We start from the raw sequence: 56,261 nt of genomic DNA, 5'->3' as shown, positions 1-56,261 counted from the left end.
CCCACAGGCCCCGAGTGCCTGGTGGTGCCGGGTGTCGACGGCCAGGTCGACCTGCGTTCCGCGCTGGTGGCCCTGGCGGCCCGTGGTGTCAACGAAGTGTTGGTGGAAGCCGGCCCAAGCCTGGCGGGTGCCTTCGCCCAGCAAGGGCTGGTGGACGAGTACGTGATATTCGTCGCCGGCAAGTTTCTTGGCTCTGCCGCCCGGCCTTTGCTGGACTGGCCGCTTGAGAAACTGGCCGACGCCCCCCAACTCAAGATCACTGAAATGCGCGCTGTTGGCGATGACTGGAGAGTCACTGCCATCCCTCTGCCATCAGCGAGCGTATAATTCCCGGCCTGCGCCACGTCTTCAGGAGAACGGCATGTTCACCGGCATTATCGAATCCATCGGCAGCATCCGTGCAATGACCCCAAAAGGCGGCGATGTACGCCTGCTGGTTGAAACCGGCAAGCTCGACCTGAGCGACGTCAAACTGGGCGACAGCATCGCCGTCAGCGGTGTGTGCCTGACCGTCATCGAGTTGCCTGGCAACGGCTTTGCCGCCGATGTCAGCCGGGAAACCCTGGACTGCACCGCGATGAAGGACCTCAAGAGCGGCAGTCCGGTGAACCTGGAAAAAGCCCTGACCCCGACCACCCGCCTCGGTGGGCACCTGGTCAGCGGCCACGTCGACGGTGTCGGCGAAGTGGTTGCTCGCAGCGAAAACGCGCGTGCCGTGGAATTTCGCATTCGCGCACCGAAAGAGCTGGCCAAGTACATCGCCCACAAAGGCTCGATCACCGTCGACGGCACCAGTCTGACCGTGAACGCCGTGAATGGCGCCGAATTTGAACTGACCATCATTCCCCACACCCTGAGCGAAACCATCATGGCGTCGTACCAGCCGGGTCGCCGGGTGAACCTGGAAGTCGACTTGCTTGCCCGTTACCTGGAGCGCCTGTTGTTGGGCGATAAGGCCGCAGAGTCTGACTCTCTTCAAGGGCCCGCCGGGAACATCACTGAAAGTTTTTTAGCCGCTAACGGCTACCTTAAATCCTGACCCAAGGGGGTGCCGCGTGGCGCTCAACAGCATCGAAGAACTGGTTGAAGACATCCGCCAAGGCAAGATGGTCATCCTCATGGATGACGAAGACCGCGAGAATGAAGGCGACCTGATCATGGCCGCCGAGTGCTGCCAGCCGGAACACATCAACTTCATGGCCAAGCACGCCCGTGGCCTGATCTGCATGCCGATGAGCCGCGAGCGCTGCGAGCTGCTGAAGCTGCCGTTGATGGCGCCGCGCAATGGTTCCGGGTTTGGCACCAAGTTCACCGTGTCCATCGAAGCCACCACCGGTGTCACCACTGGCATCTCCGCTGCTGACCGCGCCCGCACCGTACAAGCCGCTGCCGCGAAAGACGCCAAGGCCGAAGACATCGTCAGCCCGGGCCACATCTTCCCGCTGATGGCCCAGCCGGGTGGCACCCTGGCTCGCGCCGGCCACACCGAAGCGGCCTGCGACCTGGCGCGCATGGCCGGTTTCGAGCCGAGCGGTGTGATCTGCGAAGTGATGAACGACGACGGCACCATGTCCCGTCGCGCCGAGCTGGAAGAATTTGCCGCGCTGCACAACATCAAGATCGGCACCATTGCCGACCTGATCCACTACCGGATGATCCACGAACGTACCGTTCAGCGGATTGCCGAGCAGCCGCTGGACAGCGAACTGGGCCAGTTCAACCTGGTGACCTATCGTGATTCCGTGGAAGGCGACGTGCACATGGCCCTGACCCTGGGCACCATCTGCGCTGAAGAGCCAACCCTGGTGCGGGTGCACAACATGGACCCGCTGCGCGACCTGCTGATGGTCAAGCAACCGGGGCGCTGGAGCCTGCGGGCCGCGATGTCCGCGGTGTCCGAGGCCGGCAGCGGTGTTGTATTGCTGCTGGGCCATCCGCTGGATGGCGACGTGCTTCTGGCGCATATCCGCGAAACCGCCGACCACGCGCCGGTGAAAAAACCGACCACCTACAGCATCGTCGGGGCCGGTTCGCAGATCCTGCGGGACCTGGGCGTGCGCAAAATGCGCCTGATGAGTGCGCCAATGAAATTTAATGCCATATCCGGTTTCGACCTGGAAGTAGTAGAATACGTGCCCTCCGAATAAAGGCCGGCGTTGTTTGCCCCTTGTTCGCGGTTCAAATATCACTGAGGGGCGCGCACTAAGCGCGTCCCGGCTCTTTAAGAGATTTGTCGAATGACCCTGAAGACCATCGAAGGTACCTTCATCGCCCCCAAAGGCCGCTATGCCCTGGTGGTTGGCCGCTTCAACAGCTTCGTGGTTGAAAGCCTGGTAAGCGGTGCCGTGGATGCCCTGGTTCGCCACGGTGTGAGCGAAAGCGACATCACTATCATCCGCGCTCCTGGCGCCTTCGAAATTCCACTGGTTGCGCAGAAAGTTGCACAGCAGGGTGAATACGCGGCGATCATCGCCCTGGGCGCGGTCATTCGTGGCGGCACTCCGCACTTCGAATACGTGGCTGGCGAATGCACCAAGGGCCTGGCCCAGGTGTCCATGGAGTTCGGCGTGCCGGTCGCCTTTGGCGTGCTGACCGTTGATTCCATCGAACAAGCCATCGAGCGTTCCGGCACCAAGGCCGGCAACAAAGGTGCTGAAGCTGCCCTGTCCGCCCTGGAAATGGTCAGCCTGCTGGCGCAGTTGGAGGCCAAGTGATTAGCGACGACAGCGATCAGTTCAACCCCCAGGACCCGCGCCCGGCAGACGCCGGCAAGCCATCGAAAAGCGAAAAGCGTCGTTCGGCCCGCCAGCTCGCGACCCAGGCTTTGTACCAGCGCCACATGGCGAAAACCTCGCTGAACGAAATCGAGGCGCAGTTTCGCGTCGACAACGATTTCAGCGCGGCCGATGCCAGCTACTTCCACGACATCCTGCACGGTGTTCCGGCCAACCTGGCCGAGATCGACGCTGCACTGACGCCGTGCCTGGACCTGGCGATCGAAGAGCTGGACCCGGTTGAACTGGCCGTACTGCGCCTGTCCACCTGGGAACTGCTCAAGCGCGTCGACGTGCCTTACCGCGTTGTGATCAACGAAGGGATCGAACTGGCGAAAGTCTACGGTTCCACCGACGGTCACAAGTTCGTCAACGGCGTGCTCGACAAGCTGGCCCCGCGCCTGCGTGAAGCCGAAGTGAAGGCGTACAAGCGCTAACTGGCGCTTGCTGACGCAATGGGCGAGTTTGAGCTGATCCGCAACTACTTCGCCGCCGCGCCCTGTGCGCAGGGCGGCGAAGGCATTGCACTGGGGATTGGCGACGACTGTGCCTTGCTGGCTGTTCCTCCCGGGGAACAGCTGGCGATTTCTACCGATACCCTGGTGGCCGGCGTGCATTTTGCCGACCCCTGCGATCCGTTTCTGCTCGGCCAGCGCTCGCTGGCCGTGGCAGTCAGCGATCTGGCGGCCATGGGCGCCAATCCCCTCGCGTTTACCCTTGCCCTCACCACCCCGACGGTTGATGCCGATTGGCTGCAACGCTATGCCCAGGGCTTGAACGCCATGGCGCAGGGTTGTGGCGTGGTTCTGGTAGGTGGCGACACCACCCGTGGGCCGCTGAGCCTGACCATGACCGTGTTTGGCCGGGTGCCGGCGGGCCAGGCCTTGACCCGCAGCGGCGCGCGGCCCGGCGACTTGCTGTGTGTGGGCGGTGAGCTGGGTAACGCAGCGGGCGCCTTGCCGCTGGTGCTGGGGCAGCGCACGGCGGAGGCGGCTATCGCCGAGCCGCTGCTGGCCCATTACTGGTCGCCGCAACCGCAGTTGGCGCTGGGCTTGGCGTTGCGGGGCAAGGCCACGTCTGCCATGGATATTTCCGACGGCCTTTTGGCTGATTGCGGGCATATCGCCAAGGCGTCGGCTGTCAGCTTGTTGATCGAGCAGCAAAAACTGCCATTGTCCGCCGCCTTGCTGGCGTTCGTCGGTGAAGCGGATGCCCGGGTGGCCGCGTTGAGCGGGGGGGACGACTACGTACTGGCGTTCACCTTGCCGCCCGCCGAACTGGCGCCGCTGTTGGCCGCCGGTGTGCCGGTCCATGTAATCGGCCGGGTCGAGGCGGGGCAGGGCGTTACCCTGCTGGATGCGTCTGGCCAGGACGTCACGCCGGCCATTCGTGGCTATCAACATTTCTGAAAGGCATAGAACCAAGCTGAAGGCCAATCGAACCTATTGATCTTTATCAGCGATAATTCAGCTTAAGCGTCTGTAGGAACCTACTGTTACAATCCCTCCCCTGTGAAATCTGAAATCAGGAGCACAAGGTGCCCGTCGTTTTCGTCGCCGCTTCCAAGCTGCCAACCCCTTTTGCCACGTTCACCATGAATGGCTTTCTTGAAGAAGCCACCGGGCGCGAACACGTTGTTCTCAGCCTCGGTGACGTGGCGGACGGTGCCCCGGTCCTCGGTCGCGTGCACTCCGAGTGCCTGACCGGCGATGCGCTGTTCAGCCAGCGCTGTGACTGCGGCTCGCAACTGGAAGCCGCCCTGCAGGCCATCGCCCGCGAAGGCCGTGGCGTGTTGCTGTACCTGCGTCAGGAAGGCCGTGGCATTGGCCTGCTGAACAAGATCCGCGCCTATGAGTTGCAAGATGGCGGCGCCGACACTGTGGAAGCCAACGAGCGCCTCGGTTTTGCCGCTGACCAGCGCGACTATGGGATCTGCCTGCCGATGCTCCAGCACCTGGGCGTCAAATCCCTGCGGCTGATGACCAACAACCCGCGCAAGGTCAAAGCCTTGACCGACATGGGCATCACCGTCGCCGAGCGCGTGCCGCTGCACACCGGCCACAACCCGCACAACAAGCTCTACCTGGCCACCAAGGCCAGCAAGCTCGACCACATGATGGGCAACGAGCACCAGGGCGAGGCCGACCGGGCGTGACGCGCGGCCAGGTCAAGCGGCGACTGTCGTTTAACTGGTGGCAATACCTGGCGTTGGCGCTGGCGCCGTTGTTTGTGATCAACCTCGTGTTTGGCAAGGCCGAGCCCTTGCTGCCGGTGCTGGCGATGCCGTTTTTTATCGCAGGCGTGGCCTCGATGTTTGTCAGCCTGCGTTACTTCCACGGCTATAAACACGCGCTGATCGCCACCGGCAAAGCCCTCGATACCCCTGAAGAACCGGCTGCCTGGATCACCCTCGCGGCCCGCCGTCGTGTGGCGTTGCTGGTGGCTGCACTGCCGGCCTGGGTCGGCGCGCTGGCAGTGTTTGTCGGGCTGGAAGCGGTGCCGCTGTTTCTGTTGGCACTGTCGACCCTGGTGCTGTTCTACCTCTACCGCATCCCGCGCCAGTTGGGTTGATGCGCGTCTGGCTGGCGGTGTGGCTGCTGGTTGTCGCGGCCCAGGCTGAAGCGGTTGAGCGGGTGGTCAGCCTTGCGCCTTCCTTGTCTGAAATCGTCGTTGAACTGGGCGCCGCCGATTTGCTGGTGGGCGTGCTGGATGGCGGCGAGCGGCCACAGGCGTTGGCGAACGTGCCGTCTGTGGGCAACTACGGGCAGTTGGACATGGAGCGGCTGCTCAGCCTCAAGCCCGACCTGATCCTGCTTTGGCCCGGCAGCGTCGGCCCGGGCCAGCGTGAACAGCTGCAACGCCTGAACATCCCGGTATTTGTCGCCGAACCCCACAGCCTCGAACAACTCACCTCACAGGTCGAAACCATTGCCCGGCAACTCGGGCGGGATGACGCCGGCCGGCAATTGGCCGCGCAGTTGCGTCAGCGCTTGGCCGAGTTGCGCTCACGCTATCACCGGGCCGAGCCGTTGCGGGTGTTTTATCAGGTGTGGAACCAGCCGCTGTACACCGTGGGTGGCGGGCAGATCATCAGCGATGCGCTGAGTGTGTGCGGCGCGCGCAATGTGTTCGATGACCTGAAATTACCGGCACCGCAGGTCAGCATTGAGTCGGTGTTGCAGCGTAATCCCGGGGTGATTCTGGCGGGCGATCAAGCGCAGCTGGATGCCTGGAAGGCCTGGCCCCAGGTGGCGGCGGTAGCGAACGGGCATTTGCTGCTGGTGCCCGACAAGGGCCTGGAACGGCCCAGCGGACAGATGCTGGAAGCGGTGGCGCGGTTGTGTCAGGTGATTGCACCGGGGCTGTGAGACCGCTATCGCAGGCAAGCCAGCTCCCACATTTGACCGAGTCGTCTGGATAAGCACGGTCCCCTGTGGGAGCCGGGCTTGCCCGCGATGAGGCCGGTGCAGACGACTTAGAGTTCCGGCGTCCAGGTCACCCCGAACATCAGTGCCCGGCCTTCTTCCCGATAGCCATATTGCTGGCCTTGATACTGATACAGCGCCCGGCTGTAGTCCTTGTTCAGCAGGTTATCGAGCTTCATTTCCAGCGTGACTTCATGGTTCACCGCCCAACTGCCCCGTAGCCCCAGCAAGCCATACCCGCCCAGGCGTTGCTGGTTCGCCGCATCGTCGTAGCTGCTGCTGACCGCTTGCCAGCTGGCGCCGACGCCGAATTGATCGAATTGGCGATCCAGGTCCAGGCTCAGGGTGCGCCGGGCTCGACGCGCCAGTGTGCGCCCGGTGTCGCGGTCGCGTGGGTCGATCAATGCAACGGCGAGGCTGCTTTGCCAGCCGAACAGTTCTTGCTTGAGCGCCGCCTCGAAGCCGTTGATGCGTGCGGCGCTGACGTTTTGCGGGCCGTTGCTGGCAAACACGATCGCATCCTGAATATCGGTGCGGTACAGCGAGGCTTCCAGTCGGCTGCTGTCGCTGAGCTGGCTGCGCCATTGCACTTCGTAGCTTTTCGATGTCTCGGGCTTGAGGTTCGGGTTACTGTTTTTGAAGCCGAATTCGTCCGGGTAGTAGAGGTCGTTGAACGTAGGCGCGCGGAAGCCTTCGCTGTAGCTCAGCAACAGATCATTGTCCGGGTTCAGCGGCAGGGTGAAGGTGCCGCTCCAACTGTTGTGGCCGCCGAACTGTTGGTTATCGTCGCGACGCAGGCCCAGTTCGGTGGAAAAGGACTGGGCTTGAAAACGGTGCTGGATAAACGCCGCTCGATTCCAGCGACTGTCTTCGGCGAACGCTGTGCTGCTGTTGACCTGGTCCTCGTACCAGTCGCCGCCCAGTATCAGGCTGTTCTGCTCATTGAGGGTCAGGTCGTTCTGCCAATTCAGTGAGTTGCGGTAAGTGTTGAACACGCTGCGTTCGGTGCTGAGCTTGTCCCGGGTTTCTTCGCGGTTTTCGCTGTGGCCCGCTTCCAGCCGGGACTTCCACGTGTCATTGATACGCGCGTCAACATAGGTGCTGACACTGCTCACGGTGAAGTGGGTGTAGGGCTTTTGCTGGAAGCTTTGGAAGGTGGTCGAATCGAAGCGACCGAACGGGTTGTCGAATTCGCTTTTGCCGCGGTTATCCAGCACGTTCACACCCGCTTCGAGGTCATCGTTGAAGGCATGGCTCAGGCTGAAACTGATGGCCTGGTTGCGATAGGCGTCATGGTCACGGTCGCTGGGATAGGAGTCGTACGTGCGATTGATTCCGGCCGTGTCATCCAGGCTGGCGCCGAGGTTGAAGCGAGTTTGCGCATCGCCGCCGGACAAGCCCAGGCTGCGTTCCCACGTCTGGTTGCTGCCAAATCCCACATGCAGGCGGGGTTGCAGGCCGGACTCGTTACCACGTCGGGTGAAAATCTGGATCACCCCGCCAATCGCATCGCTGCCGTAGATCACCGAGCGCGAACCACGCAGGATTTCCACGCGTTCGATCTGCTGGATGTTCAGGTGCTGCAGGTTGCTGTCGCCGGAAGTCGAGTTGCCGATGCGCTGGCCGTCGACCAGCACCAGGCTCTGGGCCGACTTGGTGCCACGAATGTAAACGCTTGCCAGACTGCCACGGCCACCGGCCTGTGAAACCTGCACGCCGGGCACGCGGCTGAGCAAGTCGGTCACGCTGGTGGGTTGCAGGCGGTCGATGTCGTCGCGGGTGAAGACGGTGTTGGCGGCGCTGCTGTCGTTGCGCGCCTGGACCTGGCGGTTGGCGCTGATCACCATGTCGGGCAGCTTGAGGGCTTGGTCGCGTTCGAAACTGTCGGCGAGCAGGTCGGTGGCGGGCAGTAACAGGAGGGGCAGGGCGAGGCGAAGGCGGTTCATGGGCTGTCCGTAGCATTTGAAGTTGGCATAAAACAAATGTGGGAGCGGGCTTGCTCGCGAAGGCGCAGTGTCAGTCAATGCATCTGTCGACTGACCCAGCGCTTTCGCGAGCAAGCCCGCTCCCACATTTTTAATCGCGTTTCTACAGGCCCAGCAGGGCCATGCGCTGACGAACCGAAGCTTCAATCCCGGATTCATCCAGCCCGCACTCAGCCAGCATCTGCGCCGGCTTGGCATGCTCGACATACACATCCGGCAGGCCCAGGTGCAGCACCGACTTGAGGATATTCTCCCGCGCCAGGAACTCACTGACTGCCGCACCGGCGCCGCCCATGACGGCGTTTTCTTCGATGGTCACCAGCAGCTCATGGCTGCCGGCGATCTCGCGCACCAGGGCCTCGTCCAGTGGCTTGACGAAACGCATGTCTACCACCGTGGCGTCGATCTTCTCGGCCACTTTCAAGGCTTCAGCCAATTGCACGCCGAACACCAGCAAGGCAACCCCGCTGCCCTGGCGGCGGACGATACCCTTGCCGATTTCGATAGGCTCAAGGTCCTTTTCGATCACTGCATTCGGACCATTCCCCCGCGGATAGCGCACAGCCGCCGGGCCGTTGTACAGGTGGCCGGTGCTGAGCATCTTGCGCAGTTCGTTCTCGTCGCTCGGGGTCATCACCAGCATGCCGGGGATGCAGCGCAGGTACGAGAGGTCGAAGCTGCCGGCATGGGTCGGGCCGTCTTCGCCCACCAGGCCCGCACGGTCGATGGCGAACAGCACGTCGAGGTTCTGCACCGCGACGTCATGAATCAACTGGTCATAACCGCGTTGCAGGAACGTAGAGTAGATCGCGACTACCGGCTTGGCGCCTTCACAGGCCATGCCCGCGGCGAAGGTCACCGCGTGTTGCTCGGCGATGGCCACGTCGAAATAGCGCAGCGGGAAACGCTCGCTGAACGCCACCAGGTCGGAACCTTCCTTCATCGCCGGGGTGATGCCCACCAGGCGCGGGTCGGCGGCGGCCATGTCACACAGCCATTCGCCGAACACACCGGAATACTTTGGCCCGCTGGGCTTCTTCGGCGCGGTGGCCGGGGCGTTCAGCGGTTCCAGCTTGGTGATCGCGTGGTAACCAATCGGGTCGACTTCCGCCGGGGCGAAGCCTTTGCCTTTCTTGGTGACGATATGCAGGAACTGCGGGCCTTTAAGGTCACGCATGTTGCGCAGGGTGGCGATCAGGGTTGGCAGGTCATGGCCGTCGATCGGGCCGATGTAGTTCCAGCCCAACTCTTCGAACAGGGTGCCGGGAACCAGCATCCCCTTGGCATATTCTTCGGTACGACGGGCAATTTCCCACGCGCCGGGCAGACGCGAGAGCACCTTCTTGCTGCCTTCACGCATGCTTGCGTAAGTGCGGCTGGAGAGGATTTTTGCCAGGTAATTCGACAGGCCACCGACATTGCGCGAGATCGACATGTCGTTGTCGTTGAGGATCACCAGCATGTTGGCGTCCACTTCCGGCGCGTGGTTCAGCGCCTCGAAGGCCATGCCGGCGGTCAACGCGCCATCACCGATCACCGCAATCGCCTTGCGATCGCTGTTTTGCAGGCGGGCGGCAATCGCCATGCCCAGCGCTGCACTGATAGAGGTGCTGGAGTGGCCGACGCCAAAGGTGTCGTACTCGCTCTCGGAGCGGCGCGGGAAGGCGGCGATGCCATCCTTCTGGCGCAGTGTGGCCATGCGCTCGCGGCGTCCGGTGAGAATCTTGTGCGGATAGGCCTGATGACCCACGTCCCACACCAGCCGGTCGTCCGGAGTGTCGAATACGTAATGCAGCGCAATGGTCAGCTCGATGACGCCCAGGCCGGCACCGAAATGCCCACCGGTCTGGCCGACCGTGTAGAGCAATTCCAGGCGCAACTCATCGGCCAGGGTTTCCAGCTCGGCTTCACCCAGGCGGCGCAGGCCGGCTGGCGTGTTGGCACGGTCCAGCAGGGGCGTGGCCGGGCGCTTGCGGGGAATCTCTTGAAACGTCGTGGGCATCAGGCGAATCGTTATAGGTATAGAAGAGGCGGCAGTTTACCTCAAGCATCGCAAACTGCCCACGCAGAGCGCCGAACTTGGCTGATATGCGGTGGAAAAGGCCGCTGTTGTCAGTGGCGACGTTCGACGATATACCGCGCCAGGTCACGCAGTGGCTCGGCAGCCGCGTCGAAAGGTCGCAGGGCATCCAGGGCCTGGTCCCGCAGCTCCAGGGCGTACGCCTTGGCGGCTTCCAGCCCGAGAAGCGAAGGATAAGTCGGCTTGTCCCGTGCGATATCAGCACCCTGGCGCTTGCCGAGGGTCGCGGTATCGCTTTCAACGTCGAGAATATCGTCCTGCACCTGGAACGCCAGGCCAATGGCCCGCGCGTAGGTTTGCAGCGCCGCCAGTTGCGCCGCTTCGGCACGGCCACTGGCCAGGGCGCCGAGGTGCACGGCGGCCTCGATCAGCGCGCCGGTCTTGTGGCGGTGCATGTATTCCAGGGCTTGTTGATCGAGCTTCAAACCGACCGAGCCCAGGTCAATCGCCTGGCCGCCGACCATGCCGGCAGGCCCTGCGGCCAGCGCCAGCGCGGTAACCATGCGCAGACGGATCTCGGCGTTGACGCTGCTCAGGCGCGGGTCCAGCAGGGCGCTGAACGCCAGGCTTTGCAGGCCGTCACCGGCGAGAATCGCGCAGGCTTCATCAAAGGCTTTATGGGTGGTGGGCTGGCCGCGACGCAGATCGTCGTCGTCCATTGCCGGCAAATCGTCGTGTACCAGGGAGTAAGCGTGGATCAACTCCACCGCACAGGCGGCGCCGTTGGCTTCCTCCGCCTGAGCGCCGAGGGCTTCACAGGCCGCATAGGCGAGCAACGGGCGAACGCGCTTGCCACCGTTCATCACGCTGTAGCGCATGGCCTCATACAGGCGGTTCAGCTCAGGGCTGGGCGCGACAAACAGCGGATCCAGCGCAGCATTGACCCGGGCCTGGCTGCCGGCCTGATAAGCGTCGATCATTCAGGCTGTTCCGCATCGAAAGGTTCTTCGGCCAACTCCCCATCGCGTTCCAGCAACACCTGGACCTTCTGCTCCGCCTGCGCCAGGGCGCTCTGGCAGTCGCGGGTCAGGCCGATGCCTTGCTCGAATGCGGTCAACGAGTCTTCCAGCGACAACTCGCCGTTCTCCATCCGCTCGACCAGGGTTTGCAGGTCGGCGAGGGATTGTTCGAAATCGAGTGCAACTTTTTTGCGGGCCATGGCGGCTATTCCGGTAGACGGTAAACCGGCGCGACACTAGCAGACATGGGGGATTGGGGCAAATGAGTGGGGGGATTTGCCTTGTAAATCAATCGCCTTGGGTGTTGATTTGATAGCGGGTGCTGCGGCCGCCGCCGGGTAGCCGAACCAGGCAGTTTTTTTCCAGAAGATCGGCCAGATGTCGGGTCGCCGTTGCCTTGGACACTTTGGCCACCGCTTGATATTGGGCCGCGCTGATCCCGTGCTCAAAGCCCTTCTCGCCGCCGTCGAGCAAGCGATTCAAGACTTTTGTCTGCTCGGCGCTGAGTACGTTGTCTCGATGCCGTTGCCAGAAGCGAGTTTTACCCAGCACCCGGTCGATCCGCGCCATCGCCTGCTGCAGGCTACGAAGCAGGGTTTGCAGGAACCACTCTAGCCAAGCGGTGACATCCAGCGTGGCTTTTTGACTGGTTTCCAGTGCACGGTAATAGCCTGCCCGGTCTTCAAGGATGCTTGCCGACATGGCGTAGAAGCGGATCGCCTGGTTCTCCGCCTGGGCAAGCGCGAGGTCAGTAATAGCCCGCGTCAGACGACCGTTGCCATCATCGAAGGGGTGCAGGGTGACGAACCAGAAATGCGCCAGGCCTGCGCGGAGCAATGGGTCAAGGGCCGCATGATTCCGGCTGGCTTCAAACCATTCGATGAAATCGTCCAGCGACTGCTCCAGTCCTTGGCGGGGTGGGGCCTCGAAATGCACAGTGGGTCGGTCCAGTCGTCCCGACACAACCTGCATAGGCTCATCCCCCCTTAACGCGCCTACGTTCAAGCCGTGGGTGGAAAAGCGGGCTTCCTCGGCGGGAAACAACCATCGATGCCATTTGAATAGACGGGTGAGGGTAAACGGTTGAGCAAACTGTTGCGTGGCGTCCAGCATCAAGTCAGCCAGACCCTCGCTGCGCCGGCTCACGGAGCCGTCTTGCAATAGCTCCAGGCCCAGGCGCCGGGCCAAAGAGGAACGTACCGAGCCCACATTCAACTGCTCACCCTCGATTGCCGAGGAGGTCAGAATGTTTTGCAGCAACGCATCCAGTTCATTCTCCGAACTCTGTGCCTGGCTGACCGAACCGAGCATGCCCAGCAACTTTCCTTGCGCCTGCGTGCACTCGCGCAACAACGCTGCGAGGCGCTCTGGTTGCCAGTGAAAGTGCGGCCAGTCGGGTTGTTGCCAGATCCAGTTCGGGTGATCCATGGAGGCATGCTCGGTATGTGAGCCGAATAGAAGGCTTATTCGGCTCATTTGGTGAGCCGATTGTGTGAGCGATTCGGCTCACTGTCCAGTCAGATGCGCACATCAGGTACAGCGCCGCCTCATCACTGGCCAGGAGGATCGCCTGTTCCATAACCTTTGGCGCAGTACTCGCCAGCTCATCAATTCGCTGGCTGTCGCCCCCAGGCTTTCAAACAGCTTGCCGGCGTCCTTGAAGATCTCCTGCACTTGCTTGATGGCGTCCCACACGCCGGTAATCGCCGTCCAACTTCCCGCCAGCACGCCATTGCCAATCGCGCTCGAAGTGGACCTTTCCCAGTGCGGCCGGAAACCACTCCATTTTTTGCGAAGCTTTTTCTGTTCCGAGCCGCTGCCCGGTACTACGTAAAACAGCGGTTCAGCTCATTGACGGCAGTGGCGTTTTCAGTGGTGCGGTGCATTGGCCCTGAGCATCCTTGAGACTGGCCTCAAACTCGACCAGTCCTCCATGCATCTTCTGCAATGCCTCGATCTGCCGCACCAACTCCTGCTTCTTGTTGGCGATCGCCTTGTCCGCCAGGCCCCAGGGCAGCCCATCACCGTGATGCCCACCCAGAATTGCCTGCAACTCCTTGAGCTTGAAACCCAACTGCTGAGCGCACTTGATGAACGTCAGCAGCTCCACACTTTGCGTGGAGTAAATGCGATAACGACCTTCCCGCTGCGGCGGCGGCAACAGGCCGATGGCTTCATAGTGACGAATCGCTTTGATGGTTGTGCCCGACAGTTGCGCGGCTTTGCCGATGTACATGAAAAGTCCTTTTCCCAAAGAGTGCGCCGGCCTGTTTCAGCCACTGTTCCCGCTGTGCTGGCGTAGAGCCCAACACCGGCCCGAACAGCAACGTCTTGATCGGCTGAATGCCACAAAACGCCAGTGTTGTCTTGCGCATCTGATGCAGCGCGGGCATGCGGTAGAACCACCTGTAATACCACGGCGGTGTGTCCAGGGTCACCAGCAAGTGCGCGGTTCTGCCCTTCAGGAGTTTGTCGGGGAAGGCCTTTCCCTTGCGGTATTTGAAGGCGAAACCGGATAGGAAAATTCGGTCGATAAAACCTTTCATCAAGGCCGGGATGCCACCCCACCAGACGGGGAAAACAAACGTCAGGTGATTGGCCCACAGGATGTCGGATTGCGCGCTAATCAGGTCGGGTTCCAGAGGTTGGGCCTGGTTGTAGCCGTTGTGGAGGATGGGGTCGAAGGCCAGTTCACCCAGACGCAGGATGCGTACTTCGTGGCCGGCGTTTTTGGCGCTGGTGATGTAGGTGTCGGTGAGGGCAGAGCAGAAGCTGGTGCTGGAAGGGTGGCCGAGGATGACCAGGATGCGTTGGCTCATGGTGGTGCGGTCCTGAAAACTGGGGTTTCAGGGTGAGGTGTGACCTTAGGGGGAGAGTCAAGCGCTTGCTCTACGGTATGGGCAAGGGTCGGCGATCTGGCTGACCTAGCCCTGCCCGTGATAGTTAAACGCTGCCGACCGGCAGGAAGACCGGTACATTTTGTCCTGTCTCGCAGGTGTAGAAGGCGACCCTGAGTCGCTGGCCAATGCGCAGTTGTTGTGGGTCCTCGCAGTCTATTGCCGACAAAATCGTAGGGCCCTCGTTCAGGGTCACGTAGGCAATGCAGTGAACGTGGCCTTCTCGCCGACTGTAACTGAAGCTATACAGCGTCGCGTCGCCGCTGGCGACGATCCAGTCGGTGGACGTCGAGCCGGTAAACGGGCTGTGATCACGCGGGTAGTAGTAAGGCTTGCCGGTATCGAGGCAGCGGCGCAGCAGCAGTTTTCGTTGATTGGCGGCGTCCCAGAACGGAGCGCTTTCCGGGGTAATTTGAGGTGGTTTGAGGTGCATGTCAGAGTCGCTCCAGAATAAGGGTGGCACTGCCATGTCGTGAGCCCAGCAGGCCACCGGTGCCGTGAGCCAATGCCAAGGTGCAATCGGGCAACTGAACCGCCGGGTGGGCCTCACCGCGCAATTGGCGGACGGCTTCGATCAATTTGGTCATGCCGCCCCGGTTTCCCGGGTGATTGTTGCAGAGGCCGCCGCCATCGGTATTCACCGCCAGTGGGCCTTCGCCACTGATCAGCTTGCCATCGGCGACAAAGACGCCACCCTGGCCGGGTGGGCAAAATCCGAGGTTTTCCAGCTGGATCAATACGGTGATGGTGAAGCTGTCGTAGAGTGAGGCGTAGCGGATATCGCTGGGCTTGAGTCGAGCCTCGGCAAAGGCGTCAGCCCCGGACTGGATGCCGCCGCTGGAGAGCAGGTCGAAGTAGCCGCCGTTCAAATGGTTGACCGAATAGCCTGAGCCGATGGGTGTGATCAGCGGCCGCTTGAGTGCGCGGGCGATGGACGGATGCGCCAGTACCAGCGCTCCACCGCCGTCGCTGATGACACAGCAGTCCAACCTGCGTAATGGGGCCGCGATCAGTGGCGAGTTCAGCACGTCTTCAACACTGACGACCTTGGGCAGCATCGCGTTGGGGTTGTACTGGGCATGGTGTGACGCAGCGACTTTGATCCAGGCCAGTTGCTCGGCGCTGGTGCCATGTTCGTGGCTGTGACGCATGGCGCACATGGCGTAGAGATTGGTCACGGCGGCGCCGTAGGACATTTCAAATGGCGCTTCGCAGGCGCTCTGCGGTTGCTTGAGCTGACTGCTGTCCGGCCGCTGGCGCTCGGCGCGTGGACGTCCGGCCTGGGTAATCAGCGCCACCTTGCACCGGCCTTCGGCGATGGCACGTGTAGCCTGTGCAACGTGTTGGATGTAGGACGAACCCCAGCTTTCTGTGGTTTCTATGTGCCGAGGTTTGATGCCCAAATATTCGACCACGGAAAACGGGCCGACGCCTTGGGAGTCCCATCCCGGTACGTCTCCCGCGCAGAAGTAGCCGTCGACATCGTTGATGCTCAATCCTGCGTCGTCCAGGGCGCCGCGTGCGACGTCGGCATGCAGTTGGGCGAGGGAGCGGTCCACGGCGTGGCGGGTAGGGTGTTCATAAGCCCCGACGATAAACGCTTTTGCTTTAAGGCTCATGATTCGATGTCTCCCAGCGGTAGAGGCATTGGATAGTCGGTTTGCTGGCCTGCGTAATCGATAAAAAACGCCAATGCGTGCGGGTCTCGCATGGCACTTGGATTGGCCGCTTTTGCCGGGTCATGGCCCATTAAAATCCGCCGCACTGGCACCTCCATTTTCTTTCCCGTCAACGTCGTGGGAATCATGGGCACCGCGTGTATGCGATCCGGGACATGTCGGCGTGTACAGGTTTGGCTCAGGCACTCGCTGATGTGCCGTTCAAGGCCTGCGTCCAACTGAATCCCAGGGCGTAGCTGGACAAACAGCGGCATGAAGAACCCACCTTCAGGCAAGTCCAGATTGACGATCAGCGAGTCCTCGATGGCCTCGATCTGTTCCAGCGCACGGTAGATTTCGGCGGTGCCGATACGCACGCCAAAGCGATTAAGCGTCGCGTCCGAGCGCCCCAGCACCTGGCAACCGCCACGGCCGTTGACCAGGAAGAAATCACCATGGCGCCATACGCCGGGCCAGGCCTGGAAATAGCTGTCGCGGTAACGCTCGCCGGTGGGATCGTTCCAGAAGTACACCGGCATCGAAGGCATTGGCGCCGTCACTGCCAGCTCGCCGACTTGATCGATGGCGGCCTTGCCTTGGTCGTCGAATGCATGCGCCGCCACGCCCAGGGCACGTGCCTGGATTTCGCCGGCATACACGGCCAACGTGGGCACCCCACTGACCAGGCCGCTGCAGATATCGGTACCGCCGCTGCCGGTGGCGACCCATACGTCGGGTTTGAGGTGGCGATAGAACCAGGCATTGCACTCAGGTGAAACCGGTGACCCCACGGGCATGACAGTGCGCAGTGCCGAAAGATCGAAGCGCTGGCCGGGAACCACGCCCTGACGTTTCATCAGCTCGATGTAGGTGGGGCTGGTGCCGAAAAAACTCGCACGGCTGTCTTGCGCCACTTGCCATAACGTATCGGTGTTCGGCCAGGTGGGATGGCCGTCGTACAGCACTGGGCGTACGTCGCAGAGCAACGTGCAGAACAAGGTATTCCACATCATCCAGCCGGTGGTGGTGAAGAAGAACGCGGTATCGCCAGGGCGAAAATCCAGGTGCAGATGCAGGGCTTTCAATTGCTCCAGCAAAATGCCGCCATGGCTGTGCACGATCGCTTTGGGAAGCCCCGTGGTGCCGGAAGAAAACAGCACCCACAACGGGTGGTCGAAGGGCAGTTGCTCACACTGGAAGTCGACGGCCGGGACGATCGGGCGAAGGTGCAGGTTGCGCCAATCGACTGCGCCCTGAACGGTGATCGACTCTTGGGGGAAGAGCGTGGGCAGCATGATCAATTGCTCGATACTGCCCAGCTCCCGAACGATCCGTTGGACCTGTTCACGACGGTCGAATGCTTTCCCACCATAGCGGTAACCGTCCACGGCGAAGAGCACCTTGGGTGCCAGTTGTCGGACCCGATCCAATACGCCATCGGCACCAAAGTCCGGTGAGCAACTCGACCAGATTGCCCCTATGGCAGCACTGGCACACAGGGCGATCATGGCTTCGGGGATATTAGGCAGGTAAGCCACAACCCGGTCGCCAGGTCTTATTCCCAGCTCGCGCAAATAAGTCGCCAGGGTGCGCACCTGGTTGGCGAAGTCGGGCCAGGGCATGCCTTGCAACGTATCGGTTTCACTCACGTACAGCAGGGCATCACTGTTTTCTCGCTCGTTACGCAGAATATGTTCGGCGAAATTCAGCTGGGCCCCCGGAAACCACTGCGCCCCTGGCATCGTGCGGGCGCCCAGAACGGCGCGGGGAGGGCTGGAGGCCTGTACGTGGAAATGATCCCAGATGGATTGCCAGAAGGCATCCAGGTCGTTGACGGACCAACGCCACAAGGCGTGGTAATCGGTGAAGGTAATATCTCGTTCCTGCTGCAGCCAATTCAGGTAACGGGTAAGACGGGCCTGTTGTATGTGCCCGGGACTAGGCTGCCACAGCAGTTGCCCATGACGGACAGGATCAGAAAACGGGAAAGCGTTCGCCACGATAAAAGACCTCTGACGTTATTTTTATTAAGGGTCATTGGGTTTCATGCGTGACGGATCTTAATCATCAATTGTACGACGTACAATTAGTGGTTTTTCAGGTATCGATGAGTGACGTTTCTAGCGACGGGATGCCAGGGTTTCCAATCCGCAGATGATGGTCTCGACATAAAACGCGAAGCTGTCATCCAGCGCCGCTTGCACGCCGTTTTGCCAGCGCAGGCTGAAGCTGCGATTGCTCAACTGATCCATGTTCTGCGCCAGTGTCGGGTGTTGTTGCGGGTCGACTTGCTGAAGGCTCTGCTGGACCTGGTTTTGCCAGGCTTCTGTGTTTTCCGGCAGCGGTGCGAACTCCAGCGTAGTAAACCCGGTGAGGGCGGCAATGAAGGTGTTGTAGGCGCTTGCCAGTGTCGGCCCGTTGAAGCCGGCCTGTTGCAGGGCCGCCAGCACGCCTTCCACCAGTTTGAAGTCGGTGCGGGTATTGGAGACCAGTTGCGCACCGAGCAACGGCGCAATATTCGGATGTTGGTGCACGGCGTTGTGGCAATTGACCATGGCCGCACGCAAGTAGTCCTGCCAGCGTTCCTGGGGCTCGGGCGCCAAGTGTTCCAACACCTTGGCCAACACCTGGGCCAGCAGTAATTCCCGAGAAGAAACGTACCAGTAAATCGCCGTCGGATAGACGCCCAGGGCGCTGGCGAGAGTGCGCAGGCTGAATTTCTCCAGGCCTTCCTGATCAATCAGCTCAAGTGCCGCGGCGGTGATGATTTGGGCGGTCAACAGGTTTTTCGAATCCTCCCCAGCGCTCTTTTTACGCCGGCCTCGGGGGTTTGCGGTTTTGCTGGTCATGGGCCTTTCGTTCCGGCTGAGGGAAGGCGAAAGAATAGCGGCTAAGGGTTTTCCTGTCTCGGATACGAATCACGGTGGAGTGCCCAGGAGCCTCGGGCTCCTGGGCCGGGCAGCCTCAGTCGCAAGGCAAAACAGCAGCGTAGCGATCGACAAAAGCCCGAGTGGCGGTGAGCAGGTGTAACAGTTCGTTGTCGGTCAGTGGCAAGCTCAGCGCGACCAACCCGCGCCGGGCGAGGTAGATGCCACTTTCGATCAGGTGGAAGAAATACAGGTCACGCAGGCGTTTTTGGTACTCGGATAACTCCATAGGGCGCTGCAGGTGCATGGCGGTGGGATGAAAATTCATCACCGAGCCTTGTCCTGTGAACTGCAGGGCGACAGGTGCCAGCACCTGATTGAGTTGCTGGCGTAATGCGTCGCCTCGGGTATTGAGCGCAATGGCTGCCTCGCGGGTGAACACCTGCTCCAGGCCGGCGATGCCGGCGCTGAGCGTCATCACGTTATTGTTGAATGTCCCGGCATGGGGCAGGCGACCCAGGCGCGGATCGAACTGCGCCATGATTTCCCGGCGCCCCCCCAGCATTCCGCAAGGCATCCCGCCGCCCACGTATTTACCCAGGGTGATCAGGTCAGGTTTGACCTCAAGCTTTTCCTGCAAACCTCCAGGCGCCAGGCGTGAAGTCATCACCTCGTCGAAGATCAGCAGCGCGCCATGGGCCCGGCTCATTTCGCGCAAACCTTGAAGAAAACCCGGCGCAGCGCAGATGCATCCGCCGGCACCAAGCATGGGCTCCACCAGGATCGCGGCAATTTTGCCGCGGTGCTGATGCATCAAGCGCTCGACACTGTGCAGGTCGTTATAGTCGGCCAGATAGACGCGATGGGGAACGTTCATTGCCGTCGCCGGTCCGGCGAAACTCATTACGCCTCCGTGGTATCCACCAGAAAAGGCAATGATTGCGCGACGGTCTGTGTAGGCAACTGCCGCCGCCAGTGCGAGCAGGTTCGCTTCGGTCCCCGAGTTGGTAAACCGCACCTGCTCGGCGCAATCGAAGCGCTCCACAATCAGTGTTGCCAGCCTGGCTTCCAGCTCGGTGTGGGCGCTGAGGTTCAGTCCTCGCGCCATCCCTTGTGACAGCGCATGCAGAATGACCGGGTGGGAGTGGCCATATAGCGCCGCCGTGTATTCGGCCAGGAAGTCGATATAGCGATGGCCGTCCATATCGGTGAGCAAGCAACCCGCGCCACTGGACATGGTCAGGGGAAACGGTTCGTAAAACAGCACCGAGCGTGTATTGCCACCGGGCATGACCCGGGCGGCCCATTCCAACTGGCGCGCACTATTGGGGTTGGCACGAGTGAAGCGCTCGACACACGCAGCCAGTTCGGTCTTGAGGGTGTTGCCGGTCATATTCAAGCTCCCTGCACGTCGCTGGCAGCTACTGACTGAGTGGGTTTCGGATACACCAGCATCAGCACTGCGAACCAGGCGAACGTCACATAGAAGGCTGCGCGGGTGTCCGGGTCCAGAGCCACCAACACGGCCAGCACCGCCAGAAAAGACAGCACCAGCGCACTGCTGCCCATGGCCCACGGCATGCGATAGGCAACCCGAGGCAACTCACCCCGCTGAACTTTGCGGCGATACGCCATATGCGCAACGATGATCACCGCCCACACCCAGATCAACAGGCCCAATATCCCGGTAATCAGCAGGCCGAACAGACTCTCCGGAATCATGTAGTTGAGCAGCACACCCACCAATAACATCAGGGTCGAGACCATCAGGCATCGAGCGGGAACCTGGCGCCGGCTCAACACCTGGAGGCTGCGTGGCGCCTGCTGGAAATGCGATAGCGAATACAGCATGCGACTCGTGGCAAACAGCCCGGTATTGCAGGATGACGCCAGCGCTGTGATCACCACAAAGTTCACCAGCCCCGCGGCCATTCCCAGACCGATGCTGTCGAACACCATGACAAACGGGCTTTGCCCGGTATTCAGCTGATTCCACGGATACAGCGCCATGATGATCGCCATCGAGCCGACATAGAAAATGAACATGCGCCAAATGATGCTGTTGATCGCCTTGGGCAGCGTGCGCTCGAGGTTGGCCGTTTCAGCGGCCACCACACCGATCACTTCAACGCCGGCGAAGGCAAACGCCGCCACCGGAATCGCGTACAACAGGCCGCTCCAGCCGTGAGGTAAAACGCCTCCGTGGGTCCATAGGTTGGTAATGGACGGCGGTGTCTTCGCCGATGTTTCAAGGCCGAAAAACAAAATCACCAACCCCGCCACAATCAGCCCGACAATCGTTACCACTTTGATCAGCGCCAGCCAAAACTCCACCTCGCCAAACGCCTTGACTGTGAACAAATTAATCACCATCAGCACACCGGCCGTGACGAGTGCGGGAATCCACTGGGGCAGTTCCGGGAACCAATATTTCATCAGCAGGCCGATGCCGGTGACCTCAAGCACGCCCACCAGAATCCAGATCAACCAATACGACCACCCGGTAATAAAGCCGAAGCGCGGCCCGAGGAACTCCTCGGCAAAAGAGGCAAAGGACCCGCTATTGGGTCGGTATAGAGACAACTCCCCCAGCGCCCGTGCGATCAGATAAATCATCAGCCCGCAAATGGCATAAGCCGCCAACAACGCAGGCCCGGCAGTGGCGATCGCCTTGCCAGACCCCAAAAATAACCCAGCACCAATCACCCCCCCGATGGCGATCAGCATGACGTGGCGTTCCTTGAGAGAAGTAGCAAGGCCCTGGTTGGACATGTTGCGCATCATCATTCCCCTGGCTGCATTGCGCAGCGGTCATGAACGTTATCCGGCTTGGTGGCCGATTTTATTGTACGGTGTTCAATAGGCAGGATTCGGGCCAGAGCAGGGTGGGGTTGATGGTATGGAGGAGGGAATCGGGGTTAAACATTCTGCTTAGATTGGTTTGTAGGATCGTTTCTGGATTTGTCAGACGGGAAGTTTGGGAAGTTGGATTGGCAGATACGGGGCGAGGTGTCACCCGATAACACATCTAATGTGTGGTGGTGGGGCGCTGATTTTTGATGGCCAGCAAGACAGATCCCTTTCCTTGGCAGGACGTTTCCTAGAGAATTCCAAGCGCTTGCGCCAGCAAAATCCCGCGACTAGTCTGCGTTCCGTCACTGCATATTCGGTGATCGGGTTTAGTCGCCCGGACAACGCTAGGCGTACAGCGCCATCTCAAAGCCAGGTATTTATCGCCTGCACTTTATGGTGGCTGTGCGCAGGGCACCCTCGGGTGCGCCGGTGCCTAGCGGCCGGTCGACTAACCTGCGTACAGCTGCCACCTTCTGATCGTTTAGTCGCGAGAGGTTAGTGGTTCAACTCACTGCTAGGAGTTCTACCATGGTCAAAGTTACCCCCGATCCACCCGCATTCCATAAAGCCTTACTCCGCGACACTGATGCCTCGCGTCGAGTGATCGATCACTACCTTAAAGCGCCGGACGCGCAGCCTTCACCCAACCCGTTTACCGTCGATGACGAACTGAGTTTCGAAGATGCCCTGGCCCATGCTGCCGAGTTATTGCATTGCGCCGTGGCGACCGCCCAGGCGTCGACCGAGCCGCTGAACGGCGCGCAGCGGGCGGTGATGCATTTGGTGGAAATGTCGAAGGTGGTGGTGGATCGAGCGCTGGACTGTTTGCAGCCGAGGTGAGGACCTTAAGCCTACGCTGAGGTTGCGATGCATTTGGTCAGCGATCTACTGACCAAATGCTCATCATCCTGGCTCAGGGGCGGAAATCCCGGCAGACGATCGCCATGGATTAAAGCGGTCTCCTCAGGCGTATGGCTTGAAGTCATTGCTGTCGCGAGTGAGTAGCTGCATCAGTTTGGGATGGATGAAGAGCTTTTCCTTGCCAACCTGAACCTCTTGCAGAACGCCGATGGCGACTAGTTCTTTGAGGTAACGGGAGGCTGCTTGACGCTGGGCAATCTGTTTGTCGACGACGTTGCTGATGCGGCAGTAGGGCTGTTCGAAAATGACGTCTACCAGCTCGCGGGAATAGGTTTTCGGCAACTGCTCACGAACAAACTGGGTGGTGTGCTCGGACAGGCTGCGAATAGCGGCAATTTTTGCACAAGTCCAGCGTGCTGTTTCTTCCACAGCGCTGAGCATGTACAGCAGCCAAGGCTCCCAGGCTTGTTCGCGAGTGACATCAAGCAACAGGCGGTAGTAATCGGCTCTATGGGCAATGATGTAACGGCTAAGGTAGAGAATCGGTAGATTCAGCAGGCCTTCCTGGATCAGGTACAGGGTGTTGAGCACTCGCCCGGTACGGCCATTGCCGTCGGTGAATGGGTGAATGGCTTCGAATTGATAGTGACTAACCGCCATACGTACTAATGGATCCAGGTCGGTCTCGTTGTGCAGGAAGCGCTCCCAGTTGGCGAGCATGTCACGTAAGCGATCTTCGCCTTCCGGTGGGGTATAGATGATCTCGCCGGTTCGGTCGTTGGCTAGCTGGACTCCTGGCACCCGGCGTATATCCATGTTCACGCCTTTAAGCGTGCGGCAGATTTCGACTGCAGTACCGGTGGAGAGTGGGCGGTCGGCCAACGATTGATAACCTTTCTGCAGGGCTTTGCGGTAGCGCAGTGCTTCCTTGGTCGCTGGGTCTGCGTGGCTATCTCCATCCTGAGCATGCTGAAAGAGCAAATCCGTGGTGGTGACGATACTTTCGATCTCTGAGCTGTCCTTGGCCTCCAGCAATGGAATGGTGTTGATCAGCATTGTCTGGTTAGGGATCAGCTCAGCCGCTTGCTTCAATTCGGCCAGGGCTGTGCGGGCCTCAATGCAGCGTTTGAGCACTGCATGGGTTTCCAGAACAGTTGCCGGTGGCAAAGTGGGAAGCTGGTTGTAGGGCTTGTCAGCCTGCCAGGGAAGGTGGGATGCGGTCATGGATGGGGCTCGGTCTTTGACTTATCCGTCTAAAGGTAAGAGGGGCTCATCAGGGCGCCCTTTCGTGGCGTCAGTGTAAACATGCGTGCACTACGTGTCGCTATATTTTGATTTCTGCGACACGTCTTGATGTCATGTCGTTGGTAACGACAGGTATGCGAAACGTGTTCTTGGAACGGGCTTTTAGCGACGTATCAGGCGAATGTCCTGAGGATGGAAAAGACGGCTTGCGTGCCTTGGAGCGGTTGGCGCGTTCTCAAATAGCTCGATGCCTGGCAGGTGTAGCGCATTTCTTCCAGGCATTAAAAAGCCGGCTTGTGGCCGGCTTCTCGGGGACTGGTTCAGCTTATTTTTGGTAAACCTCACCAGCCTTCAAATCGTTCACCCAGGCTCGCACCCAGGTGATAAGGGGCATCAGCGGGAACTCCTCCGCATCGCCAGGCAGGGCGGACCGGCTTCACGCCAACCCCCTGCCAAATGTGCGGCGGATAATACCCATATTCGCCTCAATTTCCCAGCTCCGGATCCGATTTAGAGCCTTCGTAGCCCAATAAATGCGCATCCAGCGGCACCGGCGGGCGGCGGTTATTCAGTGTCGCCCACCAGAACACCCAACCCAGAATCTCAAAGTTCTGCTCATGCCGCTGCTCATAGGTCAAAAACTCGTCCGGATGCTCGGCGCTGTTGTGGCTACGCATCCGCAGGCCACCTCCTGGACGGTTGTAGAGGTATTTGATCCGCAGCATTCCGTCGTGCTCTACCGCGTAGATTTCGCCATCGATGATCTGTTTGCGACCACAGTCGATGGCAAGGGTACTTCCGTCCTGGATGATGTCGATCATGCTGTTGCCGACCATGTAGGCCCCGAGCGCCCGCTCCGGGCTTACACCGATGGCTTCAAGGGTGTGCAGGGAGAGGCGGATGCTTTCGGTCGAGGTGAAGGTGGGGTGGAGGGGGATCTCCACGTCGATTTTTACCGGGCCCGAGACCGGGTGGGTGATGTAGTTGCCGCTGGTCTCGCGGGCGATACGGTGGGAGGTGTCTGCATCGGATCCTTCCAGCAGGTAGTTGGCGGGTGGATGTTTGGGGCCTTCGCCTGTGCGCAGCCAACGGCTGGTGACGCACAACAATTCTGCGAACTCGTTGAGCCGGCCCATGGGGACGCCGCGTTTGAACCAGTTGTTTACGTGTTGAGGCGTAACATCGCGGTTCTTGGCGAAGTCGGAAGCGGAAAGATGAACTTCCCGTAATAGCGCTCTTAAGCGATCACCTGATGTATTCATAAACGCAGAGTTTACTGGCCGTAAAATCAGATCAAATAAACCATGCGTTGAGTTGCTGTATGTAGGTGTTTCCTTATCGCAGGACTATTCTGCTAGTTGATTAAGCTAGTTAAACAATTGCTGTAAATATGTTTATTAAAGTAGCCGGATGTTTATGTTTTTCCCACAAAAAAAGCCCCGATTAATCGGGGCTTTTTCAGAGCGAATAGCGGTATCAGCCTTTGTAGGCAGCGACCGACTTCAGGATCTCGGCGCGGGCGGCGTCTGCGTTGCCCCAACCATCGATCTTCACCCATTTGCCTTTTTCGAGGTCTTTGTAGTTCTCGAAGAAGTGTTTGATCTGTTCCAGCAGCAGTGGCGGCAGATCGGTGTATTCCTTCACGTCGACATACAGCTGGGACAGCTTGTCGTGTGGTACTGCGATAACTTTGGCATCGCCGCCGCCGTCGTCAGTCATGTTCAGGATGCCGACCGGGCGGGCGCGGATAACCGAGCCTGGGGTAACCGGGTAAGGGGTCACGACCAGCACGTCGAGGGGGTCACCGTCGTCTGCCAGGGTGTTGGGGATGAAACCGTAGTTGGCCGGGTAGAACATCGGGGTGGCCATGAAACGGTCAACGAACAGGCAGTCGCTGTCTTTGTCGATTTCGTATTTGATCGGCGCGTGGTTGGCCGGAATCTCGATGGCGACGTAGATGTCGTTCGGCAGGTCTTTGCCAGCCGGAATCTTGCTGTAGCTCATTGGGCGTTGCCCCCGTAGTTGGCCATGGAACATGGCCGGATTGGCCTAAAAGTGGCGGCGATTATAGGCATATTCTGACGCCGATGCCATGCGTCAGACGTCGTAGGGCGCTTGGCGTTCCGTCTGATACCGCACGTCGCCGGCCTGCAGTTGGTGCAGGCGCGCCAGGGGATCCTGACGGTAGAAGTGGCTCAGTTGCTCGTACACCTGTGGATAACTGCTGACCAGTAAATCCGGGGCACTGAAGAAATATTCGCTGGTGACGGCAAAGAACTCGGCCGGGTTTTCCGCGGCGTAGGGGTCGATGGCCGTTTCGGCGTCAGGGTTGCGGTCGAGCTGGCGGTTGAGGTCGTCGAAGGCGCTTTGCATGACGCTGGCCCATTCCTGCACGCGCATGTCGTGGTGCAGGGGGGGCAGGCCGTTGGCGTCGCCGTTGAGCATGTCCAGCTTGTGGGCCAGTTCGTGAATGACCAGGTTGTAGCCTTCCCAGTTGCCGCTGCCCAGTACGCCGGGCCACGCAAGGATCACCGGGCCCTGTTGCCAGGCTTCGCCGCTGTGCTCGCCGTCCCACTCGTGTTCCACGCCGCTGGCGTCGCGATGGCGCTGCGGGCTGAGGAAGTCGTCGGGGTACAGCACGATCTCGTGGAAGCCCTGGTACCAGTCGAGGTCGCCAAGGTTCATCAGCGGCAGCTGTGCCTGGGCGGCGAGCAGCAGGCGCTGTTCCTGGTGCAGTTCGACGCCGGGCAGGGCGGTGAGGTGTTTTTCGGCGAGGAACACCACGCAGGCTTCCCGCAGCCACTGGTCTTGCTCGGCAGTGATGCCGTCGAGGAACGTCAGGTGATGGCGCACCCGCTGCCACGTTTCATCGGCAATCGGGTGCTTGGCCAGCAGGCGCCGGCGACGCCAGGCGCTGAGGGACCACATAGCCGGTTACTGCGGCTTTGCTTCGGAAGAGCTGCGGCCGAAGCGGCTGCGGAACACGCCGATGATCATCGGTACCAGCGACAGCAGGATGATGAACACCACCAGCAGCGACAGGTTTTTCTTGATGAAGGGCACGTTGCCGAAGAAGTAGCCCAGGGTTACCAGGCCGCCGACCCACAGGATGGTGCCGAACACGCTGAAACCGAAGAAGCGCGGGTAAGGCATCTTGGCGATGCCGGCGACGAACGGTGCGAAGGTCCGCAGGATCGGCAGGAAGCGCGCCAGGGTCACGGTTTTGCCGCCATGCTTGTCGTAGAAGTCGTGGGTCTTTTGCAGGTAGTCGCGGCGGAATATTTTCGAGTTGGGGTTGCTGAACAAGCGTTCCCCGGCCGTTCGTCCGATGACGTAGTTGGTACTGTCGCCCAGGATGGCCGCGAGCATCAGCAAGCCGCCCAGCAATATCGGGTCCATGCCGCCGCCTGCGGCGATGGCGCCGGCAATAAACAGCAAGGAATCACCCGGCAGGAAGGGCATGACCACCAGGCCGGTTTCGCAAAAGATAACCAGGAACAGAATGGCGTAGATCCACACTCCGTAGTTTCTCACCAGCATGTCGAGGTACACGTCGAGATGCAGGATAAGGTCGAGCGGGTTGAAATCCATGGAGGGCACCTGTGTGAATGGCCTGGCTCAGCGGGCCTGTGCGGAGGCTTCGGGTAATAAGGGCTACAAGGTTGTGGCGTAATTCTTACGACCCTGAAAGGTCCGCATTATACGGATAGAGTTGTGAAAAGCGTGCTGGTTTTGTAGCGGGGAATGTCGCGACTTCGATCTGATTGTAGACACAGCGTCAGTGTGGGAGGGGGCTCCCACAACAGATGTATGAGGTTTGGTTAATAGTTGTCAGTCATCGCTGATCGCAAGCACGTAGTTCTTGAACTCGGTGTCTTCCCGAAAACCGATGGACTCATAGGTTTTCTGCGCCACCTGGTTGTCGCTGCTGGTGGACACACGCAGGCGCACGGCTTGAGTTTCCTTGGCCATCTTCTTCGCGGTACGCATCAGGTTGTCGGCCACCAACTGCCGGCGTGCGTCTTCGGCGACGTAGATGTCGTTGAGGATCCACACCCGCTTGAGGGACAACGATGAAAAGCTTGGATACAGCTGGCAAAAGCCAAGCAGTTTCTTGTCGTCATCGTCGGCCAGCGCCAGGTAGATCACGGACTCCTTGCGGCGCAGGCGTTTTTCCAGGAAGGCGCGGCTCGAATCAGGAAACGGCAGCGCACCGTAAAATTCGCGGTATTTGACGAAAAGCGGGGTCAACAGGTCCAGGTGTTCCAGGGTCGCTTGAGTAATCCGCATGCCAGGCCTCAACTTCCAAATGGGGTATGACCACACAAGCGGCCGTGTCTCGATGCTGCCTAAAGCAGAGAAAAAGCGCAATCGTGCAGGGATCAGTCCTTCGGTGGGCTGAGCAGGAAGTTTCCTTTCATCAGGTCGGGATCATCCGACTCGAGGGTTTGTACCTGCGCTTCATCCTTGAGGTTGACCCCCGACAACTGCCGGCGACAGGCCTCCCGCATCAAGTAAAGCAGGCGGTGAGCGGCCATGCCGTAGCTCAAGCCTTCCAGGCGCACATTGGAGATGCAGTTGCGGTAGGCGTCAGTGAGGCCGACCTTGGGGTTGTAGGTGAAATACAGCCCCAGGCTGTCCGGCGAGCTGAGCCCCGGCCGCTCGCCGATCAGGATCACCACCATTTTTGCCCCGAGCAACTGGCCGACTTCATCCGCGACGGCGACACGGCCCTGCTCCACCAGAATCACCGGTGACAGCGACCAGCCTTCAGCGTGGGTTTGTTCCTCCATGCGTGTAAGAAACGGCAACGTATGTTTATGCACCGCCAGGGCCGACAAGCCATCGGCCACCACCACCGCCAGGTCCACGCCGCCGGGGTTGGCTTCGGCATAGTCCCGCAGGGCCTGGGCGGATTCATCACTGAGGCGGCGCCCAAGGTCCGGGCGTTGCAGGTAGCTGTGACGGTCGACGGCGGCGCTGTGCAGCAGCAGGCTGTCGCGGCCACGCTCCGCCAATTGGCTGCTGAGCCCTGCATGATCAAACGGCAGGTGTACCGCGTCGCGGGCCTGGGCATGGGCGAACTGGAAATCCAGCTGCGCGCCGGTAGGCATGCTGGTGCCGGTGCGGCCCAGGGCAATCCGCGCCGGGGTCAGGCGCCGCAGCTCAAGCCACGGGTTGTCCACGTTGTTTTCCGGGGTGTCGATGTGCACGGGCGGTTCCTTCTTCATCCCAGTTGCGCCAAGGCGTGGCGGAATGCCGGTGGCAGGCTGTTGCCGAAGTGCACCTTGCCGTCGGCTTGCGTGAAGATGCCCATTTTCGCCAGCCACTGTTCAAACTCCGGTGCCGGCTTTAAACCCAATGTTTGGCGGGCGTACAGCGCGTCGTGAAATGAAGTGGTCTGGTAGTTGAGCATGATGTCGTCGGAGCCCGGGATGCCCATGATGAAGTTGATCCCGGCCACGCCCAGCAGGGTGAGCAGGGTGTCCATGTCGTCCTGGTCGGCTTCGGCATGGTTGGTGTAGCAGATGTCGCACCCCATGGGCACGCCCAGCAGCTTGCCGCAGAAGTGGTCTTCGAGGCCGGCGCGGATGATCTGCTTGCCGTTGTACAGGTACTCGGGGCCGATAAATCCTACGACCGTGTTCACCAAAAACGGCTTGAAATGCCGGGCGACGGCATAGGCGCGGGTTTCGCAGGTTTGCTGGTCGACGCCAAAGTGTGCGTTGGCCGACAAGGCGCTGCCCTGGCCGGTTTCGAAATACATCAGGTTTTGTCCGAGGGTGCCGCGGTTCAGGCTCAGGCCTGCGTCGTAGCCTTCCTGCAGCACGCTCAGGCTGATGCCGAAACTGGCATTGGCCGCCTCGGTGCCGGCGATCGACTGGAACACCAGGTCCAGCGGCACACCACGGTTGATGGCTTCGATGGAGGTGGTGACGTGGGTCAGCACGCAGGCCTGGGTCGGGATTTCATAACGCTGGATGATCGCGTCGAGCATTTCCAGCATCGCGCAGATCGAGGCGATGCTGTCGGTGGCCGGGTTGATGCCGATCATGGCGTCGCCGTTGCCGTAGAGCAGGCCGTCAAGAATGCTCGCGGCGATACCGGCCGGCTCATCGGTGGGATGGTTGGGCTGCAGGCGGGTGGACAGGCGCCCGCGCAGGCCCATCGTGCCGCGGAACTGTGTGACGACGCGGATTTTCTGCGCCACCAGTACCAGGTCCTGCACACGCATGATCTTCGACACGGCGGCGGCCATTTCCGGTGTCAGCCCGGGCGCCAGGGCGCGCAGGCTCTGTTCGTCGGCCGCGTCGCTGAGCAGCCAATCGCGTAATCCGCCGACGGTCAGGTGGCTGACCACGGAAAACGCTTGTTTATCGTGGGTATCGATAATCAGCCGGGTGACTTCGTCGCTTTCGTACGGGATCAACACTTCTTCGAGAAAGTGCTTCAACGGAATGTTGGCCAGGGCCATTTGCGCCGCGACCCGCTCGCCATCGTTCTGGGCGGCAACACCCGCCAAAAAATCCCCGGAGCGGGCCGGGCTGGCCTTGGCCATCACGTCCTTGAGGCTGTCGAAGCGGTAGGTCAATGCACCGACCGCGTGGGAAAAGCTTGCCATACAGAGTCTCCTTTTCGGCGCGGGCGGAATGTGAGTAAAGCGCCCGCGCCGAGGTTTACGGCGTTTAGTGCAAGGCGGCCTCTGCGGCCTGGATCGCCGCAAATTCTTCTTCCGGCGTGCCTGCTACCAAGTGATGCCGACTGTAGAAAGCAAAGTAAGCAATTAATACTCCATAGATGATCGCGGCGCCAATCACCACGCGCGGATCCACCAGAAAGCCCGCCACGACAGCGATGCAGGCCAGTACCAGGGCGACGCCCGAGGTGAAGATACCGCCCGGTGTGCGGTAAGGGCGGTCCATTTTGGGGCGGCGGATGCGCAAGGTGATGTGCGCGGCCATCATCAGCACGTAGGAAATGGTTGCGCCGAATACGGCGACCAGGATCAGCAAATCGCCTTGGCCGGTCAGCGACAGGCCGAACCCGATGATGCCGGGGATCACCAGGGCCAGTACCGGTGCCTTGCTTTTGTTGGTCTGCGACAGCTTGCGCGGCAGGTAGCCGGCGCGGGAGAGGGCGAAGATCTGCCGGGAGTAGGCGTAGATGATCGAGAAGAAGCTCGCGATCAGCCCGGCCAGGCCCACCAGATTGACGAAGTGGCCCATCCACGTGGAGCCGCCGTAGGCTTTGGACAAGGCTTCCACCAGCGGATTGCCCGATGCCATCAACGCGTAGGCGCCAGCACCGCCGGGGGCGATCACCAAAATCAGCAGGGCGAAGCTGGTCAGTACCACAATGGCGCCGATCAGGCCGCGAGGCAGGTCGCGTTTGGGGTTCTTGGTTTCTTCGGCGGCCAGGGGCACGCCTTCGACCGCAAGGAAAAACCAGATCGCATAGGGAATCGCCGCCCACACGCCGACATAACCGAAGGGCAGGAAAGAGCTGGCGCCCTTGGCCTCGGTCACCGGGATGTCCAGCAGGTTGGCGACACTGAAGTGCGGCACCATCGACACCAGGAACACACCCAGGGCAATCGCGGCGACGGCGGTAATCACAAACATCAGCTTCAGCGCTTCACCCACGCCGAAGATGTGGATGCCGATAAAGATGATGTAGAACGCCAGGTAGATCATCCAGCCGCCAATGCCGAACAGCGACTCGCAATAGGCGCCGATAAACACCGCGATGGCGGCGGGGGCGATGGCGTATTCGATAAGGATCGCGGTGCCGGTGAGGAACCCGCCCCAGGGGCCGAACGCGCTTCGGGCAAAGCCGTAGCCGCCGCCGGCGGTAGGAATCATGGAAGACAGTTCGGCCAGGGAGAAACACATGCACAGGTACATGGTGGCCATCAGCAATGTGGCGAGGAACATGCCGCCCCAGCCACCCTGGGCGAGGCCGAAGTTCCAGCCGGCGTAGTCGCCGGAGATGACGTAGGCAACCCCGAGACCGACTAATAGTACCCAGCCGGCAGCGCCTTTTTTCAGTTCCCGTTGTTGGAAGTATTCGGTGCCGACCTTTTCAAAGTCGACGGAAGACCCGGACGCCGGAGCGCCATTCGGTTCGCTGGGCATGATGGAATCCCTTTCTTATTGTTTTATCCCGGCTTACTTAAGTAAGCCGAATGAGTAGCAAGGTCTTGTGAAGATCAAATGTGGGAGCGGGCTTGCTCGCGAATGCGGTAGTCAGTTGAAAACTCAGTAACTGATACGCCGCATTCGCGAGCAAGCCCGCTCCCACATTTTTATTGCATTTCAAATGTGGGAGCGGGTTGTCAGTTAGAAGAAGCCCAGCGGGTTGATGTCGTAGCTCACCAGCAGGTTTTTGGTCTGCTGATAGTGATCAAGCATCATCTTGTGAGTCTCACGGCCCACACCGGACTTCTTGTAACCACCGAACGCGGCATGCGCCGGGTACAGGTGGTAGCAGTTGGTCCATACACGCCCGGCCTTGATCGCCCGGCCCATGCGGTACGCGCGGTTGATGTCGCGGGTCCACAGGCCGGCACCCAGGCCGAACTCGGTGTCGTTGGCAATCGCCAGGGCTTCGGCTTCATCCTTGAAGGTAGTGATGCTCACCACCGGGCCAAAGATTTCTTCCTGGAACACCCGCATCTTGTTGGTGCCCTTGAGCAGGGTCGGCTGGATGTAATAGCCGGTGGCCAGATCGCCGGTCAGCTTCTCGACCTTGCCGCCGGTGAGCAGCTCGGCGCCTTCGCCCTTGGCGATTTCGAGGTAGGACAAAATCTTGTCGAATTGCTGCTCGGACGCCTGGGCGCCGACCATGGTGTCGGTGTCCAGCGGGTCGCCACGTTTGATCGACTCGACCTTCTTCATCACCACTTTCATGAAGTCGTCGTAGATCGACTCTTCCACCAGCGCGCGTGAAGGGCAGGTGCAGACTTCGCCCTGGTTGAAGAACGCCAGCACCAAACCTTCGGCGGCCTTCTCGATGAATTGCGGTTCGGCTTTCATGATGTCGGCGAAGAAGATGTTCGGCGACTTGCCGCCCAGCTCAACGGTGGACGGAATGATGTTCTCGGCGGCCGCGTGCATGATGTGCGAGCCCACTGGCGTGGAGCCGGTGAAGGCAATCTTGGCGATGCGCTTGCTGGTGGCCAGGGCTTCGCCGGCTTCTTTGCCGTAGCCGTGCACCACGTTCAGCACGCCCGGCGGCAGCAGGTCGCCGATCAGTTCCATCAGCACGTTGATGCCCAGCGGGGTTTGCTCGGCAGGCTTGAGCACCACGCAGTTACCGGCGGCCAGGGCTGGCGCGAGTTTCCAGGCGGCCATCAGCAGCGGGAAGTTCCACGGGATGATCTGGCCGACCACGCCCAGCGGTTCGTGGAAGTGGTAAGCGGCGGTGTGTTCGTTGATCTCGGCGCTGCTGCCTTCCTGGGCGCGGATGCAGCCGGCGAAGTAGCGGAAGTGGTCCGCGGCCAGCGGGATGTCGGCGTTCAGGGTTTCGCGCACGGCCTTGCCGTTGTCCCAGGTTTCGGTGATGGCCAGCAGTTCGAGGTTCTGTTCGATGCGGTCGGCGATTTTCAGCAGAACCAGCGAGCGGTCCTGGGCCGAGGTCTTGCCCCAGGCGTCAGCGGCGGCGTGGGCGGCGTCCAGGGCCTTGTCGATATCCTTGGCAGTGGAGCGCGGGAATTCGGCGATGGGCTTGCCGTTGACCGGCGAGGTGTTGGTGAAATAGTTGCCATCGACCGGCGCGACAAACTCACCGCCGATGTAGTTGCCGTACTTGGCCTTGAACGAAACGATCGCGCCTTCAGTACCGGGGTGTGCGTAACGCATGGTGGGTATCTCCTGGCTTTTTTGTGTTTATTGGAGGACGCACGGTTGTGCTTGTTAAAGCGTAGAGCAAAGGTCGGGCCAGTGCCTCGTAGAGCCTGTAAATCAAGGGTTTAGAGGTTGTTGCAAACCGTTGCTGTGGCAAGCTTGGTACAGCCTGGGTGACAGTTTGTGCCATAAGCGGTACAGCCTGTGACCGGTGGGTCTGCCCGGGATTGCAATGGTCGGGACGCTGGAGGATGCTGGGCACTCGCGCGCGGTGTACTTCACGCAGGGAGAATAATAAGAACATGCAAAACGATCATTTCAGTCGCCATGCCCAACAAGTCCTGACGGTCACCCGTGGGCAGGACCCGCTGCATGGCCCCGGCAGCGATCCGTCCATCGCCCGCTCATGGCTGCGTTGTCTTGAGGACTATCACCTCGACCCCGCACTGACCATCGCGCCCACGGTGCTCGAACATGGCCGCCTGCTGGAAAGCCGCGAACGCCTGCAACAAGTGCTGAGCATCGCCGGCAATGAAATGAACAGCCTGCATCAACAGCTCTCCGGCGCCGGCCATGCGGTGCTGCTGACCGACGCCCGCGGGGTGATCCTCAACTGCGTCACCGCCCCCAGCGAGCGCAAGATCTTCGAGGGTGCCGGGCTGTGGCTGGGTGCCGATTGGAGCGAGGCCTGCGAAGGCACCAACGGCATCGGCACCTGCCTGGTGGAGCGCCAGTCCCTGACGATTCATCGCGATGAACACTTTCGTGGCCGACATACCGGCCTGACCTGCTCGGCCAGCCCGGTGTTCGACCCTCATGGCGAACTGCTGGCGGTGCTGGATGTGTCTTCGGCCCGGGAGGCGGTGTCGCGCCAGAGCCAGTTCCACACCATGGCGCTGGTCAATCTTTCGGCGAAGATGATCGAGAGCTGTTACTTCCTGCGCCATTTTGAGCACCACTGGTTGCTGCGCTTTCATTTGCAGGCAGAGTCTGTGGGCCTGTTCAGCGAAGGGCTGCTGGCGTTCGATGGTGAAGGGCGCATTTGTGCGGTTAACCAGAGTGCGTTGAACCTGCTCGGGCAAATCCGTGGCGGGTTGTTGGGGCAGCCGGTCGAGGCGTTTTTCGATTGTTCGCTTGATGAGTTGCTCGGGCGTGCCAGCGCGAACGCCAGCGCCAGTTGGCCCCTGCGTACCCGCGATGGCCGTGGCTTGTTCGCGGTGTTGCGCGGCCAGCCACGCAGCGTACCGGTGCCGGTGGCCCACGCCTTGCCGGAGCGGCCGCGATTGCCGGGCATTTGCCTTGGAGACGCGGCGCTGCAAAACGATTTCCGCAGAGCCTTGCGGGTGTTCGAGCGTGATGTGCCTTTGCTGATCCAAGGGGAAACCGGGTCTGGCAAAGAGGCGTTTGCCAAGGCCGTGCACCATGCAAGCCTGCGCGCAGATAAAGCCTTTGTGGCCCTCAACTGCGCAGCCATCCCGGAAAGCCTCATCGAAAGCGAGCTGTTCGGTTATCGCGGCGGCAGTTTTACCGGCGCCCGCAAGGAAGGCATGCGCGGCAAGCTGCAGCAGGCAGATGGTGGCACGTTGTTTCTGGATGAAATCGGCGATATGCCGCTGGCTTTGCAAACCCGGCTATTAAGGGTGCTTGAAGACCGCTTGGTGGTGCCCATCGGCGGTGAACCGCAAGCGGTGGACGTCAGAATTATCAGCGCTACCCACCGTAATCTGCTTGATCGGGTGCAGGACGGTAGTTTTCGTGAAGACCTGTATTACCGGCTCAATGGCCTGGAAGTGGCCTTGCCGCCGTTGCGCGAGCGCAGTGACAAATTGCAACTGCTGGACTTCCTGCTGGCCGAAGAAGCGGGAGATCAGGCGGTGCAGCTTGACGGCGAGGCCCGCCAGGCCCTGTTGGCGTTCGCGTGGCCGGGCAACGTGCGGCAGTTGCGCACGGTGTTGCGCACCCTCGCCGCACTGTGTGAGGACGGGCGGGTGAGGCTTGATGACCTGCCTGCACAGATTCGTGCCGTGCAAACCGTTCCGGTGGCGGTGAGTGAACCGGCAAACTCATTGCTGGATGCTGCCGAGCGCCAGGCATTGCTGGCAACATTGGTGCAGCAACGCTGGCATATGACGCACGTGGCGACCGTGCTTGGAGTCAGTAGAAATACGCTTTATAGAAAGTTACGTAAGTATGGTATAGCGCGTCAGGTTTAATGATGACGTTAACTGTTCTGACTGTGAGTGATCAATCTGTGTTGTGAGCGACTGTGCGTTAAATAATTGGCGTCGCACCGTATTAATGTTTTGTCATGTATTTTTGTGCGTAGGTGACTGTCTTCTGGAACGTTCATTATCTGTTTAGTTACTAAGTTGGCGGTTATCGATTTTCTCGATAACTCGCTGATAGCGCTTATGCGTAAATAGTAACAACAAGTGAGATAATAACCATGAACATTACTAGATCTCGGCCCACCACGGTCAATATACCTCCAGTGAATACACCACCGGTCACGCGCAATGGCGGTGTAACGCCTCCGGTAGTACGTCCCGGCGGCCAGGGCAACACCCCTCCAAAAGCTCCCCAACCTAAACCCCGGTTAGGGAAAAATCCGGCCACAGAAACCCCCACACCCCAACCCAAGCCCGAGAAAACCAATACCTTTCAAACGCTGACACAACAAAAATTGATGAACCAAGGGTCTGCCAACCGGCCGTTCAAGCCTCAGGCCAGCGCAGATCCTAAAGATATGGCACAGGTGACTCAAAACCTGATGGTTGCTGATCGCCTGGTCAAGGCTAAGGTGTTCGACACCTCGCCCCAGGCTGCGACGGTAGCCCGCGACGCCTTTGTCAGTGCGGGTGTAAGCGGATTGGTCAGCGCTCCCCTGAGTATTGGTACCTACGCAGGCTCGGTTTGGTCTGGCGAGACAATCAAGGCGCAGTTTACAAACAATACGCCACTGCTCCCTCCGGCTCACCAGCCGGCTCCAAGCACGCAGGTGCCTGCCGCGAAAACCGACGGGACAACATCGGTCGTCGCCACGCAGGACACCGACACGGGTGCCACGACCGCGCGCTTGGGCCTGGCCGAGTTGCGCATGGAAGTCATTGCCAACAATATTATGGCAATGCGTCAAGGAACGAATGCTCCGGCACTTAAAATGAGCGACTCCTCGTCGCGTACGCCAAGCGAGCGCCTCGAAACGCTTGAGGCCTTGTATAAAACTGCGGAGGAACAGCTTAAAAAACTGGCGGACGAAAACGACATGGTATTCCGGCCTTACATTGCCACTCCCGCAGACGGCACCGATGACAAAGGCCGTCTGGATGTTATTGATAAAAAATTCGACGCATTAAACAAGTTCATAGGGAAGTTGTTGCACATGGGAACGCTGTCATTACCGGCAGAGTCTGCCGAAACAAAAGTCGTGTGACATAACCCCGCGTAAACTTTCGAGTCATGGATGATGCTCAGTCAAACTGGCGATGGGTCCGATGCCATGCATGCATCCTGTGGCACCGGACTTATCGAATATTCCCCTACGCTCTGACAAACAATGGCGGCTACCCCCCAAAGGCCTGCGTGCTACAGCTAAAGAGTGCGATTTTCCCTTCCCTGCGCTAACCTGCCTCGATGTTTTACGAGGTCGACTATGCACATTCATATTCTCGGTATTTGCGGCACGTTCATGGGCTCCATGGCGGTGCTCGCCAAAGAACTGGGCCATCATGTTACTGGCTCCGATGCCAACGTTTACCCACCCATGAGCACGCAACTGCAGGCCCAGGGCATTGAGCTGACCCAAGGTTATGACCCGGCGCAATTCGACCCGGTCCCGGACCTTGTCGTGATCGGCAATGCCATGGTGCGCGGTAACCCGGCAGTCGAATATGTACTGAATAAAGGTTTGCCGTACGTGTCTGGCCCGCAATGGCTGGCCGACCATGTGTTGCAAGGCCGTTGGGTACTCGCCGTTGCCGGTACCCATGGCAAGACCACCACCAGCAGCATGCTGGCCTGGGTGCTGGAGCATGCGGGCATGAGCCCGGGCTTCCTGATTGGTGGCGTGCCGCAGAATTTCTCGGTGTCGGCGCGCCTCGGCGACACCCCGTTTTTTGTCATCGAAGCCGATGAATACGACAGCGCGTTCTTCGACAAACGCTCCAAGTTCGTTCACTACCGCCCGCGTACGGCGATCCTGAACAACCTGGAGTTCGATCACGCGGACATCTTCCCTGATCTGGCGGCCATCGAGCGGCAGTTCCACCACTTGGTGCGCACCATTCCCAGCGAAGGCCTGGTGATTCACCCCACCACCGAACCTGCCCTGCAGCGAGTTATCGAGATGGGCTGCTGGACCCCGGTACAAACCACCGGTGCTGGCGGCCAATGGCAGGTCAAACTGCTGAGCGAAGATGGCTCCAAATTTGAAGTGCTGTTCGAAGGCGTCGCCCAAGGCATCGTCGATTGGGACATGACCGGCCAGCACAACGTCGCCAATGCCTTGGTCACCCTGGCGGCTGCGCGGCATGTCGGCGTGGTGCCGTCCATGGGCATTGCGGCCTTGAGCGCGTTCAAAAGCGTCAAGCGCCGGATGGAAAAGGTCGCCGAAGTAAATGGGATTACCATCTATGACGACTTTGCCCACCACCCGACGGCCATCGCCACTACCCTGGATGGCTTGCGCAAGCGTGTGGGTGATGCCCAGGTGATCGCGATTATCGAGCCGCGCTCCAACTCCATGAAGCTGGGCGCCCACCGTGATGGTTTGCCGGAAAGCGTCAACGATGCCGACCAGGTTGTGTGGTACGCGCCGGCCAACCTCGGTTGGGACCTGCCTGCCATCGCCGCGTTGTGCACGGTGCCGTCGATTTGCCGCGACTCACTGGAAGGCATCATCGAGCACGTGAAACACCAGGCCAGGCCCGGCACTCACGTGGTGATCATGAGCAACGGCGGCTTTGGCGGCCTGCATGGCAAACTCGCCGAGGCCCTGAAGTGAGCGGCCCGGAACGCGTCACCCTGGCGATGACCGGTGCGTCCGGCGCGCCCTATGGCTTGCGCCTGCTGGACTGCCTGGTGCGCGAAGACCGCGAGGTGCACTTCCTGATCTCCAAGGCCGCGCAACTGGTGCTGGCCACCGAGACCGATGTGGCGTTGCCGCCCAAAGTGCAGATGATGCAGGCCTTCCTCACCGAGTACACCGGTGCGGCAGCGGGGCAGATCAAGGTCTATGGCAAGGAAGACTGGATGTCACCGGTGGCGTCGGGCTCCGGTGCGCCGGCCGCGATGGTGGTGGTGCCGTGTTCCACCGGGACCCTGTCGGCGATTGCCACGGGCGCCTGCAACAACCTGATCGAGCGCGCGGCGGACGTGACCTTGAAGGAGCGTCGCCAGTTGATCCTGGTGCCACGCGAAGCGCCGTATTCGAGCATCCATCTGGAGCACATGCTCAAGCTGTCGAACATGGGCGTGACTATCTTGCCGGCGTCGCCGGGCTTCTATCACCAGCCGCAGACCATCGATGACCTGGTGGACTTTGTGGTGGCGCGGATTCTCAACCTGCTGAACATTCCCCAGGACATGCTGCCGCGCTGGGGCGAGCACCATTTGAGCAGTGATGAATAAACTATTGATGGTGCTGCTGGCGCTGCAACTGACCGGGTGTGCGACTGCGCGAACCCTGGACGCAGCCCAGCCCGGCGCGCCGGTGGTGTATGCCGGCACGCGGCTGGACATGTATGCGATTCAGGGCGGGTGCTGCGCGATGGACCGTTTTGGGGCCGAGGCGCCGAGCTATCCCCATGTCGACCTGCCGGCCAGTGCCTTGCTCGACACGCTGCTGTTGCCGCTGTCGGTGCTGACGGTGCTGGGGGTTGGGTTCAATGCGACGGGCGGGCTGTAGTACTTAATCCCAGTATTAACAGAAATCCAATGTGGGAGCGGGCTTGCTCGCGAATGCGGTGGATCAGTCACTGTATCATTGACTGATCCACCGCATTCGCGAGCAAGCCCGCTCCCACATTTTGATTGTGTTCGGCCTGGAATACGGGTTACTTGCCGAGCTTGCGCAGCTCGTCCGACTCTATAACCCGCACCCCATCCTGCTCTTCCAGCGCCAGTCGCCACATCGCCCGCGCCAGTTCGCACACTTCAATGCCGTGGTACTTGCCCGGAATCAGCCGCGACAATGGCCCGGCCAGTTGCTCGGCCAGCCGCGGTTCCAATCGCTCACCCAACAACAGCGAAGGTCGGACGATGGTCAACTGCGGCCAATCCTGGGCTTTCAACGCCTGTTCCATCTCGCCCTTGACGCGGTTGTAGAAGATCGAGGATTTCGGGTCGGCACCGATTGCGCTGATCACGATCAGGTGCCGCGCCCCCATTTCCCGGGCGCGCTTGGCAAAGGCCACGACCATGTCCAGGTCGACGGCGCGGAACGCTTCTTCGGAGCCGGCCTGCTTGATGGTGGTGCCCAGGCAGCAGAAGGCGATGTCCACCTGGCCGCTCAGTTGCGGCAGGAATACTGCCGGGTCGCCCACCGGGTTTTCCAGGTGTGGATGCTCGGCCAGAGGCTTGCGGCTGGGTGCCAGCACGCGGGTCACGGTCGGCTCGTTGAGCAGGCGGTCCAGCAGGTGCTCCCCGGTCAGGCCGGAGGCTCCGGCGAGCAAGATATGCTGAGGCGTCAGGTACATGATGTTTCCCCCTTGATACAGATTCAGCTTAGTTGCTCTTGGCTTCCTTGCTATTCATTGAGACGCTTTCGAGCGCCTTTCGTGCCTGCTGTTTGCGTAATAATTGCCAATGGGCGATTACGCCTTTGGGGGCCCAGATCTGCGGTTCGGAGGCTTCGAAGTTGTCCGCCTGTTCGCGTTCGGCGACGTGGGTCTGTGCCAGCTTGAAGGCTTGCTGCAAGTCGTCGGTCTGGTTGAAGGCCTGGGCGAAGAGGGCGTCGCCGAAGTAGGTGAAGTCGGCCTCTTCGGAGCAGCCGAACGACACACGATCGGCGCGCGAGGCGGTCATGATCAGGGTGTGTTCGTCCTTCAGGGCCGGGATGAACCCGCCGGAGTAGCAGGCCGAAATCACGATGATCTTGTCGCGGTTCTTCAGCGGTGCCAGCACGGCGGCCAGCTCATCGGCCGGCAGGTCGGCCAGCTCCATGCGCGGCTGGTCGAGCACCAGTTCGTGCTCGTGGGTGCCGTGGCTGGTCAGGTAGATAAACACCAGGTCTTGCGGGCCACTGCGTTCGGCCAGGGTCTGGACCGCGCGGCGCAGGCTTTCGCGAGTGGCCATCGGGCGGTCGGCAATATGGTCGCGATGGTTCACCAGGCGGATCTGGCCGTAGGCGCCGAAGCGCGTGGCAAGCATGTTGCTGACGTAGTCGGCTTCGCGCAGGAACACGCTTTGTTTGCCGTCGCCGGCCACCACCAGGGTGTACAGCTCCACCCCCGATTTGGACGCGGGCACGGCGGCGAGGGCGGCATCCAGCAAGTGGCCCTGGGCAAACAGGCCGATTTCCAGCGGGTCAGGCAACAATTTGCCCTCGGCGTCGCGCACGCGCATGCCGTTGACCCAGGTGCCGGCCTGCACGGTGCCGTCGGTGAGCACCAAAGTGCCACGACCTTGATAGCTGTCGCTGTCGAAGCCGCCAATATAGAAGCTGCCGTCGGTGAGGTTCAGGCGGCCTGTGCCTGTGAAGCGCCAGTCGACGAACTGGCCGACGTAGTGGCTGCCATCGACGCCGATCAGTTCGCCCTTGCCGCTGAGGGCGCCTTCCTTGAATTCGCCGATCCATACGTCGCCGTCGGCGTTTTCGTAGCGGCCCTTGCCGTTGAGCTGGTTTTGTTTGAAATGGCCGATGTACATGTCGCCGTCGGCGCTGTTGAAGGTGCCGTTGCCCTCCAGCTGGCCATCGACGAAGCGGCCGCTGAACTGGTTGCCGCTGTCGTCGTTGCGCTGGCCTTCGCCGTTGGGCTTGCCGTGGGCGAACTGGCCCTGGTACTGGCTGCCGTCGGCCAGCTCGAGGCGGCCGAGGCCGGAATACTGGTCGTCCTTGAATTCGCCGCGATAGGTCATCTGCCCTTCTTTGAGGGTGCCTTCGCCGTTGCGTTTGCCTTGCTTGAACCCGCCGACGTAGCTGTTGCCCGACGTGGTCAGGCTGCCCTGGCCGTCGAACAGGCCCTGCTGGAACTGGCCTTTATAGACCTCGCCGTTGCTGCCATGCCATTCGCCCTGGCCGTGCCACTGGCCTTTATCGAACTGGCCCGCGTACCAGCTGCCATTGGGGTAATCCACCCGGCCCTGGCCTTGCAGCAAGCCATTGACCACATCGCCACGGTAACGACCGCCATCGGGCAGCCGCGCATCGGGCGGCAACAGCGATTCGCCGTCGCCGCACGCGGTGAGCAACAGGACAAGAGCAAGGGGAGCGAGTGGGCGCATAGCGGGATCCGGATAATTGAGCGCCGAGTATGCCGCAGCTGCGAGATCTATACATAAATTTACATGAATTGTGGTGAGCGGACGGGCTCACCACAGCCAGGCTTCAGACGAAGCAGAGTGACAACGATTCTGCAATGTAGGCCGGTTTTTCCTGGCCATCGATTTCCAGGGTGCAGGTGGCTTTAAGCAACCATTGCCCAGGTTTTTTCTCGGTGGCGTCGGTCAGGGTCACGGCCAGGCGCACCCTGGAGTCGACCTTCACCGGCTGGATGAAGCGCACGCTGTCCAGGCCATAGTTGACCGCCATCTTCAGGCCTTCGGGCATGATCAGGATGTCTTCGATCAGCTTGGGTATCAGCGACAGCGACAGGAAACCGTGGGCGATGGTGCCGCCAAACGGGGTCTGGGCGGCTTTCACCGGGTCGACGTGGATGAACTGAAAATCGCCGGTGGCTTCCGCGAACAGGTTGATACGTTCCTGGTCGATGGTGAGCCATGCAGAACGTCCCAGTTCCTTGCCGACATATTCTTTGAGTTGCGCTACGGGTACTGAGGGCATTGCGACTCTCCTTCTTTGCTCGGTTGGCTTCATCGTTTTTGTAGTTTTGGACAGGTCCAGAGAACCAATGTAGATCATCACGGGCACTTGGCCCGGTCAACCCACCATGCTTTTGGCGAATGCCGCTCCATAGAGGCAGCGTGCTTATAATGCCGACACGCTTTGGGGGGGAAGAACGGATGCTGTTACGCGGTCTGACATGGCTGGTGCTGTTTCAATTGCTCGGCACGGCGATCAATCATTTGTTTGTCCCGGTGCTGCCGGGGCCGATTATTGGGCTGCTGCTGATGCTGGCCTTCCTGGTATGGCGCGGCGAAGTCGGTGAGCCCCTGAACCTGGCGGCCAGCAGCCTGCTGCGTTATTTGCCATTGCTGCTGGTGCCGCCTGCGGTCGGCGTGATGGTGTATGCCAAGGACATCGCCGCCGACTTCTGGGCCATCGTCGGCGCGCTGGTGTTGTCGCTGGTGATCGCCATGGGCTTTGTCGGCGTGCTGATGCAGAAACTGGTCAAGCGCCAGGCGCAGCGGGAGGACGGCCAATGACACTGGACTGGCAGGGCGCCTGGGCCGCCGTGATTCATCACCCGTTGTTCGGCATCGGCATCACCCTCGGCGCCTATCAACTGGTGCTGGCCGGTTTCGAGAAAACCCGCTGGATTTTCCTGCAACCGGTGCTGGTGTCGATGCTGTTGGTGATCGGCGTGTTGCTCGGCTGTGGCCTGACGTACGTCGAGTACCGCAAGAGCACCGAGATCATGAGCATCCTGCTGGGCCCGGCGACGGTAGCCCTGGCGGTGCCGCTTTACCTGAATCTGCGACGAATTCGCCAATTGTTCTGGCCGATTTTTACTACGCTGGTGGTGGGAGGCGTATTGGCCACCGGCCTGTGCGTGCTGTTGGGCTGGTGGTTTGGCGCCGAACACATGATGCTGATGACCATGGCACCCAAGTCCGTGACCTCACCGATTGCGATGCTGGTGGCCGAGCAGATCGGCGGCGTGGCGGCACTGGCGGCGGTGTTCGTGCTGATCACCGGGGTGATCGGCGCGATGATCGGTCCGGCGTATCTGTCACGGCTGGGCGTGCACAGCCCCGAAGCGCGCGGTATGGCGCTGGGCATGACCGCCCACGCCGTAGGTACGTCGGTGGCCTTGCAGGAAAGCGAAGAGACCGGCGCCTTTGCGGCGCTGGCCATGAGTCTGATGGGCGTGGCCACGGCGGTGTTCCTGCCGTTGGCCGTGTCGCTGGTTATTTAAGTCGGGTTTAAGGAAACCTTTATGAGTCTGGCGCTTTTCCCGCTCAATACCGTGCTGTTTCCCGGGTGCACCCTCGACCTGCAGCTGTTCGAGGCGCGTTACCTGGACATGATCAGCCGCTGCATGAAAAAGGGCGAAAGCTTTGGCGTGGTGTGCATCCTCGACGGCAAGGAAGTGGGGCTGGCGCCGGATGGCTATGCGTTGATTGGCTGCGAGGCGCTGATCCGCGACTTCAAGCAGCAGGACAATGGCCTGCTGGGGATTCGGGTCGAGGGTGGCCGGCGTTTCCGCGTGCGTGATGCCGGTGTGCAGAAGGACCAGTTGCTGGTGGCCGAGGTGCAATGGCTGCACGAGCATCCCGAGCAACCGCTGGAAGAGGAAGACGCTGACTTGCTGGCGTTGCTTCATGCCCTGGCCGAGCATCCGATGGTGGCGTCCCTGGATATGGGCACCCACGCCGATGGCCAGCAAGCCCTGGGCAATCAGTTGGCCTATCTGCTGCCCTTTACCGAGGCCGACAAGATCGACCTGTTGCAACTCGATGATCCGCAACAGCGCCTGGACGCGATCCAGTTGCTGCTGGATGAGTTGCAGGGCGAGCTGTTCACCTGACCCGCGAGTGTCACTCGGACTTGTCCTTCCCGGTCTTCAGATTTTCCGTGGTTGTCCTGATCCCGTTGCCTGAAATAGTTGGCAGTCACGTAACGATGATCAGGGGGAAAGGATGATTCGGCTTTCGCAATCGGAGCAAGTCGTGTGGGATGCGTTTTTTATGGCCGTCACCACGCAAATTCTTCATATGAACGACGGTCGCGGCGCGGAGTACATCGCCGAACGCGCCGCGGAGATGGCTGACGAAATGCTTCTGGAGCGGCGCGAGCGCAGCGTCGAACGCCGCGCTGCACCCCTGGATTGGCTGGGGCCTGCCTAGTAGGCATACCTCAGCAGCGCGTGGGAAGTGCCGGTAAACGCAATGAACCCGAGCACCGCGCCACACACCGGCAGGATCAGCCACCAGACTCTCGGCGGCATCGGTGGCAACAGGCTGCGGTGCTGGCTTAACGTCAGGCTGAAGGCGCACACCGTCATTGCCAGCAGGGTGCCGGCCAGGATGTCCGTCGGCCAGTGTGCACCCAGGTACACCCGGGAAATCGCGATGGTGGCGGCGGGAATGCAGCCAAGCACCAGCCAGGTCAGGCGCAGTCGTGTCGGTTGACCGCGACCGGCAAGCACTGCCAAGGCCAGGAAGAATGCAAACGAGCCGGACGCATGGCCGCTGGGCATGCTGAAGCTGGTGAGTGGGTCGGTCAGCACTTCGGGGCGCATCCGCGCAAAAAACAGCTTGGTCCCGGTATTGATCAGCGCCGCGCCCAGCAGGGTGGCGCCGACAAAGATTGCCTGGCGCCATTGCCGTGCCACCACCAGCAGGCCGGTCAGCACCGCGCTGGCGACAAACATCTTCTTGAACTCGCCGAACTGGGTCACCATCACCATCGCCCGGTCGATCGCCGGGCCGCGGTGTTCCTGCACCAGTGCCATCAAGCCCTGGTCAAAGTCGTTGAGGTAGGGATAGCCGATAAACAACGCGATCAACAGTGTGCCGCCAATGCAGCCAATCCATAGGGTGGCGCGCCGATGGCCACGCAGGCTGCTGTTGAGGCTTACGCCGATCAACACTGCGAGACAGGCGGCGACAATTCCGGCCTCCGGCCAGAAGCCTTCGGGCAATGGCAGGCGGAAGGCCGCGCCGGTGGCCCAGCCCGGCAACAGATACGCCACCGACCAGCCTGCACCGGCCAGCAGGCTCACGGCGGCAAAACGCGGGAAGGGCATGTCGCACATGCCCGCAACCATCGGCAACATCGGCCGCAGCGGGCCAATGAAGCGGCCTACCAACAGGCTGGCGATGCCGTACTTCTGGAAGTAAGCCTCGGCGCCGCTCATCCATTCCGGGTGATGCCGCAGGCCGGGAAGGCGCCGGATGTTCTGGTGGAAATGGCGACCGAGGAAGTAGGAAACAACATCGCCCAGCACGCCGCCGAGGAAGCCCAGCAACAGGGTTTCTCCCAGTGACAGTGCGCCGCTGCCGGCCAGGGCGGCGATGGCAAACAGCAATACCGTGCCAGGTACGATCAGGCCGGCAATGGCCAGGCACTCCACGCACGCCACGATAAACACCGCCACGGCCAGCCATTGCGGGTTCAGGGTCAGCCAGCCGGTAATGCTATCGAGCCATGGGCCCATACAATCAACTCCCTTTTGTAGATCGTCCTTGTGGGAGCCCGGCTTGCCGGCGATGGCGTCCTTGAGTCCGCTATCGCCGGGCAAGCCGGGCTCCTACAGGTTTATGTATGTTTTCAAATCAAAAAATAGTCGCGGCCTTCGACCTGGCCCCGGCGCAGCGGGTTCCGTGTGCAATACGGCGCATAACCGGCATCGACGAAGCGGTACATCAGGTGTTCATCGCGCCCACCGGGAATGCCCAGGCGGGTGGTCTGGATGATCTGCGCTGGCGCCAGCCCTACGTCTTCCACGTAGAGCAGTTCCTGGTCAAAGCGCTTGGCGTCCCACATCGGCACCTTCAAACCCAGCGCCTTGCACAGCAAGGTCTGGCCGGCGCACAGCTTTTGCGAGGGTCGTGGCCTGCCGCTGGCGTCCGGGTTATTCAGCAGCATCTGCGCCAGGCTGGCCGGGCCGGAGACTTCGTCGACCCACGGATAGGCTGATTTGATCAGCACCGCATTGCCCGGACCGTGGGCGCTGAAGTTCAGCGAATCACCGCCGCGGGCGTAGTACATATAGATGTGCCCGCCATCCAGAAACAAAGCCTTACGCTTTTCTGTGTAGCCCAAGGACGCGTGGCTGCCTTTTTCGGCGAGGTAATACGCTTCGGTTTCGATAATTCGTGCCGACAGCCACAAATCACCAACACGATGGCGAATGACTTTTCCGAGCAATTCGCGCGCGAGCAGTTGCGCGTCACGGTCGAAAAAGCCGTCGGGCAGGGCGTTGGCGGGGATCAGCGGCGAGAAACTGGACATGGCGATCAAAGGTAATACGGCTAAATGTGACAGGATGATAACAACTCCAGCCTTAATTCCCGCTGAACGTCGGGTTTTTACAGTTCATTTCGACCATCCGCCCCTCACCGCTGTCCGTAGGACGGCGTCACAGCTATAATCTGCCGCTTTCCTCTTTGCCAAGACCCCACCAGACCATGACTGAGTCCGTTCTTGACTACATGACCCGCCTGGGTCGCGCTGCCCGTCAGGCCTCGCGGTTGATCGCCCGTGCGAGTACTGCGCAGAAGAACCGCGCCTTGCTGGCGGCCGCCGACGCTCTGGATGCTTCGCGCTCCGAGCTGAGCGCCGCCAATGAACAGGATTTGGCCAACGGTCGCGCCAATGGCCTGGAGCCTGCATTGCTGGATCGCCTGGCGCTGACGCCGGCGCGGATCGACGACATGATCGAAGGCTTGCGTCAGGTGGCCAAGCTGCCTGACCCCATCGGTGAAATCCGCGACATGCGCTACCTGCCATCGGGTATCCAGGTGGGCAAGATGCGCGTGCCCCTGGGCGTGATCGGCATCATCTATGAGTCGCGCCCGAACGTGACCATCGACGCCGCAAGCCTGTGCCTCAAGTCCGGCAATGCCACCATCCTGCGGGGCGGTTCCGAGGCCATCAATTCCAACCGTGCCATCGCCGCGTGCATTCAGCAGGGCCTGGCCGTGGCTGAACTGCCGGCCGAAGTGGTGCAAGTGGTCGAGACCACTGACCGCGCTGCCGTTGGTGCGCTTATCACCATGCCTGAGTTCGTCGACGTGATCGTGCCACGGGGTGGCAAGAGCCTGATCGAACGCGTGAGTCGTGATGCCAAGGTGCCAGTTATCAAGCACCTGGACGGCGTCTGCCACGTGTTCATCGACATCGCCGCCGACCTCGACAAGGCGATCCGCATTGCCGACAACGCCAAGACTCACCGCTACGCCCCGTGCAACACCATGGAAACCCTGCTGGTGCACGTCGGCATTGCCGATCGCGTGCTGCCGCCGCTGGCTGCCATCTACCGCGACAAGGGCGTTGAACTGCGTGGTTGCGAGCGTACCCGGGCGATCCTCGGCAGCGACGTGATCGAGGCCACCGAGCAGGACTGGTACACCGAATACACGGCGCCGATCCTGTCGATCCGCATTGTCGACGACCTGGACCAGGCCATCGAGCACATCAATCAATACGGCTCCAAGCACACCGACGCCATTGTCACCGAGCATTTCAGCGATGCCCGGCGTTTCCTCAACGAAGTGGATTCCGCTTCGGTGATGGTCAACGCCTCGACGCGCTTTGCCGATGGCTTCGAGTACGGCCTGGGGGCGGAGATCGGTATCTCCACCGACAAGCTCCACGCACGCGGCCCGGTTGGCCTGGAAGGGCTGACCAGCGAGAAGTACGTGGTGTTCGGTGACGGTCATGTGCGCACTTGATGGGTAAACGCATCGGGCTGCTCGGCGGCACCTTCGACCCCGTGCACATCGGCCATTTGCGCAGTGCACTGGAAGTCGCGGACGCCCTCGGGCTGGATGAACTGCGCCTGGCACCGAATGCCCGGCCGCCGCATCGCGATACGCCGCAGGTGTCTGCGCAGCAGCGCCTGGAGATGGTCCGCCTTGCTGTGGCCGGCATTGCACCGCTGGTGGTGGACGACCGCGAACTCAAGCGCGACAAACCGTCCTACACTGTCGACACCCTGGAACTGATGCGGGCCGAGTTGGCCGCCGATGACCAGTTATTTCTACTTTTGGGCTGGGACGCGTTTTGCGGCCTGCCCACTTGGCACCGCTGGGAAGAGTTGCTCCAGCATTGCCACATCCTGGTGCTGCAACGCCCGGATGCCGACGCAGAATCGCCGGATGCCTTGCGCAACCTGCTGGCGGCGCGGTCGGTAAGTGACCCTTTGGCCCTGACCGGGCCGAGCGGGAATATTGCATTCGTCTGGCAAACCCCGCTTGCGGTGTCTGCCACCCAGATCCGTCAACTGCTGGCCAGCGGGAAGTCGGTACGTTTCCTGGTGCCTGACGCGGTCCTGGCCTACATCGATGCGCACGGACTTTACCGTGCGTCGAACTGAAAAGGCGCGCTTGAACGCACGAACAGTCGTGCAGCGAGCGCCCGAACATACGAGCAAAACGAGTTTTATATGACGAACAAAGACGTAAGCAAAGTTAAGCGCAAAGGCACGTTCAAGAGCGCTCCTCTGCCAGTAGAAGCCCACACCGGCCCTGAGCTGGCCGGCGAAGAGCTGGTGAAGGTTGCCGTGGCTGCCCTGGAAGACGTGAAGGCCCAGGACATCCAGGTCCTGGACGTGCGCGACAAGCAGAGCATCACCGACTTCATGATCATCGCCACCGGTACCTCCAACCGCCAGATCGGCGCGATGCTGGACAAGGTTCGCGAAGCGGTCAAAGCCCAGGGCGTCAAGCCATTGGGTGAAGAAGGCAAGGGCGACAGCGACTGGGTACTGCTGGACATGGACGACGTGATCGTTCACATGATGACCAGCAACGCCCGTCAGTTCTACGACCTGGAGCGTCTGTGGAAAGGCGCCGAGCAGAGCCGTGCCGCCGATGGCAAGCACCACAGCCCTGAAGTCGGCCACGCGCACTTCGACAAGCTCAACAAAGACCAGGAATAAGGAACGGCTGTGCGCCTGCGTCTGATCGCTGTCGGTTCACGCATGCCCAAGTGGGTGGAAGAAGGCTGGCATGAATATGCCAAGCGCCTGCCATCCGAATTGGCGCTGGAACTGGTGGAAATACCGCTCAATACCCGGGGCAAGAACGCCGACGTGGCCCGCTTTATCCGTCAGGAAGGCGAAGCCATGCTGGCCAAGGTCGGGCCCAACGAGCGGATCGTGACCCTCGAAGTGCACGGCAAGCCCTGGAGCACCGAGCAGTTGGCGGTGGAACTGGATCGCTGGCGCCTGGATTCGCGCACGGTCAACTTCATGGTCGGCGGCCCCGAGGGGCTGGCGCCGGAAGTGTGCGCGCGGGCGGACCAGCGCTGGTCGCTGTCGCCCCTGACACTGCCGCACCCGCTGGTAAGAATTCTGATCGGTGAACAGCTGTATCGCGCCTGGACAGTTCTGTCCGGGCACCCTTACCACAAATAATCTGCGCCCTGCCTGATGACCCAGCCGATCCGCATCAAGGACCACGAGAAAGACGCACGTCTTGTACGCGCGCGGGTGGTGTTTGGCGCGATTTTGGTGGTGGCATTGCTGGGGGTGCTGATTGCGCGCCTGTATTTCCTGCAGGTGATCCAGTACGACTATCACTCCACATTGTCGGAAAACAACCGGGTGCACGTGCAGCCGATTCCGCCGACCCGTGGGCTGATTTTCGACCGCAATGGCGTGGTGGTAGCGGATAACCGGCCCAGCTTCAGCCTGAGCATGACCCGCGAACGCTCCGGCGACTGGCAGCAGATCCTCGATGTGATCGTCGAGGTGCTGCAACTGACGCCGGAAGACCGGGTGATTTTCGAAAAGCGCATGAAACAGGGGCGCCGGCCGTTTGAGCCGGTGCCGATCCTGTTCGAGCTGACCGAAGAGCAGATCGCCCGGATCGCGGTGAACCAGTTCCGGCTGCCGGGTGTGGAAGTGGTGGCGCAGTTGGTGCGGCACTACCCGCAAGGGGCGCACTTTGCGCATTCGGTCGGCTACATGGGCCGGATCAACGAGAAAGAGCTGAAGACCCTCGACCCGGTCAACTACAGCGGCACCCACCATATCGGCAAGACCGGCATCGAGCGTTTCTACGAGCCGGAACTGCACGGCCAGGTGGGTTACGAGGAAGTCGAGACCAACGCCCGTGGCCGCGTGCTGCGGGTGCTCAAGCGTACCGACCCGGTGCCCGGCAAGGACATCGTGCTGAGCCTGGACATCAAGTTGCAGGAAGCGGCGGAGATGGCCCTGGGCGGGCGTCGGGGTGCCGTGGTGGCACTGGATCCGAGCACTGGCGAAGTGCTGGCGATGGTCAGCCAGCCAAGTTTTGACCCGAACCTGTTTGTCACCGGGATCAGCTTCAAGGCCTACGCCGAGCTGCGTGATTCCATCGACCGGCCGCTGTTCAACCGCGTATTGCGCGGCCTGTATCCACCGGGTTCGACCATCAAGCCTGCGGTGGCGATTGCCGGCCTGGACTCGGGCGTGGTCACGGCGTCGAGCCGGGTGTTCGACCCCGGCTACTACATGCTGCCCAACTACGATCACAAATACCGTAACTGGAACCGCACCGGCGACGGTTATGTCGACCTGGATACGGCGATCATGCGTTCCAACGACACCTACTTCTATGACCTGGCCCACAAGCTGGGGATTGATCGGCTGTCGGCCTACATGGGCAAGTTCGGCCTTGGCCAGAAAGTCTCCCTGGACATGTTCGAAGAATCCCCGGGCCTGATGCCGTCCCGCGAGTGGAAGCGTGCGACCCGGCGCCAGGCGTGGTTCCCGGGCGAAACCCTGATCCTGGGGATCGGCCAGGGCTACATGCAGGCCACGCCGCTGCAGCTGGCCCAGGCCACCGCGCTGGTGGCCAACAAGGGGGTGTGGAACCGTCCGCACCTGGCCAAGACCATCGAGGGTGAACGCCCGGTGGACGAAAACCCGATTCCCAACATTGTGCTGCGCGACCCGTCCGACTGGACCAAGGTCAACCACGGCATGCAGCAAGTGATGCACGGCGCCCGGGGTACCGCTCGTAAAGCGGCAGCCGGCGCGCAATACCGGATTGCCGGCAAGAGCGGTACGGCCCAGGTAGTCGCGATCAAGCAGGGCGAGAAGTACGACCGCTCCAAGGTTCAGGAGCGCCACCGTGACCACGCCTTGTTCGTCGGTTTTGCCCCGGCCGACAACCCGAAGATCGTCGTGGCGGTGATGGTCGAGAACGGTGAATCCGGTTCCGGCGTGGCCGCGCCTGTGGTGCGTCAAGTCATGGATGCCTGGCTGTTGACCGAAGACGGCAAGCTCAAGCCCGAATATGGCGGCACCCCATCCAGTGTGGAGGCTACGGCCCTTGAAGAGTAATTTTGACCGCATCCTCTCCAGCGAGGATGTGATGCGCCGCCGCGCCACTTTGCTGCAGCGCATGCACATTGATGGCCCGTTGCTGATCCTGCTGCTGACCCTGGCCGCCGGCAGCCTGTTCGTGTTGTATTCGGCCAGTGGCAAGAACTGGGACTTGCTGATCAAACAGGCGTCGTCGTTTGGCCTGGGCCTGTTGTCGATGGTGGTGATCGCCCAGCTGGAGCCGCGTTTCATGGCGCGCTGGGTGCCGCTGGGGTATGTCGCCGGGGTGTTGCTGCTGGTGGTGGTGGATGTCATGGGCCACAACGCCATGGGTGCGACGCGCTGGATCAACATCCCGGGGGTGATTCGCTTCCAGCCGTCGGAATTCATGAAGATTTTGATGCCTGCGACCATCGCCTGGTACCTGTCAAAACGCACACTGCCGCCCCAGCTCAAGCACGTGGGCATCAGCCTGATATTGATCGGCGTGCCGTTTATCCTGATCGTGCGCCAGCCCGACCTCGGCACCTCGCTGCTGATCCTGGCGGGCGGCGCGTTCGTGCTGTTCATGGGGGGGCTGCGCTGGCGCTGGATCCTCAGCGTGCTGGCCGCCGCCGTGCCGGTGGCCGTGGCCATGTGGTTCTTCTTCATGCACGACTACCAGAAGCAGCGAATCCTCACGTTCCTCGACCCGGAGAGCGATCCGCTGGGCACCGGCTGGAACATCATCCAGTCCAAGGCGGCCATCGGTTCCGGCGGCGTATTCGGCAAGGGCTGGCTGCTGGGCACCCAGTCGCACCTGGACTTTTTGCCGGAAAGCCACACCGACTTCATTATCGCGGTGATGGGCGAGGAGTTCGGCCTGGTGGGCATCTGCGCACTGTTGCTGATTTACTTGCTGCTGATCGGGCGCGGCCTGGTGATTACTGCCCAGGCGCAAACCCTGTTTGGCAAATTGCTCGCCGGCAGCCTCACCATGACGTTTTTTGTTTACGTTTTCGTCAACATCGGTATGGTCAGTGGCCTGTTGCCGGTGGTTGGGGTGCCGTTGCCGTTCATTAGCTACGGCGGAACTTCGCTGGTGACATTGCTGTCAGCGTTTGGGGTTTTGATGTCGATCCATACCCATCGTAAGTGGATCGCACAGGTTTGAATAAGGTGAAGATGTCAATGCAAGTAATGCGCGGCTGGGCTGCCCGGCACGTGTCCTGGATGGGCCTGTTGGGCCTGCTGGGAGCCGCTGTGCAGGAAGCGCAGGCCGGCGACTACGACGGTTCGCCCCAGGTCGCCGAGTTTGTCGGTGAGATGACCCGTGACTATGGTTTCGCCGGTGAACAGCTGATGGGCGTGTTCCGCGAGGCCCAGCGCAAGCAGGCGATCCTCGACGCCATCTCCCGGCCCGCCGAGCGCGTGAAGCAGTGGAAGGAATATCGCCCGATGTTCCTGACCGACGCCCGCGTGGCGCGGGGCGTGGACTTCTGGCGCCAGCACGAAGCGGTGCTGGCCCGCGCCGAGCAGGAATACGGCGTACCGGCCCAGGTGATCGTGGCAATCATCGGCATCGAAACCTTCTACGGCCGCAACACCGGCAGCTACCGGGTGATCGACGCCTTGTCGACCCTGGGCTTTGACTACCCGCCACGCGCCGAATTCTTCCGCAAAGAGCTGCGCGAGTTCCTGTTGTTGGCCCGTGAAGAACAGGTCGACCCGTTGACCCTCAAGGGCTCCTACGCCGGGGCCATGGGCTTGCCGCAGTTCATGCCGAGCAGCTTTCGCGCCTACGCCGTGGATTTTGACGGCGACGGCCATATCAATATCTGGAGCAACCCCGATGACGCCATCGGCAGCGTCGCCAGCTATTTCAAGCGTCACGGCTGGGTAGCCGGCGAGCCGGTGGTGATTCGCGCCGATGTGACCGGTGAGCGCGCCGATGAAGGCCTGACCCAGGGTATCGAGCCGGTCAAGACGGTCGGGGAGTTGCGGGCGCTGGGCTGGTCGAGTCAGAATGCGCCACGCGATGATATGCCGGTGACGGCGTTCCGCCTCGAAGGCGAAAATGGCCCCGAATACTGGATGGGCCTGAAGAATTTCTACGCAATCACGCGTTATAACCGCAGCGTGATGTACGCCATGGCCGTGCATCAACTGTCAGACATGCTGGTCCAAGCACGGGGCGTCAAGTAATGCCGGTATCACCGATGTACAAACCCCTGAAGCTGTTGGCGTACGCCGCATTGTCGTTATTGGTGGTCAGTTGTTCCACCAGTCGTGCACCGGTGCAAAAAACCGCAGGCACGGCGATCCGCTCCCAGCCGGGGCTGGATATCAACCGCGCCCACAAAGACGGCGCGCCGTGGTGGGATGTGGATGTTTCGAAGATCCCGGATGCCACGCCGACCCTGCACACCGGCCCTTACAAGGCCAATCCCTATACCGTGCTGGGCAAAAACTACTTCCCGCTGCAAGACTCCAAGACCTACGTGCAATCGGGTACGGCGTCCTGGTACGGGACCAAGTTCCACGGCCAGAACACCGCCAACGGCGAAGTCTATGACCTGTACGGCATGAGCGCGGCGCACAAGACCCTGCCGCTGCCCAGCTATGTACGCGTGACCAACCTGGACAACAACCGCTCGGTAATCCTGCGGGTCAATGACCGTGGGCCGTTCTATTCGGACCGGATCATCGACTTGTCCTACGCCGCCGCCAAGAAACTCGGGTATGCCGAAATCGGCACCGCCCGGGTGAAGGTCGAAGGTATCGACCCGGCCCAGTACTGGGCCCAGCGTGGCAAGCCGGCGCCGTTGATGCTCAACGAACCGCAAACCCCGCAACCGCAAGTCACGGCCTCGGCCGGCAAGATCGAACAGTGGACCCCGCCGCCGGCGCAGCACGCCCCGGACACGGTGGTCATTCCGCATGCAGCGCCGGGAGCCTCTACCGTGGGCGGCCAGTACCTGCAAGTCGGCGCTTTCGCCAACCCGGACGCGGCAGAGCTGCTAAGGTCCAAGCTCAGCGGGATGGTCAGCGCGCCAGTCTTTATCAGCTCTATTGTGCGTAACCAGCAGACCCTGCACCGTGTGCGGATGGGGCCGATCGGCTCGCCGAGTGAAGTTGCGCAAGTGCAGAACAGCGTGCGCCTGGCCAACCTGGGACAACCCAGCGTGGTCACCGCCGAGTAAGCAGTACAAAGGATTGATGGCTCAGGCTCGCATGCGGGTTTGAGCCCTGGTTGTTGGCTCGTTGAACAATAAAAACCCAGGGGCAAGGGGTGGGCATGCAACCGAACACGCGACAGTCTGGCGACGGGCTGTCTGAATAGTTTTGCCCGCGAGGGCAAGTTTCCATAAGCAATTTCGAGAGACGGATGAACATCACCACCTTAGCCAAACGCACGTGCCTGCTTCTTTCGCTGATCATCACCCCGGCCGCCTGGGCGGTTGAAATGGTGCCAGCTTCCCCGCAACTGGCTGCCAAGGCCTGGGTCCTGATGGACGCCGCCAGCGGCAACGTGCTGGTGGAGAACAACGGTGACCAGCGCCTGCCCCCAGCCAGCCTGACCAAGCTGATGACCGCCTACATCGCGACCCTGGAAATCCGTCGCGGCCAGATCGGCGAAAACGATCCGGTGACCGTCAGCGAAAACGCCTGGCGCACCGGCGGTTCGCGGATGTTCATCAAGGTCGGCTCGCAAGTGACCGTCAGCGACCTGCTGCACGGCATCATCATCCAGTCGGGTAACGACGCCAGCGTAGCCCTGTCCGAGCACATCGCCGGCAGCGAAGATGCGTTCGCCGACATGATGAACAAAACCGTGGCCGACCTGGGCATGACCAACAGCCACTTCATGAACCCGACCGGCCTGCCGAACCCTGAGCACTACTCGTCGGCTCACGACATGGCGATCCTGGCTCGCGCGATCATTCGTGTCGACCCGGTGCACTACGCGATCTACTCCCAGAAAGAGTTCTTCTGGAACAACATCAAGCAGCCTAACCGCAACCTGTTGCTGTGGCGTGACAAGACCGTCGATGGCCTGAAAACCGGCCACACCGAAGAAGCCGGCTACTGCATGGTGTCGTCCGCTGTCCGTGACGGCCAGCGCCTGATTGCCGTGGTATTCGGTACCAACAGCGAGCAGGCCCGTGCGGCCGAGACGCAAAAGCTGCTGACCTATGGCTTCCGTTTCTTCGAAACCCAGACCTTCTACCAGAAAGGCACCGAGCTGGCTCAGGCCCCTGTGTGGAAAGGCGCGACCCATCAAGTCAAGGCCGGCCTGGCTGAAGACCTGACTCTGACCATGCCTAAAGGCCAGCTCAAGAAGCTGGTGGCCAGCATGACCATGAACCCGCAACTGGTCGCACCGATCGCCAAGGGCGATGTGATTGGTAAAGTCGAAGTGAAGCTGGACGACAAGGTGGTGCACAGCGCCGATCTGATCGCTCTGGACGCCGTCGACGAAGGTGGTATCTTCCGACGCGTGTGGGATAGC

General features: G+C 60.9%; 56 protein-coding genes (2 of these 56 cut by a window edge). 28 read left to right on the top strand and 28 right to left on the bottom strand.

All coding sequences use genetic code 11. The annotated features are described in order from the left end of the window. From ribD to QF039_RS25650, 9 genes are all read left to right on the top strand, one after another. Positions 1-327 carry the end of a bifunctional diaminohydroxyphosphoribosylaminopyrimidine deaminase/5-amino-6-(5-phosphoribosylamino)uracil reductase RibD gene (gene ribD / locus QF039_RS25690; RefSeq protein ID WP_003209989.1) on the top strand. Its footprint begins 810 nt before the window's first position, so 327 of the gene's 1,137 nt are visible here — the last part of the coding sequence; the start codon falls outside the window, past its left edge; the stop codon is at positions 325-327. 34 nt (positions 328-361) lie between these two features. Beyond that, positions 362-1,039: a riboflavin synthase gene (locus QF039_RS25685; RefSeq protein WP_307521344.1), complete on the top strand. Its 678-nt coding sequence runs from the start codon at positions 362-364 to the stop codon at positions 1,037-1,039. A gap of 16 nt (positions 1,040-1,055) precedes the next feature. Next, positions 1,056-2,147, top strand: a complete 1,092-nt coding sequence (gene ribBA, locus QF039_RS25680) for a bifunctional 3,4-dihydroxy-2-butanone-4-phosphate synthase/GTP cyclohydrolase II (RefSeq protein WP_003209987.1) — start codon at positions 1,056-1,058, stop codon at positions 2,145-2,147. Positions 2,148-2,237: 90 nt separating this feature from the next. Then, positions 2,238-2,714: a 6,7-dimethyl-8-ribityllumazine synthase gene (gene ribE / locus QF039_RS25675; RefSeq protein WP_003209986.1), complete on the top strand. Its 477-nt coding sequence runs from the start codon at positions 2,238-2,240 to the stop codon at positions 2,712-2,714. Then, positions 2,711-3,211 (top strand): transcription antitermination factor NusB, encoded by a 501-nt coding sequence (gene nusB, locus QF039_RS25670; protein WP_003209985.1) that lies wholly within the window; start codon positions 2,711-2,713, stop codon positions 3,209-3,211. The genes ribE and nusB overlap by 4 nt, the downstream gene beginning before the upstream one ends. A gap of 18 nt (positions 3,212-3,229) precedes the next feature. After that, positions 3,230-4,183 (top strand): thiamine-phosphate kinase, encoded by a 954-nt coding sequence (thiL, locus tag QF039_RS25665; protein ID WP_087692351.1) that lies wholly within the window; start codon positions 3,230-3,232, stop codon positions 4,181-4,183. 128 nt (positions 4,184-4,311) lie between these two features. Next, complete coding sequence (ribA, locus tag QF039_RS25660) at positions 4,312-4,929, top strand: GTP cyclohydrolase II (RefSeq protein ID WP_003209983.1); 618 nt, start codon at positions 4,312-4,314, stop codon at positions 4,927-4,929. Continuing rightward, on the top strand, positions 4,926-5,345 hold the full coding sequence (locus QF039_RS25655) for a nuclear FMR1 interacting 1 family protein (protein ID WP_008436498.1): 420 nt from the start codon (positions 4,926-4,928) through the stop codon (positions 5,343-5,345). The genes ribA and QF039_RS25655 overlap by 4 nt, the downstream gene beginning before the upstream one ends. Beyond that, on the top strand, positions 5,345-6,142 hold the full coding sequence (locus QF039_RS25650) for a cobalamin-binding protein (RefSeq protein WP_307521340.1): 798 nt from the start codon (positions 5,345-5,347) through the stop codon (positions 6,140-6,142). Before QF039_RS25655 ends, QF039_RS25650 begins: the two co-directional genes overlap by 1 nt. Before the next feature lie 107 nt (positions 6,143-6,249). Here QF039_RS25650 and QF039_RS25645 read toward each other — a convergent pair whose 3' ends face one another. The 13 genes from QF039_RS25645 to QF039_RS25585 form a co-directional block, all read right to left on the bottom strand. Continuing rightward, positions 6,250-8,145, bottom strand: coding sequence for a TonB-dependent receptor domain-containing protein (locus QF039_RS25645; protein WP_307521338.1), 1,896 nt, complete (start codon positions 8,143-8,145; stop codon positions 6,250-6,252). 142 nt (positions 8,146-8,287) lie between these two features. Then, positions 8,288-10,186 carry a 1-deoxy-D-xylulose-5-phosphate synthase gene (gene dxs / locus QF039_RS25640; RefSeq protein ID WP_307521336.1) on the bottom strand — a complete coding sequence of 633 codons (1,899 nt, stop codon included), beginning with the start codon at positions 10,184-10,186 and terminating at the stop codon, positions 8,288-8,290. 110 nt (positions 10,187-10,296) lie between these two features. Continuing rightward, positions 10,297-11,184 (bottom strand): (2E,6E)-farnesyl diphosphate synthase, encoded by an 888-nt coding sequence (gene ispA / locus QF039_RS25635; RefSeq protein WP_008436503.1) that lies wholly within the window; start codon positions 11,182-11,184, stop codon positions 10,297-10,299. Then, positions 11,181-11,423 (bottom strand): exodeoxyribonuclease VII small subunit, encoded by a 243-nt coding sequence (locus tag QF039_RS25630; RefSeq protein ID WP_003209964.1) that lies wholly within the window; start codon positions 11,421-11,423, stop codon positions 11,181-11,183. The genes ispA and QF039_RS25630 overlap by 4 nt, the downstream gene beginning before the upstream one ends. A gap of 88 nt (positions 11,424-11,511) precedes the next feature. Beyond that, on the bottom strand, positions 11,512-12,651 hold the full coding sequence (locus QF039_RS25625) for a Fic family protein (RefSeq protein ID WP_307521333.1): 1,140 nt from the start codon (positions 12,649-12,651) through the stop codon (positions 11,512-11,514). 415 nt (positions 12,652-13,066) lie between these two features. Then, positions 13,067-13,459, bottom strand: coding sequence for a MerR family transcriptional regulator (locus QF039_RS25620; protein WP_177055607.1), 393 nt, complete (start codon positions 13,457-13,459; stop codon positions 13,067-13,069). Further along, positions 13,398-14,042: an NAD(P)H-dependent oxidoreductase gene (locus tag QF039_RS25615; protein WP_307521330.1), complete on the bottom strand. Its 645-nt coding sequence runs from the start codon at positions 14,040-14,042 to the stop codon at positions 13,398-13,400. Before QF039_RS25615 ends, QF039_RS25620 begins: the two co-directional genes overlap by 62 nt. 124 nt (positions 14,043-14,166) lie before the next feature. Further along, positions 14,167-14,553, bottom strand: a complete 387-nt coding sequence (locus tag QF039_RS25610; protein WP_307521328.1) for a Zn-ribbon domain-containing OB-fold protein — start codon at positions 14,551-14,553, stop codon at positions 14,167-14,169. Between the two features lies 1 nt (position 14,554). Then, positions 14,555-15,739, bottom strand: a complete 1,185-nt coding sequence (locus QF039_RS25605; RefSeq protein WP_307521326.1) for a thiolase domain-containing protein — start codon at positions 15,737-15,739, stop codon at positions 14,555-14,557. Then, on the bottom strand, positions 15,736-17,778 hold the full coding sequence (locus QF039_RS25600; RefSeq protein ID WP_307521324.1) for an acetoacetate--CoA ligase: 2,043 nt from the start codon (positions 17,776-17,778) through the stop codon (positions 15,736-15,738). The genes QF039_RS25605 and QF039_RS25600 overlap by 4 nt, the downstream gene beginning before the upstream one ends. Before the next feature lie 120 nt (positions 17,779-17,898). Beyond that, complete coding sequence (locus QF039_RS25595) at positions 17,899-18,627, bottom strand: TetR/AcrR family transcriptional regulator C-terminal domain-containing protein (protein WP_177008865.1); 729 nt, start codon at positions 18,625-18,627, stop codon at positions 17,899-17,901. Positions 18,628-18,742: 115 nt separating this feature from the next. After that, entirely contained in the window at positions 18,743-20,038 is a 1,296-nt protein-coding gene (locus QF039_RS25590) for an aspartate aminotransferase family protein (RefSeq protein ID WP_307521321.1), read from the bottom strand. Between the two features lie 2 nt (positions 20,039-20,040). Next, positions 20,041-21,372 (bottom strand): amino acid permease, encoded by a 1,332-nt coding sequence (locus QF039_RS25585; protein WP_307521319.1) that lies wholly within the window; start codon positions 21,370-21,372, stop codon positions 20,041-20,043. Positions 21,373-22,026: 654 nt separating this feature from the next. Here QF039_RS25585 and QF039_RS25580 point away from each other — a divergent pair. Further along, positions 22,027-22,338 carry a DUF6124 family protein gene (locus QF039_RS25580; RefSeq protein ID WP_003219377.1) on the top strand — a complete coding sequence of 104 codons (312 nt, stop codon included), beginning with the start codon at positions 22,027-22,029 and terminating at the stop codon, positions 22,336-22,338. 123 nt (positions 22,339-22,461) lie between these two features. Here QF039_RS25580 and fic read toward each other — a convergent pair whose 3' ends face one another. The 10 genes from fic to QF039_RS25530 form a co-directional block, all read right to left on the bottom strand. Continuing rightward, complete coding sequence (fic, locus tag QF039_RS25575) at positions 22,462-23,583, bottom strand: protein adenylyltransferase Fic (protein ID WP_008436517.1); 1,122 nt, start codon at positions 23,581-23,583, stop codon at positions 22,462-22,464. Between the two features lie 506 nt (positions 23,584-24,089). Continuing rightward, positions 24,090-24,866 carry an XRE family transcriptional regulator gene (locus tag QF039_RS25570; RefSeq protein ID WP_087692357.1) on the bottom strand — a complete coding sequence of 259 codons (777 nt, stop codon included), beginning with the start codon at positions 24,864-24,866 and terminating at the stop codon, positions 24,090-24,092. Between the two features lie 214 nt (positions 24,867-25,080). After that, a complete protein-coding gene (gene ppa / locus QF039_RS25565; RefSeq protein WP_003219382.1) occupies positions 25,081-25,608 on the bottom strand; it encodes an inorganic diphosphatase in 528 nt (175 codons plus the stop codon). Between the two features lie 93 nt (positions 25,609-25,701). Further along, positions 25,702-26,532 (bottom strand): zinc-dependent peptidase, encoded by an 831-nt coding sequence (locus QF039_RS25560; protein ID WP_177028982.1) that lies wholly within the window; start codon positions 26,530-26,532, stop codon positions 25,702-25,704. A 6-nt stretch (positions 26,533-26,538) separates the two neighbouring features. Beyond that, complete coding sequence (locus tag QF039_RS25555) at positions 26,539-27,195, bottom strand: DedA family protein (RefSeq protein WP_003219387.1); 657 nt, start codon at positions 27,193-27,195, stop codon at positions 26,539-26,541. A gap of 240 nt (positions 27,196-27,435) precedes the next feature. Further along, entirely contained in the window at positions 27,436-27,894 is a 459-nt protein-coding gene (locus QF039_RS25550) for an N-acetyltransferase (RefSeq protein WP_003219389.1), read from the bottom strand. Positions 27,895-27,986: 92 nt separating this feature from the next. After that, entirely contained in the window at positions 27,987-28,835 is an 849-nt protein-coding gene (gene eutC, locus QF039_RS25545; protein WP_087692359.1) for an ethanolamine ammonia-lyase subunit EutC, read from the bottom strand. Next, the gene (locus tag QF039_RS25540) at positions 28,832-30,226 is read right to left on the bottom strand and encodes an ethanolamine ammonia-lyase subunit EutB (RefSeq protein ID WP_003219393.1); all 1,395 of its coding nucleotides are present in this window, start codon (positions 30,224-30,226) and stop codon (positions 28,832-28,834) included. Before QF039_RS25540 ends, eutC begins: the two co-directional genes overlap by 4 nt. Before the next feature lie 64 nt (positions 30,227-30,290). Beyond that, positions 30,291-31,739 carry an ethanolamine permease gene (gene eat, locus QF039_RS25535; RefSeq protein ID WP_003219395.1) on the bottom strand — a complete coding sequence of 483 codons (1,449 nt, stop codon included), beginning with the start codon at positions 31,737-31,739 and terminating at the stop codon, positions 30,291-30,293. A 204-nt stretch (positions 31,740-31,943) separates the two neighbouring features. Next, the gene (locus QF039_RS25530) at positions 31,944-33,464 is read right to left on the bottom strand and encodes an aldehyde dehydrogenase family protein (RefSeq protein WP_003219398.1); all 1,521 of its coding nucleotides are present in this window, start codon (positions 33,462-33,464) and stop codon (positions 31,944-31,946) included. A 287-nt stretch (positions 33,465-33,751) separates the two neighbouring features. Between QF039_RS25530 and QF039_RS25525 the strand changes: the two genes are divergently transcribed. The 5 genes from QF039_RS25525 to QF039_RS25505 all read left to right on the top strand — a co-directional run bounded on the left by QF039_RS25525 (position 33,752) and on the right by QF039_RS25505 (position 39,354). Then, positions 33,752-35,662 carry a sigma-54-dependent Fis family transcriptional regulator gene (locus QF039_RS25525; RefSeq protein WP_177008860.1) on the top strand — a complete coding sequence of 637 codons (1,911 nt, stop codon included), beginning with the start codon at positions 33,752-33,754 and terminating at the stop codon, positions 35,660-35,662. A 233-nt stretch (positions 35,663-35,895) separates the two neighbouring features. Next, complete coding sequence (locus tag QF039_RS25520) at positions 35,896-36,882, top strand: hypothetical protein (RefSeq protein WP_256349582.1); 987 nt, start codon at positions 35,896-35,898, stop codon at positions 36,880-36,882. Positions 36,883-37,101: 219 nt separating this feature from the next. Next, positions 37,102-38,451 carry a UDP-N-acetylmuramate:L-alanyl-gamma-D-glutamyl-meso-diaminopimelate ligase gene (mpl, locus tag QF039_RS25515; protein WP_003219401.1) on the top strand — a complete coding sequence of 450 codons (1,350 nt, stop codon included), beginning with the start codon at positions 37,102-37,104 and terminating at the stop codon, positions 38,449-38,451. Next, positions 38,448-39,077 carry a flavin prenyltransferase UbiX gene (gene ubiX, locus QF039_RS25510; protein ID WP_003219402.1) on the top strand — a complete coding sequence of 210 codons (630 nt, stop codon included), beginning with the start codon at positions 38,448-38,450 and terminating at the stop codon, positions 39,075-39,077. The genes mpl and ubiX overlap by 4 nt, the downstream gene beginning before the upstream one ends. Next, entirely contained in the window at positions 39,070-39,354 is a 285-nt protein-coding gene (locus tag QF039_RS25505) for a YceK/YidQ family lipoprotein (RefSeq protein ID WP_023659172.1), read from the top strand. The genes ubiX and QF039_RS25505 overlap by 8 nt, the downstream gene beginning before the upstream one ends. Positions 39,355-39,502: 148 nt before the next feature. On the opposite strand, the gene QF039_RS25500 is transcribed toward QF039_RS25505, so the two are convergent. The 3 genes from QF039_RS25500 to QF039_RS25490 form a co-directional block, all read right to left on the bottom strand. After that, positions 39,503-40,144: an oxidoreductase gene (locus QF039_RS25500; protein WP_003215421.1), complete on the bottom strand. Its 642-nt coding sequence runs from the start codon at positions 40,142-40,144 to the stop codon at positions 39,503-39,505. A gap of 28 nt (positions 40,145-40,172) precedes the next feature. After that, positions 40,173-41,891, bottom strand: coding sequence for a C13 family peptidase (locus QF039_RS25495; protein ID WP_008436527.1), 1,719 nt, complete (start codon positions 41,889-41,891; stop codon positions 40,173-40,175). Positions 41,892-41,994: 103 nt separating this feature from the next. Further along, positions 41,995-42,450: a MaoC family dehydratase gene (locus tag QF039_RS25490; protein ID WP_003215423.1), complete on the bottom strand. Its 456-nt coding sequence runs from the start codon at positions 42,448-42,450 to the stop codon at positions 41,995-41,997. Between the two features lie 179 nt (positions 42,451-42,629). Here QF039_RS25490 and QF039_RS25485 point away from each other — a divergent pair, with 179 nt between their 5' ends. The 4 genes from QF039_RS25485 to QF039_RS25470 all read left to right on the top strand — a co-directional run bounded on the left by QF039_RS25485 (position 42,630) and on the right by QF039_RS25470 (position 44,636). Further along, positions 42,630-42,992, top strand: a complete 363-nt coding sequence (locus QF039_RS25485) for a CidA/LrgA family protein (protein ID WP_008436537.1) — start codon at positions 42,630-42,632, stop codon at positions 42,990-42,992. Further along, the gene (locus QF039_RS25480; RefSeq protein WP_003215425.1) at positions 42,989-43,705 is read left to right on the top strand and encodes an LrgB family protein; all 717 of its coding nucleotides are present in this window, start codon (positions 42,989-42,991) and stop codon (positions 43,703-43,705) included. Before QF039_RS25485 ends, QF039_RS25480 begins: the two co-directional genes overlap by 4 nt. A 21-nt stretch (positions 43,706-43,726) precedes the next feature. Continuing rightward, on the top strand, positions 43,727-44,317 hold the full coding sequence (locus tag QF039_RS25475) for an LON peptidase substrate-binding domain-containing protein (protein WP_003215426.1): 591 nt from the start codon (positions 43,727-43,729) through the stop codon (positions 44,315-44,317). 112 nt (positions 44,318-44,429) lie between these two features. Then, a complete protein-coding gene (locus tag QF039_RS25470; protein WP_003215427.1) occupies positions 44,430-44,636 on the top strand; it encodes a hypothetical protein in 207 nt (68 codons plus the stop codon). Here the strand turns inward: QF039_RS25470 and QF039_RS25465 are convergent. After that, positions 44,633-45,949, bottom strand: coding sequence for a bifunctional DedA family/phosphatase PAP2 family protein (locus QF039_RS25465; protein ID WP_307521304.1), 1,317 nt, complete (start codon positions 45,947-45,949; stop codon positions 44,633-44,635). The genes QF039_RS25470 and QF039_RS25465 overlap by 4 nt on opposite strands. Positions 45,950-46,062: 113 nt before the next feature. After that, positions 46,063-46,746 carry a DNA-3-methyladenine glycosylase gene (locus QF039_RS25460; RefSeq protein ID WP_102369965.1) on the bottom strand — a complete coding sequence of 228 codons (684 nt, stop codon included), beginning with the start codon at positions 46,744-46,746 and terminating at the stop codon, positions 46,063-46,065. A gap of 176 nt (positions 46,747-46,922) precedes the next feature. Here QF039_RS25460 and QF039_RS25455 point away from each other — a divergent pair, with 176 nt between their 5' ends. The 9 genes from QF039_RS25455 to QF039_RS25415 form a co-directional block, all read left to right on the top strand. Next, positions 46,923-48,188, top strand: coding sequence for a glutamate-5-semialdehyde dehydrogenase (locus QF039_RS25455; protein ID WP_003215430.1), 1,266 nt, complete (start codon positions 46,923-46,925; stop codon positions 48,186-48,188). After that, positions 48,188-48,832, top strand: a complete 645-nt coding sequence (nadD, locus tag QF039_RS25450; protein WP_003215431.1) for a nicotinate-nucleotide adenylyltransferase — start codon at positions 48,188-48,190, stop codon at positions 48,830-48,832. Before QF039_RS25455 ends, nadD begins: the two co-directional genes overlap by 1 nt. 69 nt (positions 48,833-48,901) lie before the next feature. After that, positions 48,902-49,396 (top strand): ribosome silencing factor, encoded by a 495-nt coding sequence (rsfS, locus tag QF039_RS25445; protein WP_003215432.1) that lies wholly within the window; start codon positions 48,902-48,904, stop codon positions 49,394-49,396. A 9-nt stretch (positions 49,397-49,405) separates the two neighbouring features. After that, complete coding sequence (gene rlmH, locus QF039_RS25440) at positions 49,406-49,873, top strand: 23S rRNA (pseudouridine(1915)-N(3))-methyltransferase RlmH (RefSeq protein WP_003185785.1); 468 nt, start codon at positions 49,406-49,408, stop codon at positions 49,871-49,873. A 15-nt stretch (positions 49,874-49,888) separates the two neighbouring features. After that, on the top strand, positions 49,889-51,787 hold the full coding sequence (mrdA, locus tag QF039_RS25435) for a penicillin-binding protein 2 (RefSeq protein WP_307521299.1): 1,899 nt from the start codon (positions 49,889-49,891) through the stop codon (positions 51,785-51,787). 31 nt (positions 51,788-51,818) lie between these two features. Then, a complete protein-coding gene (rodA, locus tag QF039_RS25430; RefSeq protein WP_050442794.1) occupies positions 51,819-52,922 on the top strand; it encodes a rod shape-determining protein RodA in 1,104 nt (367 codons plus the stop codon). 17 nt (positions 52,923-52,939) lie between these two features. Beyond that, positions 52,940-53,953 carry a lytic murein transglycosylase B gene (gene mltB / locus QF039_RS25425; RefSeq protein WP_003215435.1) on the top strand — a complete coding sequence of 338 codons (1,014 nt, stop codon included), beginning with the start codon at positions 52,940-52,942 and terminating at the stop codon, positions 53,951-53,953. Next, the gene (locus QF039_RS25420; RefSeq protein WP_003215436.1) at positions 53,953-54,951 is read left to right on the top strand and encodes a septal ring lytic transglycosylase RlpA family protein; all 999 of its coding nucleotides are present in this window, start codon (positions 53,953-53,955) and stop codon (positions 54,949-54,951) included. The genes mltB and QF039_RS25420 overlap by 1 nt, the downstream gene beginning before the upstream one ends. Before the next feature lie 185 nt (positions 54,952-55,136). Beyond that, positions 55,137-56,261: the 5' portion of a D-alanyl-D-alanine carboxypeptidase family protein gene (locus QF039_RS25415; RefSeq protein WP_003215437.1), read on the top strand. The gene runs 33 nt beyond the window's last position; 1,125 of the gene's 1,158 nt are visible here — the first part of the coding sequence; the start codon lies at positions 55,137-55,139; the stop codon falls past the right edge of the window.

The sequence above is a fragment of the Pseudomonas sp. W2I6 genome, from assembly GCF_030815935.1.
Classification (GTDB): domain Bacteria; phylum Pseudomonadota; class Gammaproteobacteria; order Pseudomonadales; family Pseudomonadaceae; genus Aquipseudomonas.
Note: the sequence above shows the minus strand (reverse complement) of the source record. Positions and strands in the feature narration are given on the sequence as shown.

Coding starts and splice junctions, on each gene's coding strand:
- QF039_RS25685 (WP_307521344.1), top strand. CDS start 362: ATGTTCACCGGCATTATCGAATCCATCGGCAGCATCCGTGCAATGACC.
- ribE (WP_003209986.1), top strand. CDS start 2,238: ATGACCCTGAAGACCATCGAAGGTACCTTCATCGCCCCCAAAGGCCGC.
- thiL (WP_087692351.1), top strand. CDS start 3,230: ATGGGCGAGTTTGAGCTGATCCGCAACTACTTCGCCGCCGCGCCCTGT.
- QF039_RS25650 (WP_307521340.1), top strand. CDS start 5,345: ATGCGCGTCTGGCTGGCGGTGTGGCTGCTGGTTGTCGCGGCCCAGGCT.
- QF039_RS25645 (WP_307521338.1), bottom strand. CDS start 8,145: ATGAACCGCCTTCGCCTCGCCCTGCCCCTCCTGTTACTGCCCGCCACC.
- dxs (WP_307521336.1), bottom strand. CDS start 10,186: ATGCCCACGACGTTTCAAGAGATTCCCCGCAAGCGCCCGGCCACGCCC.
- ispA (WP_008436503.1), bottom strand. CDS start 11,184: ATGATCGACGCTTATCAGGCCGGCAGCCAGGCCCGGGTCAATGCTGCG.
- QF039_RS25630 (WP_003209964.1), bottom strand. CDS start 11,423: ATGGCCCGCAAAAAAGTTGCACTCGATTTCGAACAATCCCTCGCCGAC.
- QF039_RS25625 (WP_307521333.1), bottom strand. CDS start 12,651: ATGGATCACCCGAACTGGATCTGGCAACAACCCGACTGGCCGCACTTT.
- QF039_RS25620 (WP_177055607.1), bottom strand. CDS start 13,459: ATGTACATCGGCAAAGCCGCGCAACTGTCGGGCACAACCATCAAAGCG.
- QF039_RS25615 (WP_307521330.1), bottom strand. CDS start 14,042: ATGAGCCAACGCATCCTGGTCATCCTCGGCCACCCTTCCAGCACCAGC.
- QF039_RS25610 (WP_307521328.1), bottom strand. CDS start 14,553: ATGCACCTCAAACCACCTCAAATTACCCCGGAAAGCGCTCCGTTCTGG.
- QF039_RS25605 (WP_307521326.1), bottom strand. CDS start 15,739: ATGAGCCTTAAAGCAAAAGCGTTTATCGTCGGGGCTTATGAACACCCT.
- QF039_RS25595 (WP_177008865.1), bottom strand. CDS start 18,627: ATGACCAGCAAAACCGCAAACCCCCGAGGCCGGCGTAAAAAGAGCGCT.
- QF039_RS25590 (WP_307521321.1), bottom strand. CDS start 20,038: ATGACCGGCAACACCCTCAAGACCGAACTGGCTGCGTGTGTCGAGCGC.
- QF039_RS25585 (WP_307521319.1), bottom strand. CDS start 21,372: ATGCTGATCGCCATCGGGGGGGTGATTGGTGCTGGGTTATTTTTGGGG.
- QF039_RS25580 (WP_003219377.1), top strand. CDS start 22,027: ATGGTCAAAGTTACCCCCGATCCACCCGCATTCCATAAAGCCTTACTC.
- fic (WP_008436517.1), bottom strand. CDS start 23,583: ATGACCGCATCCCACCTTCCCTGGCAGGCTGACAAGCCCTACAACCAG.
- QF039_RS25570 (WP_087692357.1), bottom strand. CDS start 24,866: ATGAATACATCAGGTGATCGCTTAAGAGCGCTATTACGGGAAGTTCAT.
- ppa (WP_003219382.1), bottom strand. CDS start 25,608: ATGAGCTACAGCAAGATTCCGGCTGGCAAAGACCTGCCGAACGACATC.
- QF039_RS25560 (WP_177028982.1), bottom strand. CDS start 26,532: ATGTGGTCCCTCAGCGCCTGGCGTCGCCGGCGCCTGCTGGCCAAGCAC.
- QF039_RS25555 (WP_003219387.1), bottom strand. CDS start 27,195: ATGGATTTCAACCCGCTCGACCTTATCCTGCATCTCGACGTGTACCTC.
- QF039_RS25550 (WP_003219389.1), bottom strand. CDS start 27,894: ATGCGGATTACTCAAGCGACCCTGGAACACCTGGACCTGTTGACCCCG.
- eutC (WP_087692359.1), bottom strand. CDS start 28,835: ATGAAGAAGGAACCGCCCGTGCACATCGACACCCCGGAAAACAACGTG.
- QF039_RS25540 (WP_003219393.1), bottom strand. CDS start 30,226: ATGGCAAGCTTTTCCCACGCGGTCGGTGCATTGACCTACCGCTTCGAC.
- eat (WP_003219395.1), bottom strand. CDS start 31,739: ATGCCCAGCGAACCGAATGGCGCTCCGGCGTCCGGGTCTTCCGTCGAC.
- QF039_RS25530 (WP_003219398.1), bottom strand. CDS start 33,464: ATGCGTTACGCACACCCCGGTACTGAAGGCGCGATCGTTTCGTTCAAG.
- QF039_RS25525 (WP_177008860.1), top strand. CDS start 33,752: ATGCAAAACGATCATTTCAGTCGCCATGCCCAACAAGTCCTGACGGTC.
- QF039_RS25520 (WP_256349582.1), top strand. CDS start 35,896: ATGAACATTACTAGATCTCGGCCCACCACGGTCAATATACCTCCAGTG.
- mpl (WP_003219401.1), top strand. CDS start 37,102: ATGCACATTCATATTCTCGGTATTTGCGGCACGTTCATGGGCTCCATG.
- QF039_RS25505 (WP_023659172.1), top strand. CDS start 39,070: ATGAATAAACTATTGATGGTGCTGCTGGCGCTGCAACTGACCGGGTGT.
- QF039_RS25500 (WP_003215421.1), bottom strand. CDS start 40,144: ATGTACCTGACGCCTCAGCATATCTTGCTCGCCGGAGCCTCCGGCCTG.
- QF039_RS25495 (WP_008436527.1), bottom strand. CDS start 41,891: ATGCGCCCACTCGCTCCCCTTGCTCTTGTCCTGTTGCTCACCGCGTGC.
- QF039_RS25490 (WP_003215423.1), bottom strand. CDS start 42,450: ATGCCCTCAGTACCCGTAGCGCAACTCAAAGAATATGTCGGCAAGGAA.
- QF039_RS25485 (WP_008436537.1), top strand. CDS start 42,630: ATGCTGTTACGCGGTCTGACATGGCTGGTGCTGTTTCAATTGCTCGGC.
- QF039_RS25480 (WP_003215425.1), top strand. CDS start 42,989: ATGACACTGGACTGGCAGGGCGCCTGGGCCGCCGTGATTCATCACCCG.
- QF039_RS25475 (WP_003215426.1), top strand. CDS start 43,727: ATGAGTCTGGCGCTTTTCCCGCTCAATACCGTGCTGTTTCCCGGGTGC.
- QF039_RS25470 (WP_003215427.1), top strand. CDS start 44,430: ATGATTCGGCTTTCGCAATCGGAGCAAGTCGTGTGGGATGCGTTTTTT.
- QF039_RS25465 (WP_307521304.1), bottom strand. CDS start 45,949: ATGGGCCCATGGCTCGATAGCATTACCGGCTGGCTGACCCTGAACCCG.
- QF039_RS25460 (WP_102369965.1), bottom strand. CDS start 46,746: ATGTCCAGTTTCTCGCCGCTGATCCCCGCCAACGCCCTGCCCGACGGC.
- QF039_RS25455 (WP_003215430.1), top strand. CDS start 46,923: ATGACTGAGTCCGTTCTTGACTACATGACCCGCCTGGGTCGCGCTGCC.
- nadD (WP_003215431.1), top strand. CDS start 48,188: ATGGGTAAACGCATCGGGCTGCTCGGCGGCACCTTCGACCCCGTGCAC.
- rsfS (WP_003215432.1), top strand. CDS start 48,902: ATGACGAACAAAGACGTAAGCAAAGTTAAGCGCAAAGGCACGTTCAAG.
- mrdA (WP_307521299.1), top strand. CDS start 49,889: ATGACCCAGCCGATCCGCATCAAGGACCACGAGAAAGACGCACGTCTT.
- rodA (WP_050442794.1), top strand. CDS start 51,819: ATGCGCCGCCGCGCCACTTTGCTGCAGCGCATGCACATTGATGGCCCG.
- mltB (WP_003215435.1), top strand. CDS start 52,940: ATGCAAGTAATGCGCGGCTGGGCTGCCCGGCACGTGTCCTGGATGGGC.
- QF039_RS25420 (WP_003215436.1), top strand. CDS start 53,953: ATGCCGGTATCACCGATGTACAAACCCCTGAAGCTGTTGGCGTACGCC.